Source organism: Roseibium sp. RKSG952 (assembly GCF_009711355.1).
In genome coordinates this window covers 1-57,671 of the sequence record NZ_SMMF01000936.1, presented here as the reverse complement: position 1 = coordinate 57,671, position 57,671 = coordinate 1, and the positions used below count along the sequence as shown (strand labels likewise).

The window sequence follows — 57,671 nt, the reverse complement described above, 5'->3', positions numbered from 1 at the left end:
TTTAGTTGTGAAATATAATTTTGTCCTGGTCATAAAGGATGCATCGTTGTATTTGGTATTTCGATGTTTTTACTCTCAAGATGTGGATAAAAAATAATCAATTTTACCAAGTGCATCTGCTGACGCCCGGGACATGCGTTTCAGGAGTCTTGTTTATGGTTCAGCTTACACTTGTCGATTCCCCTCTTTATAGCGCTGGATTTGTTGCCGCGGACATGCGTGAGGTTTTCAGCTATCAGGCCTTTATTCATCGCTGTGTCGAGACGGAAGTGGCGCTTGCAAAGGCTCAGGCCACGGAGGGTGTCATCCCGCAGGATGCAGCTGTACAGATTGCCGCGACTGCCGACGGTTTCAATTTTGACTTCGATCGATTGCACAGAGAGACCGAGCTGGTCGGATACCCGATCCTGCCGATTGTGGAACAGCTTGCGGCAGCTGCGGGCGAAGGGGGCAAGCATCTGCATTGGGGGGCGACCACACAGGACATTATGGACACAGCCACGGTGCTCCAGATCCGCGAGGGTCTCGACATCATCGACAAGCGTCTCAACGAAACGGTTTCGGCCTTGCGGCGGCTTGCGAAAGATCACCGTGACACGCCGATGGCAGGCCGGACCCACCTGCAACAAGCCCTGCCCGTGACCTTCGGCTACAAGGCAGCGGTCTGGCTGAGCGGGTTGGAGCGGCACCGCGAACGCATCGCGGAAATCCGGCCGCGCGTTCTTGTGGTCGAATTTTCCGGAGCGTCCGGCACGCTGGCCTCGCTCGGAGGCAAGGGACTGGCAGTCCAGGCGCGCCTTGCCGAGGAGCTGGGTCTTGGCGTGCCCTTGATCACCTGGCATGTCGCCCGGGACAGCATTGTCGAAACAGTCCAGCTGATGGCATTGATCTGCGGCAGTCTTGCCAAGATCGCCTTTGACGTGTCTGTCATGATGATGAACGAGGTCGGCGAGGTGTCCGAACCTTTTGCCCCTCACCGGGGGGCGTCCAGCACGATGCCGCAGAAGCGTAATCCGATTTCCTGCGAGCACATTATTGCGGCTTTGAAAATGGCGCGCGAGCGCGCCGGGCTGGCGCTTGACGCCATGGTGGCCGATTTTGAACGGGCGACCGGTCCCTGGCATCTGGAATGGGCGGCGGTGCCGGAAAGCTTTGCGATTGCTTCAGGGGCGCTTCAACAGGCGGCATTCATGCTGTCGGGGCTCGAGGTCCACGCAGACCGGATGATGTCCAACCTGAACATGCTTCACGGACTGATCGTCGCTGAAGCGGTGATGATGGGGCTTGCCCCGTTTACTGGCCGTCAGGCGGCCCATGACGTCGTTTATGTTGCCTGCCGGAAGGCGATCGAGACCGGGCAGCATCTCCATGATGTCCTGAAGGACACGCCGGAGGTGATCGATCACCTCGGTGAGGACCGGCTGAAACAGTTGACCGACCCGCGGAATTATCTCGGGTCTGCCGGGGCCATGGTCGATCGCGTTCTGGGGTAGACCTGTTCGTCCGGGCAAAAAAAAGAGCCGGGCTAAAAAGCCCGGCAGTTATTCGATTCACTGCATATGCAGTGGAATCACCTTCCAGAGGGGAACAGCTGGCAGAAACGGCGCCACTGGGAGGAGGTGCAGCGCCAACTGACCAACAGTAGTGCCTATATGCAGTGCAGAAGCTGCCGAAACAAGAGGCAGTGTTGCAGGTCTGCTATGCAAAAAAAGATCAGCTCTGCGGAACTTGCATGAATGCGCAAGTTATCACGCATTGCACTCCCATTGGGCTGCCTAGTTTGTGGGCAGGATTGGGTTAGTAAACCCAGGATTCCGCATTGGCGACCAGGAAGTCGCGGAAGGCTGTGACCCGGGCCGTGTTCTTCAGTTCCGACGGGTAGACGAAATAGGTGTCGAAGGTCGGTACCTTGTCCTCGAAACCGGACAGAACCTGAACCAGATTGGAATCTTTCTTGATGATGTAGTCGGGCAGGATCGCAATTCCGACGCCCGCCTGCACCGCGCGCTTGATCGCCACCAGATTGTTGATTTTCAGCACGGACCGGCGCGGGCTGGCCGGTGCGCGGCCAGCGGTTTCAAGCCAGTTCATACTGCGCAAATAGGCCGGAGCCTGCTCGCCGAACGTGATAATCCGGTGTTTGTCGATCTCGTCGATTGTCTCCGGCGCACCGCATTCCTGCACATAGGATGGCGATGCGAACACGTGGAAATGCACCGTAAACAGCTTGCGCTGGATCAGGTCCGGCTGGGTCGGCTGACGCAGGCGGATGGCGATATCGGCTTCGCGCATCCCCAGATCCAGCTCGTCATCGTCAAAGATCAGCTGAAGTTCGACATCCGGGTAAAGATTGACAAATTCCTTGATGCGCGAGGTCAGCCACGTGGATCCCAGACCGACTGTTGTCGTCACCCGCAGGATGCCGGATGGCTTGTCCTTGCTGTCGGACAGCCGGGTCTGAACGGATTCCAGCTTCATCAGCACGTCGCGCGCCGTGCGATAAAGCAGCTCGCCCTGCTCGGTCAGAAGCAGGCCGCGCGCGTGGCGGTGGAACAGCGGAACGCCAAGATCGTGTTCAAGCGCACTGACCTGGCGGCTGACCGCGGACTGGCTCATGTGCAGACTGTCACCGGCATGGGTAAAACTGCCGGCCTGTGCGGCCGCATGAAAGATCCGCAGCTTGTCCCAATCCATATTCCGTTCCTCCCAAGCAGCCCGGGGAAGGCTCCCCGGGCATCCGGATTTATTCCGCGGCCACGTTGGCCGGGACCGCCTCGTGTTCGGCGACGAATTTCTCGGCTTCCAGAGCCGCCATGCAGCCCATGCCGGCGGCCGTCACGGCCTGACGGTAAATGTCGTCGGTGACGTCACCGGCGGCAAAGACGCCCGGGACAGATGTCTGGGTCGAATCCGGTGCGGTCTGGATATAACCGTTCGGTTTGAGGTCAAGCTGGTCACGGAACAGCTCCACCGACGGCGCGTGGCCGATGGCAATGAAGACGCCGTCCGTGGAGATCTCCCGTGTCTCGCCGGACTTCGTGTTCTTCAGCCGGACGCCGGTAACGGCCTTCGGCATGCCTCCGCCGAGGATTTCGTCCACGGCGTGATCCCAAACCACCTCGATCTTTGGATGATTGAACAGGCGGTCCTGCAGGATCTTTTCTGCACGCAGCGAATCGCGGCGGTGGACCAGCGTCACCTTCGAGGCGAGGTTTGCCAGATAAAGCGCTTCCTCAACCGCAGTGTTGCCGCCGCCGACCACGACGACTTCCTTGTTGCGGTAGAAGAAGCCGTCACAGGTGGCGCATGCGGACACGCCGGCGCCCATGAACGCCTGCTCGGAATCGATGCCGAGCCAGCGCGCCTGTGCGCCTGTGGCGATCACCAGCGCATCCGCCGTGTAAAGGGTGCCGCTGTCGCTTTCGAGCCGGAACGGACGCGCCGACAGGTCCGCCTTGGTGATGGTGTCGTGGATGATCCGGGTGCCGACGTTTTCCGCCTGCTTGGCCATCTGTTCCATCAGCCAGGGGCCCATGACCGGGTCTGCGAAACCGGGATAGTTTTCGACATCCGTGGTGATGGTCAGCTGGCCGCCCGGCTGGATGCCGGCCACCAGGGTCGGTTCCATCATTGCGCGGGCTGCATAAATGGCGGCTGTGTAGCCTGCCGGGCCTGAGCCGATGATGAGCAGCTTGGAGTGCTGTGTCGTCATGAGTTCGCCTTGTCTTGCCTGTCTTGCGCGCGTTCGGGGCCGCGACGGGCCTCCGTGGCATCTTCTTGCTGTTTTGCCTGATAAGCTCTGAGGATTTCCTGCGCGATCCAGGGCGTTGCGTCAATCGGTTCGTAGGTAGTGGCTGTGAACGGTCCGGGAAAGGGGTGAATAACCCCCTTGTCCGCGAGTGTGGCCAAAAACCTGTCAATTTTGCGGTGTCCACCCGAGGGCATGAACAGATGGACCGGTTTTCCGGTTGCAGCCGCTTCCCCGATCATGTTGGTCGAGTCCGCGGTTGCGACGATGGCGTCGGCCTTGGCGAGATAGGCGGGCAGGGGATTGGTGCCATGGCCGTCCCAAAACAGGTGCCGGCCACCATTCGCAAGTGTTTTCAGGGCCGATACCAGCGGTTCCGGCGTCCGCCGCGATGCCGTGATCATGAAGCCGGACGATTGCGTTTCGCCCCATTTTTCCAGCCCCGCGGCAAACCGGGAGATATCGTCCCCGGTAAACCGGTGATGCCGGCTGTTGCCGCCGGCAAGAACTGCGATGCGGGGAGCGGGCAATGCGTCGATTTCGGGGATCGGCGAGGTCCTGAGACTTTTAAGCTTTTGCGCGGAAAACCGGTGCGGGCTCGTGGCGGAGACCAGGACGTTGGGGCCACGCAGGGAATCGTGTTCGGGAACCCAGATGAGATCGGCGGCCTCCGGTCCCGTGCGCGGGTCCTTGAGGAAAACGGTAAAGGTTCTGCCGCGGGAGGCCTGCTTCACCCGTTTCAGATAGGCCGCTGCCCGGCGTCCGGAGGCGATCACCAGATCGGGAAAGGGTGGAGCGATCGGACTGCCTTCCACGGTTTCGCGTTCCTTCGGATCGATCGGGCCCTTGGGCAGAAACCAGGCAAAGGGCTTGCGGGGCTCCACCCGGCGGAGATCGTAGGGCAGCTTCAGCGCTTCCGCGACACCGATACACTGGGCCTCGTCACCCGCCTTGCCATCGCTCAAAACCCAGGCCGAGCGAGGAAAGGCCGATGGCCGTCCGGCTGCGGGGAGACCTGGTTCCCTATCGTAATCTTTCTGAATCATGCGCTTTTTTGTTATACTCTTGCACAGACGCGCAAAAAATCATAATCCGGCGATTAATGAAATTGCCTGTAAGGCATCCCAATCGAACTTTCGGCGGTTCCTGCATCCCATAGCACGAATGCGCCGGCATGACGGGTTCTTTTGAAACCGGGCCCGTCCAAGGAGACACAATTGAAAGCGCGCCTAGATTCGATCGACTGGCATATTCTGAAGGAACTTCAGGCCGACGGCCGGATGACCAATGTCGAGCTCGCCCGCCGGGTCGGCATATCCGCTCCGCCTTGCCTGCGCCGGGTGCGCGCCCTGGAAGAGATCGGCTTGATCCGCGGCTACCGGACGCTTCTGGACGAAAAGCAGCTGGGTTACGATGTCACTGCCTTCGCGATGGTCGGCCTTCACAGCCAGACCGAGGCCGATCTGCTGGCCTTTGATGAAAAGGTCAAGTCCTGGTCCATCGTCCGCGAAAGCTACATGTTGTCGGGCGAGGTCGACTTCCTGCTGAAGTGCGTCGTGCCAGATCTTCAGACTTTCCAGAACTTCATCATCCGGGAACTGACGGCCACTCACAATGTGGACAGCGTGCGCACCGCACTCACCATCCGCAAGACCAAGGATGACCCGATTGTGCCGATCGAGGAATAGGGCCGGTCGCCGAAACGGCAGGGTGTTCTGCGATCAGTCCTGCTGATCGAGCCCGCTTTTTCCGGATGTTCCTGTACCTGCATGCTAGCGTGATGCGCAATCGGAACAGGCGAGGCGTTCGGCATGGAGAAAAGCAGGCACCCTTCCGGTGACCGCAAACAGGACGACGGGACGTTTCGCATCACCCGGGACGGGTTGAGGGACGGATCTGTCCTGGCAAAGGCGCGGTCGCTGAACATTCCGGGTTTCACGGTCTTGCCTGACCGGGAGATCGAAGCTTCCCTGGAGGCTGCGCTGGCAAAGCGTCCGGGGCGCGGCGATGTCTGGGTCTTTGGTTACGGGTCGTTGATGTGGAATCCGGCTTTCGAGTACGCGGAGACCCGCCGGGCGGTTCTTGTGGGCTGGCACCGCAGTTTCTGTCTGACCAGCTTCGTCCGGGGAACCCCCAAGAAACCCGGTTTGATGCTTGGCCTTGATGAAGGGGGGCAGTGCGAGGGGATCGCTTTTCGCATTCCCGAAGAGCAGCTCCAGGAGGAGCTACGCATCTTGTGGGTGCGGGAGATGCTGACCGGCGTTTATCAGGCTCATTGGCCGTCGGTGCAGGCAGATGGCACGGACCTTCCCGCATTGGCCTTTGTCGTCAATCGGGGCGACGATCGGTACTGGAAGCCTCAGGACGAAGGTGCAGTCGCCGACCGGCTCGCCTTTGCCGCCGGTCCGCTTGGCAGCTGCTGGGACTATCTCAGGAACACGAGGGCCAGTTTGGAGCGTATGGGCATCAGCGATCCGGGGCTGGACCGCTTGCACAAACTGGTCGAAGACCGGCACGCCGCGCAAGGGGAACCCGCCCGCCCGCTCAAAACAAGGTAACAGAAGAAACGCCGCTCCGCGTCAAGGTCTTGAGCGCCAGATGTTGCAACAGGATGACCGTCTTTGCGTCCATGATCGCGCCCTGCTCGATCATTTGCAGGGTTTCGGCGAGTGTGAACTCCAGAATGCTGATCTCCTCGCCTTCACTCTCCACACCGCCGATGGCTTCCGTGTTCGGGTGGCCTTCGTAGGGTGCGATAAAGCAGTGCAGGCGTTCGCCCACAGAGCCCGGTGTCATGAAAAAGGTGCCAACATGCTCCACAGGGCCAAGAGACATGCGGATTTCCTCTTCGGCCTCCCGCCTGATTGCAGCCACCGGGTTGTCTTCGTCGAGCAGCCCCGCGCAGACTTCGATCAATCCGTCCTCGTAGCCCGCCAAATGCGGCGGCAAACGCCACTGCCTTGTGAGAATGACCGTCCCCCTGATGCTGTTGTAAGGCAGCACCGCTGCTCCGTCACCATGATCATAGACCTCCCGTGACAGTTCCTGTTGTGCACCGTTCTGACGGCGATAGGACAGTTCATACCGGGTCAGTTTGCCCCAATTGTCGGCGAGAACTTCCGTGCTCTTGATGACGACCCGGTTCTTGCCTGCATCCTTGCAGTTGGTGCTCATGGTTTCGCTTTGCTCTTGGTATTTGTAAAAGACCGGAGGCGTTCGGCCGGACACGGCAAGTGTCATGTGATCACGAGACATGCCTGCGTATCAAACGCTTGTTACGATGTCCTGTTCGCCCGGTCGCGCAGGATGCGTTTCAGGCGTTTCATCACCAGCAGATCGCGAAAGGGCATCAGAAACAGCATCAGGCTGATCGTCAGAAACAGGCAGGTCACGAGGATCATGATCAGAAAGTGCTGGTTGTAGAGCATGGAGTCGAGGGACTCGTCAAAACCGCTGTGTCCGGAATAAAGCCGGTTGCTCATGACGGAGCTGTAGTCCTTGGAATAGACATCACCCCGCTTGATATAGCGAAGGCCATAAATGAAAAGGGCGAAGATGCTGACCGCCAGAACGAGCACGCCATAGAGTTTCAGGCCGAACGACCAGGCCGGTTCATGACGTTTGCGGATGATCCGTTTGAAAACGCCGCGTTCGGGCAGGCTCAGCCTCAGATAGACCGATTGCCGGTAGGCCCAAAGCGGAATCGCCAAAATAACTAAAACAAGACTTATCGTATTGAAAACCATGGGAATCGCCTTTGACGCGACGCACTGGCTCATACCTTAACGGCCAGTGCGGTGCAGTCAAAGGCAAATTGTCCCGGGGATTGAATCAGACGAATTCGACTTCGACGATTTCGTAGGATCTGGCACCACCTGGTGCCGCCACTTCCACGCTGTCGCCGACAGACTTGCCGATCAGCGCGCGGGCGATCGGTGAGGAAATCGAGATCTTGGAGGATTTGACGTCGGATTCGACGTCGCCAACGATCATGTATTTCTTTTCTTCTTCGGTGTCTTCGTCGATCAGGGTGACAGTCGCCCCGAATTTGATGATGTCGCCGGAGAGTTTCGTCACATCGATGACTTCAGCCCGTGAAAGCTTGTCTTCAAGCTCGGCGATGCGGCCTTCGTTGTGGCTTTGGGCTTCCTTGGCTGCGTGATATTCCGCATTTTCCGACAGGTCGCCATGGGCGCGCGCTTCGGCAATTGCATCGACGATGCGCGGACGCTCCACCGTTGTACGCTGCTTCAACTCCTCCTGAAGCATCTTGTATCCGGCGGAGGTCATCGGAACTTTTTCCATTGGTCTCAGACCTTCAGTTTATTGGGTCCCCCTCTATCAAGGACCACGCGTCAAAAACAAACCGGGCCGGGAAAGGCGTGCTTTCCCGGCCAGACTGTGCTGATCATAGCCTCAGGCGAAATAAGATTGCAAAGGCTTTACTTCAAGGCTGCCGGACTTGAAGGCGACAATGCCCTTGGCGGCGGCAACCGATCCGGCGAGTGTGGTGTAGTAGGGCACCTTGTTCAGAAGGGCCGCGCGGCGCATGGACCGGCTGTCGGCAATGGCCTGGGCACCCTCGGTGGTGTTGAACACAAGCTGTACGTCGCCGTTCTTGATCGCGTCCACATTGTGCGGGCGGCCTTCCAGAACCTTGTTGATCCGCTCGCAGGCGATCCCCTGCTCCTGAAGGAATTTCTGGGTGCCGCCGGTTGCAATGATCCTGAACCCGGCCTGCTCCAGGCTGCGTACCGCGTCGACGCTTCCTGCCTTGTCCGCGTCGCGCAGCGATACGAACACGGTGCCTTCCACCGGGACCCGTGTTCCGCCGCCGATTTGCGACTTTGCAAAAGCCGTGGAAAACGCGGTGTCGAGGCCCATGACCTCACCTGTGGAGCGCATTTCCGGGCCGAGGATCGTGTCGACACCCGGGAACCTTGCGAAGGGGAACACCGCTTCCTTGACCGCAACGTGGTCGAGTTTCTTTTCTTCCAGCCCGAAGGAGGCAAGGCTTTCACCGGCCATGATCCGGCTTGCGATTTTCGCAATCGGGGCCCCGACGGTCTTGGCGACGAACGGAACTGTCCGCGAGGCGCGCGGGTTGACTTCCAGAACGTAGATCTCGCCGTCCTTGATGGCGAACTGCACGTTCATCAGGCCGCCGACTTCCAGAGCAAGTGCAAGGGCCGTGGTCTGGCGCTTGAGTTCTGCAATCATGTCTGCCGACAGCGAGAATGGCGGCAGGGAACAGGCACTGTCGCCGGAGTGAATGCCGGCTTCCTCGATGTGTTCCATGATGCCGCAGACAAAGACATCCTTGCCGTCGCACAGGGCATCGACGTCGACCTCGATGGCGCCTTCCAGATAGCGGTCGAACAGCAGCGGATTGGTGCCGAGCACCGTGTTGATCTGTCCGGTCTTGTCGTTCGGGTAGCGCGCGCGGACTTCGGCCGGAACCAGCTCGGGCAGGGTGCCGAGCAGATAGGAATTCAGGGCCTCCTCGTCGCGGATGATCTGCATGGCCCGTCCGCCGAGCACGTAGGACGGCCTTACGACCAGCGGCAGGCCGAGCTGGCTTGCAATCAGCCGGCCCTGTTCCACCGAGTAGGCAATGCCGTTTTGCGGCTGTTTCAGGTCCAGCTTGACCAGCAGTTTCTGGAACCGGTCGCGGTCTTCGGCCAGATCGATCATGTCCGGCGACGTGCCGAGGATCGGGACACCGGCCTTGACCAGCGCCTGGGCCAGTTTCAGCGGGGTCTGTCCGCCGAACTGGACGATGACGCCATGGAGTGTACCGTTTGACTGTTCCTTGCGGATGATTTCCAGAACGTCTTCACCTGTGAGCGGTTCGAAATAGAGCCTGTCGGATGTGTCGTAGTCGGTCGAAACGGTTTCCGGATTGCAGTTGACCATGATGGTCTCGTAACCGGCATCCTCAAGCGCAAAGGCCGCGTGACAGCAGCAGTAGTCGAACTCGATGCCCTGGCCGATCCGGTTCGGGCCACCACCCAGAATGACCACCTTCTTCTTGTCGGAAGGGTTTGCTTCGCAGGCCGGAGCGCCCATGAAGGGGGCTTCATAGGTGGAATACATGTAGGCCGTCGGCGAGGCGAATTCTGCCGCACAGGTGTCGATCCGCTTGTAGACCGGATGGACGTCCAGCGCCTCGCGTTTTTTTGCAACATCGCCGGCGTTGAGATGTGCGAGGCTTGCCAGGCGAACGTCCGAAAAGCCCATGCTTTTCAGCGTGCGGAGGTTTGCCGCGTCGTCGGGCAGTCCGTGCATGCGGATTTTCTGCTCCATCGCGACGATTTCGGCCATTTGTTCCAGGAACCAGGGATTGATCCGTGACGCCTGGTGGATGTCGTCGAGGCTGACGCCCATGCGCATGGCTTGCGCAACATACAGCAGCCGCTCCGGTGTCGGCGTTGCAATTGCCGCACGGATTGCATTGGTGTCGTCGCCCTGGCCAAGGCCCGGAATGTCAATCTCGTCGAGACCGTTGAGGCCGGTTTCCAGCCCGCGCAGGGCTTTTTGCAGGCTTTCGCAGAAGTTGCGGCCAATCGCCATGACTTCACCAACCGACTTCATCGCGGTGGTGAGTGTCGGCTCGGAGCCCGGGAACTTCTCGAAGGCGAAACGCGGGATCTTGGTGACGATGTAGTCGATGGACGGCTCGAAGGACGCCGGGGTTGCACCGCCGGTGATGTCGTTTTCCAGTTCGTCGAGCGTGTAGCCGACCGCAAGCTTGGCGGCGACCTTCGCAATCGGGAAGCCGGTTGCCTTGGAGGCCAGCGCGGAGGAGCGCGACACGCGCGGGTTCATTTCGATGACCACCAGTCGGCCATTGTCCGGATTGACCGCGAACTGAACGTTTGAACCGCCGGTTTCGACACCGATCTCGCGCAGAACCGCCAGCGAGGCGTCGCGCATGATCTGGTATTCCTTGTCCGTCAGGGTCAGGGCCGGGGCAACGGTGATCGAATCACCGGTATGAACGCCCATCGGGTCGACATTTTCAATCGAGCAGATGATGATGCAGTTGTCCGCCTTGTCGCGGACCACTTCCATTTCATATTCCTTCCAGCCCAGAAGGCTTTCGTCGATCAGGACCTGACCGACCGGAGAGGCGTCAATGCCGGAGCGGACGATGGTCTCGTATTCCTCACGGTTATAGGCCACGCCGCCGCCCGTGCCGCCGAGCGTGAAAGCCGGGCGGATGATCGCAGGCAGTCCGATATCGTCAAGCGCGCGCATCGCTTCCATGTAGCCGACCGTGCGGTCATAGCCGGTGATCCGGCCGTTCTCGTCCTTGATCGCCGGCGACGAGGCGATTGCCGCGCGCGGGTTTTCCAGTCCGATCACATCCATCGCCGCGCGGAATTTCTCGCGGTCCTCAGCCTTCTCGATCACATCCGCACGCGCGCCGATCATCTCGACACCGAATTGCTCGAGAACCCCCATTTGTTCGAGGTCGAGGGCACAGTTCAGCGCTGTCTGGCCCCCCATGGTCGGAAGCAGGGCGTCCGGACGTTCCTTCTCGATGATCTTGGCAACAATCTCGGGCGTGATCGGCTCGATATAGGTCGCATCGGCGAGATCGGGATCGGTCATGATCGTCGCCGGGTTCGAGTTGACCAGAATGATTCGGTAGCCCTCTTCGCGCAGCGCCTTGCAGGCCTGTGTCCCCGAGTAGTCAAATTCGCAGGCCTGACCAATGACAATCGGGCCGGCACCAATGATCAGGATGGAGGAAATATCTGTGCGTTTTGGCATCGGGGCTCGCAAGGGCTCGCAACGACCGGGCCGGAGCAGATGCCTCTGCCGGGCGCAGGCGTCGAAGAGTGGATAACAATGTTGGCTGAGCGCGTCTTATAGGCAAAAGCGGGGGGCTATGTAACCCCGTTCGCACTCAAATTTCGCAATAATGATCAGGCCGAGGCCGCAGGGCGGATGCAGCTTGCCCGGGGGGCGGGCGGTTACATCTGATCGGAGTCCGGATGGGGCAGGCGGATGCCCGGGTCCGGAGCGGCTGCAACCACGGTGTGTCCGTCGAAATCAACAATGCCTTCCGACAGCGCATAGCAGGCAAGCCGGATGGACTTGGGGATCTCCACGGGGCGCCCGTCACGGTTGCCTTTTTCATAGTACTGGATCATGCGCTTTTTCAGGCCAAGCTGTTCGGCGGCCTCTTTCTGCTTGAGGCCAAGTGATTTGCGCCACTCCCGAAACTGCTCCGCACTCATGACCGGTTCGGATCTTGTTGTCTGTGTCGTCTTGTCTTTGGTCATCGGACTTCTGGGGACTTTTGGGCGAGCAAGGAAGGGGGGCTCTCACGATGCCGTCAATTCGCGGTTTTGAGGGCGGCAGCCCCAGCTCATCTAAAGATCGCTTTCCTGCTGGTCTGTCAATCAAGAAGTGCACTTCGTGCGACTTGGTCTGCTTCTGACGGGACAAAAATCCTGCCCGCTGGGGGGCTTTATATACTTTTGTCAGGGGCCCTGTGAAAATTCGACATTATTTCTCCCCATTTTTCCGGGATGATGATTTGCAGGCTCACTTGAGCATTTGCGCGCGAGAATAGGCTGGTGCTTGGTTGCGCGTGTCAATTAATATATGACGCTTGGATATCGTATATATTGCCAAGGTCAATGTAGAATTGTGCCTCGGGGGATTTATTTTCTCGGAAAAGTCATGATAAGGGATTTTGAGGTCTTTATAAGGCTTCTGAATACTCTTCTTGTATTTTGATTATCGATATTAAGTTTTATCAATATTCCGGATACATTTGTTTCTGAATATTTCATGGTGCTGTTGAACGTGAACAGTCAAGGGGACTCGAAAACGGTTCTGATGCGACAAAAGGTGGCTGAATGCTTTAAAAATGACCGATTGGACGAAAATTTAGCATGGATTATTGTGGTGAAAACAGTGTATGAAGGCATTCATAAAATCTGTGTGAGTGCGGTTGACGCTTGGGCATGTGCCGAAGCGTCAGTTGGACTCGTTCCACGAACTTCGTGTGGGACCGGGCTGCAGCGTTGGTGGACGCTGTCGCAAGGTGAGGTTCAAGTGAGCGGCCGAACACGTGAAACAACAAGATCGGGCAAGTGAAATGAACAATCTCGCAACCCAAATGGTGGTGGTCCCGGATATTGCTGGACCGGTTGATGTTGCAGCAGAGCAGGATGATCGGGCTCTCGCCATTTCCGAAATGTCGGAGCTGTTCGGGGTAACGCTGCGCACCTTGCGTTTCTATGAGGAAAAGGGGCTGCTCAACCCGGTGCGCCGTGGCGCGCGCCGGTTTTACGGTCAGCGCGACGTTTCCCGGATGCGCGTGATCTTGCAGGCAAAGAAAATAGGTCTGACTCTCGTGGAAATCCGCAGGGTCATCAAGCTGGTTGAAGGCAGTGCGCCCAAAACCCAGCAATACACCGAACTTCTGGAGATTTGCCAGAACCAGCAGTTTCTGCTGGCAGAGCAAAAAGCGCTTGTTGAAGAGCAGGTCGCAGAAGTCGACAATGTTCTGAGTTCTTTGAAGCAGCTGGTAGGCGAACGCTAAGCATCCGGTCGCACTTGGATTTGGTGGTTGCGCCCAGCGTTTCGGGTCTAATCATACGGCTGCGCCGTTGGAGTGCGCGAGCCGGGAAGTAGGGCCATCTTTCTGAAAAACAGGCGCAGCGCCTTTTCGACAAAATTAAAAGCCCGGTCGATTGGCCGGGCTTTTTCCGTTTCTTCGTCCGGAGGTGAGGCTCAGGTCCGGGCGTTCCGCATCATGTCGGTGAAGCGGGTGAACAGGTAGTGGCTGTCGCGGGGTCCGGGCGAGGCTTCCGGGTGGTACTGGACCGAAAAGGCCGGCTTGTCCTTGACCCGCAGGCCGCAATTGGAACCGTCGAACAGGGAAACATGGGTCTCTTCGACATTGTCCGGCAAACTGGTTCCATCGACGGCGAAGCCGTGGTTCATCGAGGTGATTTCCACCTTGCCGGTGGTGTTGTCCTTGACCGGGTGATTGGCGCCGTGATGGCCCTGGTGCATCTTGATTGTCTTGCCGCCAAGCGCCAGCGCCATCATCTGGTGTCCCAGACAGATGCCGAAAGTCGGGACGCCCTTGTCGATCAGGGTCTTGATGGTGGTGGCCGCATACGTGCCGGTCGCGGCCGGGTCTCCCGGTCCGTTTGCCAGAAAGACACCATCCGGATTTTGTTCAAGAATGGCGTCTGCGGGTGTGTCAGCTGGGACGACGGTGACATCGCAACCGGCATCGTTCAGCAGGCGCAAGATGTTGCGCTTGACGCCAAAGTCGAGGGCGATCACCTTGAACTCGCTGCTGTCCCGGTCCGGGTAACCCTTGTCCCATTCCCAGGTGCCTTCCGACCATGGGTGGGTTTGAGTGGCCGAGACCTCCTTGGCGAGGTCCATGCCCTCAAGGCCCGGCCAGGCGGCGGCCTCTGCCTTGAGGGCCTCGATATCGAAATTGCCGTCCGGGTCGTGTGCAATCACCGCATTCGGAACGCCCTTTTCACGGATCAGGGCGGTCAGGGCCCGTGTGTCGACCCCGCTGATACCGGCAATCCCGCGGGCCTTTAGCCACGTGTCGAGATGCTTTGCGGAGCGGTAATTGGCCGGGTCGGTGATGCGCGCGCTCAGGACGCAGCCGCGAATTCCCGACTGGGAGGTCATATTGACGGTTTCCACATCCTCGTCATTGGCCCCGACATTCCCTATATGGGGGAAGGTGAAGGTGATGATCTGGCCGGCGTAGGACGGGTCGGTCAGGATTTCCTGATAACCGGTCATGGCCGTATTGAAACAGACTTCGCCAACGGATTGACCGGTGGCGCCGAAGCCCTCACCTTCAATGACACTACCGTCGGAGAGCACGAGAAGGGCGGTCGCCGGTTTTGAAGACCATGCGTCGGCAGTCGACATGTGTTGCGTTCCAAGTATAGTTGATGACATCATGCGCTGCAGAAGGGGCGGGCACGCAGCAGGCATAAACCTGGCAAAGCCGTCTGCATTAAGAGCGGCAATCTAGGGGAAGCAGGTGCAATCGTCAATATTGATCATTGGAAAATAAGATAATATTTATCAATGACTTGTCGGTTGTTGTCGAAGTTTTGGCGCGCGCATGCTAAAGGGGCGCGCTCTTGGGCGGTCACGCCAAAAAAGCGGCAGAGGTAAATGATGCGCGAACAGATTCAGTCGGCCCTGAAAGCCGCGAAAGCCGATGGAGACAAGCGCCGGACGGCGACCTTGCGCCTGATCCAGACGGCGATAAAGGATCGCGACGCGTCTGCGCGTGAGCAGGGCCGCGACGGCGTTAGCGAGGCCGAAGTTCTTGATATATTGCAGAAAATGGTTCGCCAGCGCGATGTTTCAGGCGATGAGTTCGAGCAAAGCGGGCAGCTTGATCTCGCCGAACAGGAGCGTGCGGAGCGCGACATTATCGAGGAGTTCCTGCCGGAACGGCTGGACGATGCGGAGATGCGCAAGCTGTGCGAGGCGACCCTGAAGGACATCGATGCCCATGGCTTGCGCGACATCGGCCGCTGTATGTCGGAACTTAAGGCACGTTATCCGGACAAGATGGATTTCGTTCAGGCGTCATGTCTGGTGAAGGACCTTCTGAGGTCGGAGCCGGCGGCCCCTACAAACAATGTGCAGGGAGCCGGTTCCTCCAAGGGGTAGGGGCTGCGGCACCACGAGTTTCCAACAGGCTATTCACTGCGAACCGGCAGGCTGTATCTGAACGGTGTGCCGGGGTATATTTATGCGCTTGCGCGCAAACCGGGCTCCCGGGCCAGCGTGTTTCACCGACAAAAAGACAACCGATCCGTTCATGCGCTTTGACAACCGCCTGCTTGATGAGATTCGAGCCCGTCTGCCCCTGTCCGACCTGGTCGGACGCCGGGTGACGTGGGACCGGCGCAAGACGCAACCCGGCAAGGGCGATTACTGGGCCTGTTGTCCGTTTCACCAGGAAAAAAGTCCGAGTTTTCACGTCGACGACCGGCGCAACCGCTACAAGTGTTTCGGCTGCGGCGCGTCTGGTGATCATTTCCGGTTTCTGACCGAGACCGAGGGCTTGTCCTTTCCCGAGGCGGTTGAACGGCTGGCCGAGCAGGCTGGTGTGGCTCTCCCCGCGCCGGACCCGCAAGCCGCCCGGCGGGAGAAAAAACGCGCCAGCCTTGCAGACGTGTGCGAATTGGCGGCGCGCTTTTTTCAGGGCGAGTTCTCTGCGCCACGTGGTGAAACAGCGCGCAATTATGCGCTGAAGCGCGGCTTCAAACCGGAGACACTGGGCGAGTTCCGGTTCGGCTATGCACCTGACAGCCGCGACGCGCTCAAGCGCTTTCTGGCGCTGAAGGACGTGCCAGAGGACATGATGGTCGAAGCGGGACTGGTGATCCGCCCCGACGATGGCCGGCCATCCTATGACCGGTTCCGCGGCCGGTTGATGATCCCGATCCAGGATGATCGCGGGCGGGTGGTGGCCTTCGGCGGGCGCACGCTCGACCCTGACGGTCAGCCGAAATATCTGAACTCTCCGGAAACGCCGCTGTTTCACAAGGGCACCATGCTGTTCAACGCACATCGGGCCAGGGAACCTGCGTTCAAGAGCGGGCAGGCGGTGGTGGTCGAAGGCTATCTTGATGCGATTGCCTTGTGGCAGGCCGGTATCCACCATGTGGTGGCAAGTCTGGGAACCGCCTTTACCGAGGATCAGGTCTTGCGCTTGTGGCGGTTTGCGCCGGAGCCGGTGATCTGTTTCGATGGCGATGCTGCCGGTGTTTCGGCTGCACACCGGGCGATCGACCGGATCTTTCCGGTTCTGAAGAGCGGCTATTCGTTCCAGTTCTGCTTCTTGCCCGATGGCATGGACCCGGATGATCTTGTCCGGAAACAGGGCGTGGCGGGGTTTGACGCTGCAACCGCTGCGGCCCAGTCCCTGTTCGAAGCGGTGTGGGACCGCGAAATCTCTGTTGCCCGGCTGGATACGCCTGAACGCAAGGCTGCGCTGGAAAAGCAGTTCGACGACATGGTTGCGACCATTCGCGACGAGCGGGTGCGCCGCCGGTATCAGCTGGATCTGAAGGTACGGTTGTCGAACCTGTTTTTCGAGCGGTCGCGGCAACGCCGGAACGGGAGCAAGGATCAAGCGGGGTTTTCCGCAGCGCCCGTGCGCCAGTCGGTTCCCGATACGCCCCTGTTCGGGACTGAAAGGCTGTTTTGCGGTCTTTGCCTGAAATACCCGGATCTGCTTGACCGGCATGTCGAGCGGATTGCCGGACTGCCATTGTCCGACGCCTTGCACCAGCGGTTTCGCGATGCCCTGTGCCGGCTTGCGGACCGGTCGCTGGAAACTCCGGTCGCCGAGCTGGAGCATCTTTTTGACGACTCGCTCCACCAGCTGGTTCATGAATTCACCGTGAACGCGGAAGGGGCCAGCCGTTCGGCCAGTTTTTCAGCGCTGGTCCAGCGGTTTCCACTGCTCAAGAGCAATCCGCCGGAAGATTTTGTCGAAGCGGCGTTTCTGCATTTCCTCGACGTGATCGAGCTGCGCGGGCTCGAAGCGGAGCTTGAAAGCGAGATGGCCCAGGCCGAAGAGGATCTCGATGAAGCTCTTTGGAACCGGATGCGCGCACTGACCCAGGATTTGGGCCGCAGGCGCGAGGAGTGCGCGCGTACCGAGGGTGAACTGGCCGAACGCGCCAAGAAACTGCGGACGGCATCCGGGACGGCGGATCTGGAAGCCCTCGCCAAATAGCTAAGGGATTTCCTGATGGAGGGTGATTTGTGCCCGGTAATCCTAACTATTTTTTAGAAAAAACACCGAATTGTATTGACGAAACGAGAATCACACTTGCGAATCTTGCGCGTCGAGCTAAATAGAACAGTCGCAGCAAAAAAAGTCCTGGAACGGCGTAAGGCCTCGGACAAACCCATATGAATTGCTGCTCAATCCGGAGATCGTGCGCGGCGGGCCATCCTGCCGCTTAAATCGTTTGGAGAGCTGGAGACAAAAAGAAAGTTCCCGGCTCTTACCTACGGTTAATTGGGACTTAAGAGACACGACTTTAACTAATCGAATCAGGTGAGCGATGTTTGATCGGGGCAGGGCCGCTCATTCGGCACGCGGATCGCATCGGAACTTGAGACAGAATTCGGGCGCAGCGCAGGATCTCTTTTGAGAGACTGCGGTTCTGGAGCAAAATATGGTAGCCAAAGCGACGCAAGCAGACGACACGCAAGAGACAACAGGCGAGGGCCAGGACGGCCCGCTTCTCGATTTGTCGGATGCAGCTGTCAAGAAAATGATCAAGGCCGCGAAAAAACGCGGCTATGTGACCTATGACGAGCTGAACGAGGTGCTTCCGTCATCGCAGGTCTCATCGGAAAAGATCGAAGACATCATGTCCATGTTTTCCGACATGGGCATCAATGTGATCGAAGCGGAAGAGGTCGAAGAGGCACCGGAAGAGGTCGAGGGCGGTGATCTGGTGGCGGCCTCCAATGGTGCCGTTGCCAAGACCACGACCGCCAAGGAGCCGACGGACCGGACCGATGACCCGGTGCGCATGTATTTGCGCGAGATGGGCTCGGTCGAGTTGTTGTCGCGTGAAGGCGAAATCGCGATTGCCAAGCGCATTGAGGCCGGCCGCGAGGCGATGATTGCGGGCCTGTGCGAAAGCCCGCTGACCTTCCAGGCAATCATCATCTGGCGTGACGAGCTCAACGAAGGCAACATCCTTCTGCGCGACATCATTGATCTGGAAGCCACTTATGCAGGGCCGGATGCCAAGGCCGGTCCGCAGGGCGACAACGATGACGATCCGGAGGGCGAAACGTCTGCCGAGGCACGTCCGGGCATGGACGACGATGCCGAGAACGCCGATGGCGACGCGGAAGGCGAAGGCGAGGACGACGACGAGTTCGAAAGCAACGTTTCCTTGTCGGCCATGGAAGCAGAGCTGAAGCCTCAGGTTCTGGAAACCTTCGACAACATTGCCGAAGAGTACAAGAAGCTGCGCCGCCTTCAGGATCAGCTGGTCGAGAACAAGCTGGCCAACAAAACGCTGTCGCCGAGCCAGGAGCGCCGCTACAAGAAGCTCAAGGAAGACATTGTCGTTGACGTGAAGAGCCTGTCGCTCAACCAGAACCGGATCGAGGCTCTGGTCGCACAGCTTTACGACATCAACAAGCGGCTGATGGGTTATGAAGGCCGGCTTCTGCGTCTGGCTGATGGATACCGTGTCGACCGTGCCGACTTCCTGAAGCACTATCAGGGGGCCGAGCTGGATCCGAACTGGATTCGCAAGGTTGCCAATCTCTCCACCCGGGGCTGGAAGAAATTTGTTGCCGAGGAGGGCGATATGATTCGCGGTCTTCGTCAGGAAATCCAGACACTGGCCACCGAGACCGGCCTTGAGATCACCGAGTTCCGCCGCATCGTGTCCATGGTGCAGAAGGGCGAGCGGGAAGCGCGGATCGCCAAGAAGGAAATGGTCGAGGCAAACCTGCGCCTCGTGATCTCGATTGCCAAGAAGTACACCAACCGGGGCCTGCAGTTCCTGGATCTCATTCAGGAAGGCAATATCGGCCTGATGAAGGCGGTGGACAAGTTCGAGTACCGGCGCGGCTACAAGTTCTCCACCTATGCGACCTGGTGGATCCGGCAAGCGATCACCCGCTCGATCGCCGACCAGGCCCGGACCATCCGTATTCCTGTGCACATGATCGAGACGATCAACAAGATCGTGCGGACCTCCCGCCAGATGCTGCACGAGATTGGCCGCGAGCCGACTCCGGAAGAACTGGCCGAAAAGCTGCAGATGCCGCTCGAAAAGGTTCGCAAGGTTCTGAAGATCGCCAAGGAACCGATCTCGCTGGAAACGCCGATCGGGGACGAGGAAGATTCGCATCTTGGCGACTTCATCGAGGACAAGAATGCGGTTCTGCCCATCGATGCGGCCATCCAGGCGAACCTGCGTGAAACCACCACCCGCGTTCTGGCATCTTTGACACCGCGTGAGGAGCGTGTCTTGCGGATGCGTTTCGGGATCGGCATGAACACCGACCATACGCTGGAAGAGGTTGGTCAGCAGTTCTCGGTGACGCGTGAGCGTATCCGCCAGATCGAGGCCAAGGCACTTCGCAAGCTGAAGCACCCGAGCCGTTCGCGCAAGCTGCGCAGCTTCCTGGACAGCTAGGCTGCCTTGCAAGGTGATCCGAAACTCCAAAACCCGGCGTGATTGCGCCGGGTTTTTTGTTAAGACAGGGACGTGCTATCAAGTGGCACAAATGGAACCGGATCAAACGGCTTGATGAATCCCGGCCCGCCGGAACGGCAGGACATTGCAGGCGAAACATCCGACCGCTGGCTGTTCAGCGGCGGTCTGATCGTGTCGGTCCTGTTACATGTCATCCTTGGTATCAGTTTGGCGATTGAGGTCGAAGGCTTCGAGCCGAAGCCGATTGAGGATCCGATCATCGTCGAGCTGGTTCCTGCACCTGAAGAACAGGCCCCGGAAATCGAGCAGGCCGAACCCGAGCCGGTCGAACCCGAGCCGGTGGAGCCTGAGCCCGTAGAGGAGGAGGTTGCCGAACAGCCGGAGCAAGGCCCGAAGCCGGAAGAGCGGCAAGAAACAGCAGAGGACGAGACCCCGCCGCCTCCCGAACCTGCCCCGTCTTCCGAAGAGCTGGCCGACAGCGCCGAACAGCCTCAGCCTCTTGAAGGTCTGCCTGTGTTGCAGCCGGTGGACGAATTCGCGGACGAGGACACCATGCCGGAGACCGGCGAGGAAGGTCCGCCAGAAACTGCTTCGGCACCGGCGGAAATCGAAGACCCGGACCAGCTTGTGGGCAACGGAACGGACGCTGCGGCAGACGGCGCGGCTGACACTGGCGAAGCCGGTCCAGAAGTTGTTGAGCAGGAAGAGGCCGTGACCGAAGAGACGGTGCCGGAGGAGGCAGTCACCGATGCGGAGCCCGTTTCGGACCCGGTTGTGGAGCCTTCCGGAGACGTGCCTTTGGCGGCGGAGGCTGAACCGGGCTCGCAGGACTTCGGGACAGTCGGTCCGATTGTCACTGCGGCTGCCCCGGCATCAAAGCCTGCAGTCCGGGTGCGCCAGCGGGCTGCGGGCCAGAGTTCCGGGAACACTAGTCCGCCACCACCTCCTGGCAACCTGACCACGGCCCGGACCCTGTTTTCGCAGCAAATGTCCCGCGACAGCCGGGCCCGGCGGGCCATGGACGGCATACCTCGCGACCAGCGTGCAAACATGCTGTGTCTGAGCGAATTGCGCGGGCAGCTCGAAAACGAAATTCCGCCGATGCCGCCCGAGTTGCTCCCCACCTTCCGCGTGCCGCCCGGAGCCACGGTGCTGCAACCGCGTGAGGCGGCCTTCAGAAGCCGCGGCATGTGGTATGACATCACGTTCCGTTGCGAGATCGATGACCGGGCCACACGTGTGCTGCGCTTCCAGTACCGGATTGACGGTGCTGTCCCGCGCAATGAGTGGCTCCGCCGCAGGTTCCCGGTCTATTGAGGGCGGCCATTCACCAGGGCGTGCCGCACCTGAATTCGGTGCAGTTCAGGCCGTGTTCACAGCTTGTTACCAAAATGGCTTTAGAGGCTCGGACATGATTTGATCACAACGGAGCCCCTGATGCGTTTCCTCAACAGTTTCACGCATATTTTTCTGAGCCTTTTGCGCATTGCCACCGGTCTGTTGCTGCTCTTGCACGGCACCTCCAAGTTCTTCGGAATTCCGGTGACCTCCCAGACCGGGGTCGAGCTGATGTCGACAAGCGGCTTGATTGGTGTGATCCAGCTTGTCGCCGGTGGCCTATTGACCGTTGGCCTGTTCACGCGGCCGATGGCATTGATCCTGGCAATCACCATGGCGGTGGTCTACGTCCTGTTCCACGCGCATCGCAGCCATTATCCGATCCTGAATGGCGGCGAGCTGGCAATCATGTTCGGGTTCGCGTCGCTTCTGATTGCCGGAGCCGGACCCGGCCCGATCAGCCTCGACCGGATGCTGGGCCGGTCATAAGACATCTCGGGCGAGTGCTTGCAGGCTCGCTCTCAAATTTCGCATAAACAACAGGCCGGGGCGTGTTCCCCGGGGGCGCTTTTCGAAACTTGCACTGGAGTTGCCGCCTGGCGCGCTCCCGCTTCAAGCCCTTGGTGCTGGAAAACGGGCGTAGTCCGGCGATTGCATGCCCTTGACGGGGCTGTTTTTGAGTGTCCCGTGGTTCAGGAACTTGCCGCTGAACAATGACGGATAGTTCACAAGCTTGCGGCGCAATGATGTGATAAGGCACCCTCATAGTTTAATCGGCTGACCGGGCACGGCTAACCCGCTTCCCGTACCTAATTGCTTGCACAGATACATGGGTTCGGGGCGTTACCCGGCATGAGGTCACATGTTTCCGGTCCCCCGCGTTGAGCTCTCCGGAAATGGCAGAAACAACAATCCAAACGAAGGGTTTTACCGGCCACGAGATGGCGGCTGCTCATTCTTGCCCCCGGGCTTGCAGGTCGCAGCGCCGCGCTTGGGCGAATGACCTGATCTGATCCCGGCGCAGGTCGCCGGAGCACCATCATGCAATTGTCACCGAACACCCTTTAACTCTTCTTTCGGGGACCAGAACCTGAAACGTGAAGTGCGCAGATGACAAAACACGACACGAACATCACGTTTCCCGCGCAATCCAAAGACACTTCGCCCCAAAACGACAGGCGTTCGCCGCTCGCTTACCTTGATGAAACACCGGTTTGGCCGGATGGAACCCCGGCCGCCTCCACTGCTTTGACGCCGATGCAATGGCGGATCTGGTGGCTGGCAACGGCGGGCAAGTTTTTTGAAGGCATGATCGTGTTCATGACCGGCGTTTCCCAGGCGCTGATCGCCCGTGAATTTGCGCTGTCCAATGTTCAGATCGGGCTCGTTACCGCTGCGACCTTGCTCGGCATCCTGGTAGGGGCAACGCTGCTCGGCAGTCTGAGCGACTATTATGGCCGCCGGCGCATGTTCATTTTCGAGATGGTGCTGTTTATCCTGTTCCTGTTCATCCTGACCGTGTCGCAGCACTATGTGACGGTGTTGATCGCATTGTTCGGCATGGGGATGGCGCTCGGGTGCGATTATCCCACGGCACATATGGTCATTTCGGAAAGCATGCCGTCCCGCGAGCGTGGGCGGCTTGTGCTTGGTGCGTTCAGTTTTCAGGCGATTGGAGCTCTGGTCGGAACCGGAATTGCCTATCTGGTTCTGGTCGTGCATCCGGATTTGCATGCCTGGCGCTACATGTATGCGATCGCCATTATCCCGGCGATCCTGGTCTTGATCGGCCGGTTCTACATCCCTGAAAGTGCCATGTGGCTCCTGGAAAAAGGACGTGTGTCCGAGGCTGAAAAGGCGATGGAGCAATTGCTGGACCGGCGGCCCCGCTATCCGAGCCGCGTCCGTCTGGCCCGGAAGCAGGATGACCAGAAAGGAACGATCGGGATCAGTTTCAGGAGCCTGAGCGAGCTTTTGAAGACAAAAAATTCCCGCCGGGCGCTGGTTCTGTCCTGCGTCCCCTGGTTCTTGCAGGATCTGGGGACCTATGGCATCGGCATATTCACGCCGCTGATCATCGCAACGGCCTTCGGATACGCCCCCCAGCACGCCCGCTCGCTGTCTGAGCTGTTGCATACGCAAATCGAGGCGGCCAAAGGGGCTGCCATGCTGGACCTGCTGTTGATCGTGGGCATCGTGCTCGCGGTCATCCTCGCCGACAGGGTTGGCCGGATCCGGTTGCAGGTGTTTGGCTTCGTTGGTTGTGCAATTGGCCTGTTCCTTGCCATGATGAGCAGCTTTGCTGTCGCAACCCAGCAGATCCATTTTGTTATTGCCGGGGTCATGCTGTTCAACCTGATGAACAATCTTGGCCCGAATGCACAAACCTATTTGCTTGCCGGAGAGGTCTTTCCGACACGCCTGAGGGGGGCGGGGGCAGGTCTGGCGGCTTCCGTGGCCAAGATTGGAGCCGTTTTGACCGCCTTTCTGTTTCCCGTCTTGCTGGTGGAATTCGGGCAGACAGCATTGTTGTCAGGACTTGTCGCGACATCTCTTGCCGGAGCCCTTGTCACGTGGCGTTTCCGGATCGAAACTGCAGGAAAACCACTATCAGAGATCAAGTAGGAAGCATTATTAGAAGTAATTATTTCAAGAGATTGAATGTTATTTAATGAAGTTTCGGTTGGGTTTTTATTAATTTTTACACATAACAGCAAATATAAGATTTTGTTTTGCTGATTAATAATAAATCTGTCATCAAGTTACCTCTACGGTGCTTTCGAGGTTGGGGTTTCCCGGAGCGCTGAGATGGCCGAAGTTGACGCACGTACAATTGTCGAGGTGGCGGAGAAGGTTGCCTTTGAACCACCGGAATATCGTCAGGCGGGTGACTATATTGACGAAACACCGGTTTGGCGGGACGGTACGCCCTTGCGTCAAATTGCGCTGACACCCATGCAATGGCGGATTTGGTGGCTGGCGACTGCCGGGAAATTCTTTGAGGGCATGATTGTCTTCATGACCGGTGTGTCTCATACATTGATTGCGACCGAGTTCGGACTATCGGCGGTTGGAGTGGGGTTGATCAGCGCGGCGACACTCTTCGGCATTCTGATCGGGGCGGTCACCCTTGGCGGGCTGAGCGATCACTATGGCCGCCGCAACATGTTCATCATCGAGATGGTCGTGTTTGTGTTCTTTCTGGTGGTTTTGGCGTTCGCGCAATCCTACCTCGTGGTGCTCATAGCCCTGTTCGGTCTGGGGGTGGCGCTTGGATGTGACTACCCGACCGCGCATATGGTGATTTCCGAAAACATGCCTTCACGCGAAAGAGGGCGGCTGGTCCTTGGCGCGTTCAGTTTCCAGGCCATTGGGGCGCTTGTGGGAACCGGGATGTGTTATCTCGTCCTAGTCTGGTTTCCGTTTATTGAGGCATGGCGATACATGTATGCGGCAGCCATCATTCCGGCTGTTCTGGTGACGATCGGACGGTTCTATATTCCCGAAAGCGCCATGTGGCTGTTGGAAAAAGGGCGGGTTTCGGAAGCGGAGAAGTCGATGACGCAACTGCTTCGAAGATATCCGCAATATCCGAACCGTGTGGTTCTTGAACCTCCCAAAGACGTCCGCGCGGACAAGGCGTCCGAAGGCGGGTTGGCAAGTCTCAAGGCGCTCTTTCGCGAACGCAAGGCGCGCCGGGCCATCATGCTCTCGTCCGTGCCGTGGTTTCTTCAGGATCTGGGAACCTACGGGATTGGGATATTTACGCCGGTGGTTCTGGCAACTGCATTCGGGAACGCGCCCGGGCATGCAAGGTCCACGGCAGAACTCGTCGGAAATGACATGCTGGCAGCCAAAGGCGCGGCGATGATAGATGTGTTGCTGATCGTCGGGATCATTTTTGCGATTTTGCTGGCCGACAAGGTCGGGCGCATCCGCCTTCAGGTTTTTGGCTTTATCGGCTGTGCAGTTGGGCTCTTTGTTGCCTCGCTCGGCGGTCATCTGGGAGAAAGCATGCAGGTCCCGCTGATTTTTGCCGGTTTCATGCTTTTCAATTTCATGAACAACCTTGGTCCGAATGCGCAGACCTACCTGATCGCCGGCGAGGTTTTCCCGACGCGTTTCCGGGGAGCAGGCGCGGGACTTGCTGCGTCGATTGCAAAGATCGGGGCGGTCACAACCGCTTTTCTTTTTCCGGTGCTTCTGGCAGCGATCGGTACGGACGCGCTATTGGCCGGACTGATCATCACATCCCTGATTGGGGCCTGGGTGACCTGGAAATACCGGATTGAGACAAGAGGCAAGGCGCTCGCAGAACTTGATTGATGAAATACGGGAAACATTCGTTATAAAGTTGTAATGCCTCTGTCTTGTGTCCTATCGTTTTACCGTTGCGGGATCGATGCGTGGAGGAAAGTGTGCGGGCACTGTTTTCACTGGCTTTGGCGGGAGTTGTTGCAGGCGAAGCGCAGGCGGCGGATATTTTTGCCGAACCTTCCGTAGAGTTGCCGGTGCAAGCTCCAGCAGAGCCCGGAAAGACCTGGCAGTTCATTTTTGCGCCTTATCTTCTGGCTCCGTCAATCGATGGCACTGCCCAGGTCGGGCGCTTGCCGAACACCGATCTCAATGTGTCCCCGGGGACGATCTTCGAAAATCTGCAATTCGGAGCCATGGCGCATTTCGAAGTGCTCTATGACAATCGCTGGGGCGCTACACTTGACGTCGCCTATATGAACCTCGGATCGGGAACCACGTTTCCCACTGTTGGCGGATCGGTCAAGAGCGGCGTCAAACAGCTCGTGACGGAAGCGTTTCTGGGCTACCGCCTCTGGCAGCAAAGCCGCAACTGGGCGGAGGCCTATGCGGGCGTGCGCTGGTGGCACAATGACCTGGAAGTCACGGCAGCCATTCCCGGTATCAGCTTTTCAAGGGACATACTCGAAAACTGGGTCGATCCGGTGATCGGCTTGCGTGGCCAGTATTTTTTCACACCGGCCTGGTCGGTCTATGGCAGCGGCAATGTCGGTGGATTCGGTCTGGTGTCGGATTTTACCTGGGGTGCGCAAGGTGGGTTTGGATACCACTTCAGCGACCGCTATGCGCTTCATTTGCAATACAAGGCCACCGGCGTTGATTATGACAATGACAATGACAAGACCGGGCAGGGGGCATTCTCCTACGACACTGTCACCCATGGGCCCATGCTGGGCTTCGCCGTTCGTTTTTAAGGGTTTCCACGCAAGAGGGCTTGCATTTCTCCGGCACAACGGAAAAGGCTGTGTGCAACATGCTGTTCAGACGGCATTCTGTAGCTCCACCGGATAAAGGCCTTTCTCATGCCGCACACACAATCCCGCGCACTGATCAACACCTACTTTGCAGCCTTTAACGCCGGCGATACGGCAAAAATGGAAAGTCTGGTCACGGAAGACGTGATCCATGACGTTAATCAGGGGGAGCGCCGGATTGGCAAGGACAAGTTCTGGTCCTTCAATGTTCATATGACGCGTTGCTACAAGGAGCGCTTGTCCGACTTGATGTTGCTGGTCTCCGAAGATGGGACCCGGGCCGCTGCTGAGTTCATCATCAGCGGGACCTACCTGGAAACGGATGAAGGATTGCCCGAAGCGAATGGGCAGACATACAAGCTCCCGGTCGGCAGCTTTTTCGAGATCCGGGATGGCAAGATTGCCCGGATCACCACCTACTACAATCTGTCGGACTGGATGGCTCAGGTCAGTGGCAGTGCGGCCGCCGAGTCAGCCTGAATTTGTAAGCATGTATCTGAAACGGCTGCTGTTGGTCTTGGGCAGTCATGGACGCCCTTGAAACTTGCGAAAACTTAATATAACTATAAAACTGGTTATATGGTTTTGAGGTTGGCATGATTATCGAACAGGCTGCACAGGGCTTTGCAGCCCTCGGCTCGGAAGCGCGGCTGCAGGTGTTGCTGACGCTGGTCAAGGCAGGGCCGGACGGGCTGGCGGTCGGGGATATCCAGGCAAGGACGGGGCTGGCGGCATCAACCCTGGCGCATCACCTGAAGTTTCTCACCTCTGCGGGTCTGATCGCTCAGGAGAAGTCCGGCCGCACGGTAAACAGCCGGGCGGAGTTCGATCACCTCGAAGCCCTTGCCGGATATATCCTGAAAGAATGTTGTGCCGAGGCCGGAGTGCCCTCCGGTGATCCGGTTTCAGTTGCAGGGGAGGTGTTGTGATGGTGTCTTCAAAGACTGAAGCGTCCTGCTGTGCGGCCGCCACGCCCGTAGCCGCACCGGATCGCTGGGCCTTCGCCAAAACAGCCGCCAAACGTCTTGCGACACCCTGGACGGTGGTCGTCGCTGTGCCGGTTCTGGTGGCCTTGCTTGATCCGGAAAATGCCTTTGGCGTTGTCCGCTTCGCTGCAAATGCTTTTGCCGGAACCTTGCCCTATGTCACCATTGCCGTTTTGTTGATTGCCCTGCTGAAGGCGGCAGGTGCGGAAGCGGCCATTGGCCGTGCGTTTCAGGGCAGGGAGCTGCAGGCGATTACGCTTGCCGCGCTTTTTGGCGGTCTGGCTCCATTCTGCTCCTGCGAGGTCATCCCCTTCATTGCCGGATTGCTTGCGGTCGGGGCCCCTCTTTCCGCCGTCATGGCGTTCTGGTTGTCATCGCCCCTGATCGACCCGCCGACCCTGCTGATCACAGCTGCCTCGCTTGGATGGCCGTTTGCAATCGGAAAGGCGGTTTTTGCGGTGGCGCTTGGCTTGTTTGGCGGGTTGAGCGTAAAGGTGTTTCTGGATCGCGGGGCTTTTGGCAGTCCTCTCAAGACGGTGTCGCCGAATGGCTGTGGCTGCGGGCCATCGCCCTTTGCCGGAAAGCCGCTTTGGCGGTTTTGGCGGGAAGAGGCGCGGCGTTCCACATTCCGTGCCGAACTGATCGCGAATGCCGCCTTCCTGGTGAAATGGCTGGCGCTGGCATATGTGCTGGAAGCCTTGCTCGTTACCTATGTTCCCGCCAGTCTGATCGCGCGCGTCGTCGGTGGGGAGGGGCTTGGGCCGATCGTGATTGCCGCGCTTGTCGGAATGCCGGCTTATTTGAACTCTTATGTCGCCCCGCCGCTGCTCGCCGGATTGACCGAACAGGGCATGAGCGCAGGTGCGGCAATGGCTTTCATGATTGCGGGCGCCATCAGTTCGATCCCTGCCATGGCGGCCGTGTGGTCACTGGTCAAGCCAAGGGTATTTGCCACCTATCTGGGTCTCGGGGTGAGCGGAGCCGTCTTGTCCGGGGTCATTTTTCAGTTTGTGGTCTGACCCGGCGGCGTCTCAAGACCAAGAAATTTTTCTAGCCGTTGCGGCGGTTGTTTTTTGTCTGCCTTTGGGAGAACGGAGACACGGCGCACCGCAATGCGCTGATGTCTCCAGATACTGGCTCGACGGCGAGGCTGGTGGTTCGAACCCGATCGAGAGACTGCCATACCGGCTGTTAGCCTAATTCACTTCCCGAATTGGACATTTGACCTGTGTGCAGATTTGGCTCATGAGATGGTGAAGAGTTGCCGGCTTTTCGCAGCACACTTTCCAATTTTGGGACGCAGGCCGGAATTGCATATTCGAATATGGCAATTATTCGCTGAAATATCTGTTTTCCTCTATCTGACACTTCTGATTTCTACGTACATGCGCTGATTTCGGCGCTTCTTTGCCAGTTGGCCCGTGTCTTGCGTTACGGAGGTCGAGAGATCAGTTGGTTGCATTTTTGAGCATTTCCATGAGCGCGGGCAAACTTGCATTCTGCCTTGACGTTAGGTGACAATGCAGTCAATCCATCAGCTGCATCGTTGGGCGAACTGCTGGATTTAGGTATTGTTCAGTAGTTTTAAAGTATAAAGCCTTTGGGGGCTTGGCATGGCACGTTATCTTGGTTTCATATTGGCACTTTTAGCGACACTGTTCGGATTCTTTGTTGTGTCCTTGCCGATATCTGTCGAAACACAACTTGTAATGGGCATCTCTGTGTTGATCGCGATGCTTCTGCTCAGGTTTGTGCCGGGTCAACTTGCACGAATGATTTTCATTGCGATGGGGGGCGTGCTTGTCGGGCGCTATCTCTATTGGCGGACAACACAGACAGTCCCTCCGATCGACAATCTTGTCGACTTCATTCCCGGTATCATACTGCTTGCAGCCGAATTTTTCTGTATTGCCATGTTCTTCCTGTCGGCAATGATGGTTGCAGATCCGTACACGCGGCCCCGAAAAAACCTGACAAATGACGCCGATGCGCCAACGGTTGATGTCTTTATTCCGAGTTACAATGAAGATCCCGGCTTGGTGGCTTGCACCATTGCGGCAGCTTGCGACCTCGATTACCCGAAAGACAAGTTTACCGTTTATCTGCTGGATGATGGTGCAACCGGGGAACGGGTCAATTCCGGTGATCCGGCCGTCGCGCAAGCCGCGCTCAAGCGCCGCGACGAGCTCCTGGAAATCTGCGAGAGACTTGGAGCCAAGTATCTGGCCCGGCCCCGGAACGAACGGGCAAAAGCCGGTAACCTGAATTTCGGGATGACTGAATCGGCCGGTGAACTGATTGTTGTCTTCGATGCCGATCATGCGCCGTCGCGGGAATTTCTCCGCGAAACAGTGGCATATTTCGAAGACACCAAACTGGGCCTTCTCCAGACGCCGCACTTCTTTCTCAATCCGGATCCCGTCGAGAAGAACCTCGACACTCATGGATACATGCCGTCTGAAAACGACATGTTTTACGGGATGGTCCAGCGCGGGCTCGACAAGTGGAACTCTGCCTTCTTCTGTGGCTCGGCTGCGGTACTGCGCCGGACAGCGCTCAATGAAGTGGGCGGTTTTGCAGGGGTTTCGATCACCGAAGACTGCGAGACTTCGCTGGAGCTTCACTCACGGCGCTGGGACAGTGCCTATATTCCGCGTCCGATGATTTCCGGTCTGCAACCTGAAACCCTTTCAGGCTTCATCGGCCAGAGGTCGCGGTGGTGCCGTGGCATGCTGCAGATCCTGTTGCTGAAGAATCCTTTGTTTAAAAGGGGACTGCGCCCGATCCAGAGGGTGGCCTACACCACGAACACGCTGTTCTGGCTGTTCCCCCTGTCGCGTCTGACCTTCATGATCGCGCCGCTCTTGTTCCTGATCTTCAACATGAACATCTATGTGGCCTCGCCTCAGGAGTTCATCGCCTACACCATTATCTATATCGCTGCGGTGGTGGCGGTGCAGGCGAAGGTCTATGGACGTCTGCGCTGGCCCTGGATCTCCGAGCTTTACGAATACATCCAGTCGGTCTACCTCGCTTCTGCGATCTTCTCGGTCATGCTGAACCCGCGGCGGCCCAAATTTGCGGTGACCGCGAAAGGCGAGACCCTGGAGAAGGACCATCTGTCCGGACTGGCTTTGCCCTACATCCTGTTTTTCGCAGCGATGGTGATCGGAACGGCCCTGTTCGTGTGGCGCCTTTTCACCGACCCGTCGCAAACGACGCTGTTGATCGTGGTCGGAACCTGGCAGGTTTTCAATCTGCTGATCGCCGGGGCAGGGCTCGGGGCTGTTCTGGAACGCAAGCAGGTGCGCCGCTTCCCGCGTGTCACCACCAACCGCAAGGTGGTCTTCGAACAGGGAAGCCTGTCGGTTCCGGCTGTCGTTCGTGAAGCCAATGCCAATGGTGTGTTGATCGAGCCCTTGAGCCCGATCCAGTTGCACACTGCAATCGGTGCTCTTGCAACCATCCGTTTGGCCGGTGAAGGCAAAGAAGGTCCGGGCACTTCGCAGTACAGCAAAACGATCGAACTGCGCATTGCAACACAGCGGACATCTCCGGCTGGAGGCGCGCTTCTCGGCGCGGCCTTCATGGGAGACATCCCGTCGCGGGCGGCCGCAGCCAGCACACTGGTTTATGGCGACCTGACCATTCCGCGCATGCTTCATGGACGCAAGCTTGTTTACGGTTCGGTGACGGGCAGCTCGTTCCGGCTGATCCGGTGGGCGATTTTGTCGGGCTTGCGGGTGCCTCTTGAAGCCATTTCAGAACGGACCAGCCGATCGGCCGACAAGCAACCTGCTGCGGAACCGGCTCCACTGAACACCGCCCAAGCCCGCGTCAAGTGAGGAAAAATGATGTTTTCTTTTGCCAGAACACTCGTTCCCGTCTTGATGGCCGGGGCGGCCCTGACACTTCAGGCACCGTCTGCCTCTGCTCAAAGCGCACAGGAAGGGACACTATCCGGTCTGACGCTGTTTCCGGCCCAAGGTCCGGCTGCTGAGGGCAAACACCTGCGCCGGGTGTCCGGCTCGATCAATCAGCTTCGTCTTGAAGGTGAGCACAATCTGAAGTCTTTTCATGTGTATGTCCCAAAAGGAGACGCGTTGAAACTCCGGGGGCTGCAGGTCGAAGCGCTGAGTGCGATTTCGATATTGCCTGACCTGTCGGCGCTGGAAATTTATGTCAACGACCGTCTTGTGGGACGTATGCCGATTGATGCCAGCGGTGGCGAAGCGCTCCAGACCTTCTCCCTGCCCGCAGGGCTCTTGCAAGAAGGCTATAATTCGGTGACCTTTGCAGCACGGCACCGGCACCGGGTGGATTGCAGTGTTCCGGCGACCTGGGAGCTTTGGACGGCAGTCAATCCGGCCAATACCGGTTTCGTCTACACCAGCGGTTATGTTCCGGGGCAACCCGTGCCCCTGGGCGAATTGGGTGCCTTGAGGGGGGTTATGCCGAACGCTGTGGGGGCAACCCAAATTGCTCTCAAAGGTCCGAGCTTGACCGATCGTGCCCATCTGGATCGCGCACTGGAAGTGGCTCAGCTGGTCGCAGCTTTCGGGCAGTACGCAAACCCGGACATGCGGATCGGCACGCAGGAAACTGACGGGACCGGGCTGGAAATCATTGTCGGGACCGATGACGAAGTTGCCAAATATCAGCCACGGCTTCAGTCCGGCCGTCAGGTCTTTCCCGGAATACGCCTGTTTGAACATCCTTCGACCGGTTTGCTCCAGCTCGTAGTCGAGGCAGACAATCCTGCCGCTCTGGATCAGGCGATCGACAATCTGGCGTCACGGTTACAGGACATTCCGGCTGTTGGCTCACCGGAAGGCTTGAGGCAATTCAAAAACCAGTTCGGGTACCATGTGTCCCCGAATGAGCGGATTACCCTTGCCGACGCCGGCGTGCCGAGCATCAACTTCACCGGGCGACAGATGAATGTCGAGTTCCCGCTCAATCTGCCACAGGCCATGTTTTCCGGCGACTACAGCAAAGTCCGGATCGGGGTGGATGCACGTACGCTGAACCCGCTGTCATTCGACAACCGGCTGCAGATTTTCGTAAACGGCCAGCCTGTGGCGTCTGCCAGCCTCGCCGGTGAAGGTGTCGACCCCGTTGACCTGCTGAGCATCCCGCTTGGAGGGTTCAGCGCCGGGCGGAACGATGTCCGGTTCGAGTTCACAACGCTTGCCGAGAGTGATGAGGCCTGCGTCGCTGCCGCCGATGGCAACTATGACCGTCTGTACTTCAATTCCTCAAACTCGTCGATGACCTTCGGGTCGTTTGCCGACATGCGTGTGGTGCCCAACCTGTCGGCGGCCAATATGGTGCCGCCACCGGCTGACAATGCGGCGTCCACGTCAATTCAGGTCCCGGCAGGGCATCCCGAGGCGCTGGAGGCTGCTGCGGATCTGATCGTCGCGTCGGCCGCGATGAGCCAGCAAGTAAAACCGGTCTCGATCAAGCGCATCAACGGGTTCGTTGGCGACAAGCCCGGGCTGATCGTGGCACCCGAGGGCCTGTTGAGTGGCAAGGCAAAACAATCCGTTGACAGCATCAGGTCGTTGAGGGGCGCGCGAACCACTTCGAACCCTTCGCCTGTGATTGCTGCATCAACCGAAGACGGACCCTTGACTGCCGATACAATCCTTCCCGATGCCGGGCAAACGACCAGCTCTTCGCGGCCGATCTTCTCGCGCGACAGTCTTGAAGACGCCTACCTTCGCTCAACGGGTTGGCTCGATAGTGGCTACGATACCGTTACTGTTTGGCTGCGCAAATACGGGTTCGACATCGGCGGGCAAAACCTCGCCATCGTTCAGGGTGATCCGGCGAGGGCGGACGTTGTGTTTTTACAACGCGCTTCGGATCTGACGCCGGAAGGGCAATGGAATGCATTGCTCGGGCGGCCGGTCAAACAGGAAACCTGGACAGTTGTCACCGGCAACACAATCGAGGACCTCAAGTTCGGTGTTGACGAATTGCTAGGGCAGCAACGCCTCTCCTGGCTCAAGGGCGACACGTCCTACTACAACAGTGAAAATGGCCGGATCGTGTCCGGCAGGCTCCAGTCGCCAACTTACTATGCCGATGCGGCCAATCCGTTGAATTGGCAAAATACCCGGCTTGTGGTGGCCGGGATGGTGTCAAATCATCCGTTCGAGTTCAGCCTGTTCGTGATTGTCTTCGCGATCGTGCTCGGCTCGGTCTATCTGTTCATGCTGAAAAGGGCCGGCCGATGACGAGGAAAGCCAAACTGGCAGGTCTTCTGTCGGGAGCCGCGTTGTCGTTGCTGGCGCTTGTCCCGCCCGCAATGCCTGAAACGCCCTCCTTCGGAACTGTCGCGCAAGGGGATCCGGGCATGGCGCTCTGGATGAATGCGGCATGGCGGAACTTCCTGGCGGCGTTTGTGACCGACGACGGCGCCGTCCAGGACGATGCGAACAACGATATCAGCCACAGTGAAGGTCAGGGCTACGGCATGTTGATGGCTGTCGCTGCCGGTGACCGGGACGCGTTTGAGCGGATCCGCGATTTCGCGATAGCAAACCTGCAGGTCCGCGAGGATAACCTGTTTGCCTGGAAGGTTGAAAGGACAGGAGAAGCAGGCGCTTACGAAGTCACCGATTCAAACAATGCCACCGATGGTGATCTGTTGATCGCCTGGGCGCTGGTCGAAGCCTACAAGCGATGGGGCAACGAGAATGATGCCAGGCTTGCCGCAGATATATACAGGGATATCCTGAGCGATCTTGTCATAGACACGCCCTATGGACCGGCCCTGCTTCCGGGCATGGAGGGTTTTGAAAGCGAAGACGCAACGACCTTCAATCTGTCCTATTGGGTTTATCCGGCGTTTGAAGCGGCTGGTTCTGTCGACAGTTCCGGCCTTTGGGAAGGGATATCGTCCTCCGGCGATGCCCTTCTGACGGCGGCGCAACAGGCGCCATCCTACCTGCCGCCCGACTGGATCGAAATCAATCCGGACGGGGTGGCCCCGTCACGGCAGTTCGAGGATGCTTTTGGATACAATGCGGTCCGGATCCCCCTGTATCTGGCGTTTGATGATGATCCGAAGCGCCAGGATCTGGCAGCCGACTTTGCCACCCGGCAAATGGGCGGCGCGGCTGTCGTCGAAACCTCATCGGGTGAATGGCTTGGCCAGATGCAGGGGCGGGGATATTCGGCCATCGCTGCTTTGAGCCGGTGCCTGCACGACGGCACACCACTCAATGGGTCGCTGCTCAAGCTTGGCGGCGACAACTACTATCCGACCGCGCTGCAGTTCCTGACGGTCGTCCTAATTGCTGAGAGGTATCCATCATGTCTGTCGCTCGAACATTGAGCCTGATTGCCGCGCTGACGGTCAGCGGCTTGGCGCAGGCACAAACCATGCCGTGGGAAGTCGCACCCGCACAGCAAAACCAGACCTTCGAGCTGGACGGAAGCGGCTCTTCTGCGCCCGGCGGGCAAGGTGGATCTGCCGAGCCCTGGGCAATTCCACGGACCAATCCGGATGGTTCGCTTGCCTCTGCGCCCGATTTGGATCCTGACAATAAACGCGTTGATGAAACGGCCTTGCGGTATTATGCCCGCAACGGAGAGATCGCCCGCGTGTCTGCGGAAATCCGGCGCTTGCAATCCCTCTACCCGGAATGGGAGCCGCCGGAAGACATTTACGACACGGACCGTGTCATCCTTGACGAGCAGCCGCTGTGGGACCTGTTCGCGGCGGGTAAGACGCAAGAACTATATGCCAAGATCCGTGAATATGTCCGGGAGAATCCCGGCTACCGGCCATCAAATGAACTGACCCGCCAGATTGTTCTGGAGGATGCAAGGCGGAAGATCAAAACGGCTTCGGACAGCAAGGACTATCCGGCCGTGATCGAAGTGGCATCCCGGAACCCGGAGTTGCTGGTGTGTGCGGAAATCGACATGATCTGGCGCACGGCTGAAGCGCTCAACAAGACAGGGAACACGGACCAGTCGCTGGACGCGTATTATTATATTCTGGCCAATTGCAGGAACCCTGCCGAACGCCGGGCGACGGTCCAGAAGGCGGCGGTTCTGTTCCCGCGTCCGGTTGTCGAGCGGATGATTGAAGGCAACCAGGGGACACTTTACGGCCGCTCGGAGTTCGAGGGGGTGGCGCTCGATCTGGCCCGCAGCTCGATTATCACTTCCATGAACAAGAAGCAGGTCAAGCCAACGCAGGAAGATCTCGACGATGTTGATACATCTGCGCGGGTCAACGGAAATCAGGCAGATGCTGAATTGCTTGGTTGGTATTATTTCACGCGCCGCGATTACCCTAGGGCGCTGTCCTACTTCCAGCTCTCATTGGACGTTGGCCCTTCCAACAAGGCGATTGAAGGGGCCGTGCTGTCTCTGCGCGAAATGGGTGATCTGGAGGCTGCGGAAAACCTTGCTTATCAGCGCGCTTCCGATGATGCGCTTATCCGGACGGCCTATCATCAGGTGATGATGCTTGAGATCATAGAAGATCCGCAAACTCCGATCGAAGGACAGCGGCTGTTCCGCTTTGCAAGTTCCGTGAATGACGCGAGAGACGCAGACGCTGCCCAGATACTCGGCTGGTATTTCTACGAGCAGGATAAATTGCCCGAGGCCGGGGAGTGGTTTGACAAGTCCCTGGATTTCGAGCCGAACGAAAATGCTGCCATAGGCGCTATTCTGGTTGCGCAAAATACCAAGCAGATAAAAAAGCGAAATGCGCTTCTTGCCAAATATGCTGATGACTATGCGTCGGTTGCCGAGTTGGAGCAATTGCGGGTTGCCTCGGCACCCGTCCGGGCATCCACGCGCAGGAGCACCAGAAGCTCGAACTCGCTGGTCCGGAATGCTCAAAAGGAGTTCAAGGCCGGGAACTACGATACAGCACTGACGCTGCTGGAACAGAATGCGGCAAAAGGCCGGGAAGATCGCGGGGCGAAAATGCTGCGCGGATGGTCGCTATACCACACCAACAAGAACCGTGAGGCCGGCAAGGTGTTCGCTGAGGCCAACAAGCAGCGGTCGACGACCTCCAGCCGGCAGGGCATCTGGTATTCGCAAAAGGCTTTGTACAACTACAAGGACTATGATCCGCAATAAACCGTTTGTGGCAGTGCCAACAAACCCTGGAACGCGGCGCGGTTTTCATTGACCGCGCCGCGCTTATTAACCACTGGAGCCTATTTGCTGCGGCGCTTGCGGTTGAAGACCATTTTCTGGCCGGCGAGAAGCTCTCGCGGGCCGATCCAGGCATAGGCAAGCAGGGCCGGTTCCAGTTTGGAGACCGTGATCCGGTGCGTATGCTCGGGCGGATTGAAGATCATCGAGCCTGCGGCATAGACCCCCTGGTGGTTTTCGGAGACGGCTCCCGACAGGCAGAGATAGCTTTCGTATATGCCTGAATGCGCGTGCGCCGGATAGGTGCAATCGGGGGCGAACAGAACGAGGCCCAGAATCACCTCGTCCGTCAGGACAGGTCCGTTCGGACCGCAGATTTCCGCATATGCATAATTGCGTTCCAGACCGCGCGGGATCTTTTCATAGCCATATTGCCAGATCAGACTGTCCTGAACGGTTTCGATTGCCCGGATCAGAGGGGCGGTCCGCTCAAGACGGCCTTCGTCAAGCGCCCTTTTGAGATGGGCAGTCACCGGCTTGTGTGCGGGGCTGTCGAAGCGCAACGGGGCGTTCGATTTTTGCACCCGGCTGATCGCCTCCCTCACGGCCCGCTGATGGGCCCGGATCCGGTCACTTCCGCCCGAAGACAGAAACCGGTAAGCCTCGTAATATTCTCTGAGAAGATACACCCAGTCGGGAAAATGGTTCAGCCGCCGATCCGTCACCGACGCCTCGAAATCCGTATCCATGTTTATCTCCCTGACCACCGGGCTTCCGCCGGTTTCCTGCCGGACAGCAAGGCTATGGCATTCCGGTAGAAGAACAAGAGGCGAACCGGATTTTTGGTCACAAAGGTCCGGATGAGCACTTCTGATGCCGGTTTCAAACCGGCCGGAATGAAGTCGGGACAGACCATCTCTTGCAAAAAGCCGGTTCAAGAGACTAGCGTGACCGCTCCTGCCATTTCGGAAGTCATTCATGAACGTCATTATCGTTGGGGCCGGGATCTCCGGCTTGAGCACTGCCTGGGCTCTGACCAAGCAGGGTGTCGGTGTCACTCTTATCGAACAGGGGCCGATCCCCAATCCGATGTCTGCGTCAGGCGATCAGCACCGGATCATCCGCAGGGCTTATGGTGGTCAGGGCGGATATCAGCGGCGCATGGGGGAAGCCTTTGCCGCCTGGGACAGGCTGTGGGACGATCTGGGCGCAAGTCATCTGGCCGAAACCGGTTTCCTGTTGTTGTCGCAAGTTGAAGGTGATGAAGGGGAGCAATACCGGGACGGGCTGGCCGCGGGCGGGTATCCGTTCGAGAGCATGAGCCCCACACAAACGGCAGATCGTTATCCCTTCATCGACAGTGATACCATCCGGTTCGGCGCTTTCAGTGAGGAAGGCGGGGTCTTGTTGTGCCGGAAGATTGCGTCCGGTCTGCGCGACTGGCTGAAGGCGCAGGGGGCTGCGGTCATGGAACATGCAATGGTCACGGCCGTTGATGCGGGAGAAGGCGCCGTGACCCTTGCCAATGGAGACCGTCTGGTGGCGGACAAGGTGATTATCACCGCCGGAGCCTGGGTGCTTGGCTTGCTTCCGGAATTGTCAGGGACGCTGACAACCTACCGGACGGCGGTTGCCTATCTGACCCCGCCCGAGGACCTGCGTTCCGCCTGGGAGGCCGGGCCGGTTATTCTCGATGTCGGAGGGACCGTGGACGGCTATGTGCTGCCGCCTGTTGCCGGGACCGGTCTGAAAGTCGGGGCCGGCATTCACAAGCGCAAAGGCCCGCCGGATGCGGATCGGACGGCAGCTCCGGGGGAGGGCGAACAGATCCGCAATTACTTTGCGCCGCCCTTTGCGCGCATTACGGACTACGGGATCGCGGATGTTGCGACCTGTGCCTACACCTTCACGCCGGATGAGCATTTCTTTCTGAAGGACTTTGGCAGACTGGTGGCCGTTTCCGCTTGTTCCGGCCATGGCTACAAGTTCGGGGCAGTTGTCGGCCGAAAGCTCGCCGAAGGCGTCTTGTCGGGCAACATGGAGACAGCGCGGATCTGGCTGGAGGCGCGAGACTAGGCCCGGCAAATTCAAGCGCGAAGTGCAATACAGTGTAAGTTGCTCTAGCTGAAGCACTTTTTCTCGGGGAAGGCCTTTCAGGGCAGAGTGTGTCTTGAAAGGCTTCCTTATGGCAAAACGTCGATTTTGGGAGATCTTGGGTAGGGTATCAAAACCGGCACTGGCCGCCCGCCGCCGGGTCGTCTTCGATCTGGACGACCAGCAAAACGGCCGGTTCATCACCCACTGCTCCCGACAGATGGCCGATGCGTCCTTGGGCATCGGGTTCCGAGGTGTGGTCTTCGCCGAACGAAATCTCGCCCGGTCCCATTTCCACCCGTGTGCCGTCCATGCTTTCGACATACCAGCGGCCCGACAGCGGTATGATCCACTGTGGTTTCGGGTTTTTGTGCCAATGGGAGACTTTGCCCGGCTCCAGGACCCCGACCACCATGGAGGTCGGTGTGACCTTCAACCTGTCGATATGGGTGGGGGGAGAGGGCGGCGCGAAAACCTCGGTCACAAACCCTTTGAATTCACATTGTGTTTGGTGAGATATGCCCTGATCGTCTGTCCATAAATGCCAATAGTTTGCTTGAGGTGTCATAACTGGTCTCGTGATGCTGGTTGCATCCCACGCAGTAAATTGCGGAAGGAAAAATTATCGGTTGGGGGAATGAATATTATCTGGATATTCTTGGACGATCTGCAATCGTGTAAAAATTATTGATACGATATTTATTAAAAGTTGAAACGTTATTCAGTATCAGGTGTTGTGTGCCCTTATCGGTTTTACTGAACTTGAAACAAACGCATCAGGGTTTTTAAGCCCCTCTGTTGCGGAGCGCGAGCGGGGGCTGAAAGACACGGGGCGGCCGAATTCAATTTGTGTCAGGCCGCGAAACACGGCCTGTATTTGAGCGACGGCAATTAGCTGCGGCCTTTTTCCCGTCCCTCCTCAACCGCGTCCAGAATGAAGCGGGGCAGGGCGAAAGCGGCCTGATGGACTTCCGGCGTGTAGTATCTGGTTTGGAAGTTCTCGGCCGTGAAGCGCTTTTCAAGGGTCGCGAGCGGCACCTTGCGCAGGGTTGCGTCGTCGCTCGCCCAGCCCAATGTCATGTGTCCGCCGAAATAGGTCGGGATTGCCGCGATATAGGCCGCCCCGTCCTGAAAGATCCGGGTGAAACGCTCCAGACTGGTAACCAGTTCGCCGCGTTGCAGGAACGGCACGCCATTCTGCGTTACCAGGATGCCGCCGGGCTTCAGGCAGCGATGCACCGCCCGGTAGAACGCCTCCGAGAACAGAATGGCGCCGGGTCCCTGCGGATCGGTGCTGTCGACGATGACGACGTCGAATGTGAGATCCGTCTCCGATACGAACTTCATGCCGTCGCCGATGACAAGTTCGAAGCGCGGATCATCCAGAACGCCAGCATTGAAATCGTTGAAGTGCTGACGGGAGAAATCGACGACGGAGCGGTCGATCTCGACCTGAACCAGATGATCCAGCTTCTTGTGCTTCAGCGCTTCCTCCGCCAAACCGCAGTCGCCACCGCCGACGATGAGCACCTTTCGGGCAGCACCATGGGCGAACAGCGGCACATGGGACATCATCTCGTGATAGATGAACTCGTCTGCGGTCGTGACCTGGGTGATGCCGTCGAGCATCAGGACCTTGCCGAAGACCGGGTTGGTGAACAGCACCAGATCCTGATGTTCGGTGCGTTGCTGGAACAGGATGTCCTCGCAACTGTAGGAGACCTTGAGTCCCGGGTAGAGCGTCTCGTTGAATGTCAGACCGTCATTCATGTCACTTTCCTGCCGCGCAGAAGTTCGGATACCTCGGTGCGGCCCGGCTTGAACGCGTTTTCGAGCACCTCGACGCATTTTTCCGGCCTGGCATCACCGCACATGAAAACGTCGAAGGCTGCATAACCCGCCTCCGGCCAGGTGTGAACCGAGATGTGGCTTTCCGCCAGAACGGCCACACCACTGACCCCGGTCGGTTCGAACGGATGCAGATGGATGTGCAGCAACGTTGCCCCGGCCTCATCGACACAGGTTCGCAAGGTTGTTTCCATGTGGTTCAGATCATCAAGGCGCTCTGCATCGTAGAGGTCGATGATCAAGTGCGCGCCTGCGCAGTGGACGCCGTCTTTTTCTATGAAATGGTCCAGGCGGTCGTCCGCAGGATCGGCGGCAGCCGGAGCCGTCTTGTTGTCTTCACTCTGGGAGATGCTTCTTGGCTCGGCAACGCGCTTGGCGCCTTCTGCAGCACGAGCCTCCAAGTCCATCCCCAGTTCGACGAGGGCGCTTGTTTTCATTTCGCTCTCCCAAACCAGCAGATGAAACCGGAGTAAATGAGGTATCGACCTCGAAACCGGAGCAACTTACATAACGTTTTGACGCGAAAACCTCAATGATTCATTTTCGCGGCTAAGTAGCATATATAGGCGGCAAATAACTTAAGGGTGGCTGGATGTCGATTGAAATAAGGACCCTGACAGGTTCCGGTCTGGTGGACGCGCTGGGCGGTCTTGCCGAATTGCGGATCTCCGTATTTCGGGCCTGGCCCTATCTTTACGATGGCACGCTGGCCTACGAAAGGAAATACCTGCAGCGCTATGTCGATACCGAGGGCGCTATCATCGTAGGGGCTTACGACGGTGACCGGCTGGTCGGGGCCGCGACCGGAGAGCCCATGGAAGACGAGGTGATCCAGTTCCGGAGGCCGTTCGAAGAGCGCGGATACGACGTGAACAAGATTTTCTACATGGCAGAATCCGTGTTGGACCCGGCCTTCAGAGGGCAGGGGATTGGTCACAGGTTCTTTGACGAGCGCGAGGCCCACGCGCGCCGTCTTGGCTACGAATATGCTACCTTCTGCGGTGTTGTCCGTCCCGGCGATCATCCCTTGAAACCGGCCGATTACCGCCCTCTCGATCCCTTTTGGGAAAAGCGGGGCTATCAAAAGCTGGAGGGCGCCGTCGTTCACTTTCCGTGGCAGGATGTCGGAGAGGCGGAAGAAACCGAAAAGCCGATGCAGGTCTGGTGGCACAAGCTCTAGTCGAGAATGTCCAGGGTGTTTTCCTTAATGGGTAAAAACACAATTAAGGTTCCGGGTTGGTCTGGTGAGAGTTGATTTGCATCTTTTGGGTGTTGGGTGGGTAATATTGAGGCGCGCTTCGCGATCATGAGCGGAACCAAACCTTGCCGTAGCCTCGTTGTACTTCGCGGCCAAATCCAAGGGTGCGTTTATGCCTGTCGAGATCAGAACTTTGACCCCTGCCGAACAGGTGCAAAGAATTGAAGAGCTCGCAACGCTTAGAATGCGCGTGTTCCGGGAATGGCCTTACCTTGATGCGGGTTCCCTTGCCTTCGAGCACAACTATCTCAGGCGTCAAGCGCAGCTTTCCGAAGGCCTTACGGTTGGTGGCTTTGATGGCAACTGCCTCATTGGCACAGTTGCTGGCAAGCCATTAAAGAACGCACTCAGCGCGTATCGGGAACCGCTCGAATCGCGTGGTCACGACACCGGCAGCATATTCTATCTTGCCGAAATCGTGCTGGATCACCGGTATCGGGGGCGCGGTTTGGGCCATGAGATGTTTGTGGCATATGAGCAGCATGCGAAACGCCTCGGTTATGAGACCAGCATGCTTTGTTGCGTCATCCGGTCTGAAAACCATAGCCCCGGGCCCGGAAGTGTGCCGTATCTTGACAGGTTTTGGGAAAAACACGGATACGACAAGCTCCGGGGCGTTGTGGCGCATTGTCCATGGCAGGATGTCGGCGAGGCGGAAGAAACCGAAAAACCGATGCAGGTGTGGTGGCGAAGACTTTAGCCAGGACGGAACAATTGCCGGTCATGGTCCGGCAATTGTCCGCGATTGCGGGATGCCTTACCGGCTGGGCTCGATTTCCCAGATGATCGACACATTGGCGCTCAAGGTGTTTTCACCCGCTTCGATGGGCACCGGCGAATCGGCTTTCATCATCATTTCCCGGGCCGCAAACACGGGCCGCGGGCTGGCCGTTCCGCCTTCTGAAATCGACAGCACCCGGCCCAGTTCCACGCCCGCGGCTTCGGCGTAGAGTTCGGCGCGTGCCTTGGCATCGTCCACTGCGGCCTTGCGGGCTTCATCCAGCTTGTCTTGCGGGTCGCTGATCTGGAAGCTTATACCGCCCACGGAATTGGCCCCGCTCTGGACCACCGTGTTCAGGATCTTGCCGAGCTTGTCGAGGTCCCGGATCTTGATGGTCACCCCGTTGGTGACTTCATAGGCGTCAATTTTGGGTGGTTGGTTCTGCGATTGCGGCGACCGGTCATAGCGCGGATAGATCGAAAAACCGCTGGTCTGAATGTCCTTGGCATCTATGCCCGCCGATTTGATGTCTTCGATCACTTTCGATATCGCCGCCGTGTTTTCGCTCAAGGCATCCGGCGCTTCTTCCGACCGGGTGACCACTCGGGTCGTGACAACGGCCATATCCGGAGCCGCTGTCACCTGGCCGCGTCCGTCAATGGAAATCGTTGCAACCGGTGCGGCCTGATCCGCAGCCGCGCTTAACGGAGAAAAGACGGTGCCGAGCGCAACCAGCATGACAGGAAGCATGTGACGCGCCTTGGGAGACCGGCCGGCCGGTAAACGATGGGAGACAGGCATTGTGAAAACGTCCTTTCGTGAAAAGATATGCGGTTGCAGCCGAGAGTTGACGGACAAGTGCGGCACGGCAATGGCGAACCGGTTCATCTGCCGTTCATCCCCTTGGCGACGTTGCGGGACCGGAGCCATCTCCACCGTAAAGCTCCGGCGACAGTTCTTCGCCGATATCGCCATTGGCCGACAAAAGCACGGCAATCGGGCGGGAGGCGCGAAACTTCGAGCAGATGATCACGATGACGACAGTCAAAGGCACGCAAAGCACCATGCCGACAACGCCCCAGATGGCACCCCAAAACGCCAGGGACAGCATGATCACCAGCCCGGAAAGATTGAGGCTCGACCCCATCAGGCGCGGCTCGACCAGATTGCCGATCGAGAACTGCATCAGGCCGAGGCCGGTCGAAATCAGGAAAAAGGGCAGGAGATTGTCATAGTAGACAAGGGCCAGGAGGGCTGGAAAGATCACCCCGATCAGGGATCCGATTGTCGGAATGTAGTTGAGGATGAAGGCGATGAAGCCGAACAGGGCCGCATAGGGCAGGCCGACAAGGGTCAGGATCAGACTGGTCAGCAGGCCGGTTGCGATGCTGACGGCCGACTTGATGCCGAAATAATGCATAACCGACCGGTTGACTTCGGCGCGTAGCGCAAACGCGGCGCGCGCCTTGTCCGAGTTGGTGAACAACCGTTCCAGTTTCCGGTCGAAGGTCGATTGCTCCAGCAGCAGAAAAAGGACGTAAATGAACACGAGACTGGCGGAGCTGGCCAGCGTGGTCACGAAGCCCGCACCGGCGGTCACCATGCGCGGCACGATTGAATCCGGCATCAGGTCCTTGAGTTCAACCGGGTCGTTCAGCCGGACAAGTTCCGAGAACTGCTGAAAGATTTCCTCAAGCCGCTTTTGATAGGTTGGTGCGTCCTGGGCCAGCTGGGTCAGATTGACCGTCACGATGTCGAGGATGAACGTGGCGGCACCGAAGATTGTGGCGAGCGCCAGCGGAAAGGCGATCCAGGCCGGCAGGTGCCAGCGGCCGAACGGGATCCATTGAAATCCGCGCGAGAGGGCGTTGATCAGATACCAGACGACCAGCGCGATCACGAAGGGCAGGAGCAGCGAGCGCCCGGAGACCAGCAGCCACCCGATCAGCGACACCAGCACGACGCTCATGGTCACGGTTACAAGGGGAGAGCGCATGATCTGGGCGGCCTCGTATCAGGATCGGAACAGCAGGTCTGATTGGCGTACACCGGAAAGGTGTGGTCTGCAAATCCCCGATCCGGCCCGGACCTTGCCGGGTCTTGAAACGCGGTCACATTCTGATAAGCGTCTCTTACCTTGTAAGAATTGTCAGGATATCGCATGGCGCGCCGCTCTCTGGTTCTCGGCTTCATGATTGTGACTACGGGTTTGGCAGGTTGCCAGGCGGGCGCACCGGGCGCGCAACCGTTGGCAACCACGGCCGCCGGTCAACCCATTCTGCTGCCAATGCCGGCAGACGATGACGGTTTGATTGCCAAAAACAGGGTCAAGCGGCACACCCGTGAGTGGACCGATGAAAACGGCGTTACCCACCGGGAGACAACGACGACACGGACCGACAATTCGCTGGAAGCCGCCGCTGCGTTCGCCAATGTGGTGCTGGGGCAGAGCGCTCCGCCAGAGACCGTGCCGGACAATGCCGTTTATGCCGACAACCCGGCGGGCTATCCGGGGGATTGGCAAGTTTCGGTCAACGGCAAGACCTGCCGGGTGACCCTGGAAGCCCGGAGCTTTTCAGGCAGGCAATCTGCCCGCAGTTTCGGCTGCTTCGGCTCTGAGTTGTCGCGTGCAAACGCATGGTCGCTGCGCGGCACCGATCTGGTGCTGTCGGGTTTTGGCGAGCAGATCGCCGATCTCCGGGTCACCGAGGCCAACCGGATGGACGGCAAACTGGCGGACGGCACGAAGTTGGTCCTGTGGCGGTGAACCGCGTGCCCGCGGCGGTGTCTGCTGCCGGCTTTCGAACCGCCTCATCTGGTGATGACTTGTGTGGCAGGTTTTTTTGATCTTGCCCCATTCCGGCACCATGCTATACGAAAACCTCGGTCAAGCGGGAACAATGGCTTCCGGTTTGGCTCAGGGCCTGTAGCTCAACTGGTTAGAGCCGTCCGCTCATAACGGATTGGTTGGGGGTTCGAGTCCCTCCGGGCCCACCACTTCTCTTTCAGAGCACCTTTTGCCGGTTCCCGTTTTGGTGATTTGGTCTTGTTGTCCATTACAGGCAGCCGATCTCTAACTGGATCGGGAAACCCGGAAAACGCCTTGAATGCTATCCGGGTGAACCGTGATTCAGCTGTGACGAATTCAATGGCCCGTTCGGCATTTTCCCCTTAACTCTCTGCAGTCATTTCGTATTTAATACAATGCCGATACCGGAGGGGCCATGTACGACACACTGGATGCCTATATCGAGATTTTTCAAGCCTATCTGGAAAAGGTCTTCGCCGACCATGCCCGCAGCGCAGAGGCGCAGCAGGCGCTTGAGCGTCTGATGCAGACGATGGAAAGGCTCACGCTCGAACTCGAACCGCACTACCAGAACGTGACCGGGCGCAATCGTCTGGCCAAGGAAGACATGTATGCGATCTGGCAGGTGGATCTCTTCATCGATGATATCGAGAGTTCCGGTCTGCCGCCGGACGATGTTTTCGTGATCGCCCGCGGCATAGAGCTCCTTTCCGGCCTGATCGGTGATCTAGGATTATGATTCAGGTCACCGCAGCCGTGTGACGCTGAGTTTTCATCGTCCTTGATGGTCATGCCGGACAGGTCGAAGTCCTCGAAGCTGATCATCAGGTGCTGTCCATTTCCAATTTGTCGAGTGACCGGCGGCACCGCCGAAGTCGCGATAACGGGGGGCCTTGTCCAGTCTGGTCAGCTGGTCTCGCGGTCAACCGGGTACTTTTGCCGCGTCACCAACCGTCCCGCTCAGGGAGACCGGTACCAGCGCGCCGCGGTTGCTGATGACTTGGCGTGAGACCCTGCAGCCGGTGCCGACCGCATGATGCAGCCCGCTTCCGGAAAGATATTCCACCAGGAAACCTGCGTTGAAGGAATCGCCTGCCGCTGTGGTGTCGACGACCGTGTCGAGGCTCTCCGGATGATATTGAAAAGCGAACCTCCCGGCGGTTCTGACGGTGACCGGCCCGGAGCCGTCCTTGACCACGGCTATGGCCGATCCGTTGTCCAGATAGCGTTTGGCGGTGTCTTCCGGGGCCAAGTCACCGAAGTGGTCCGCCTCGTCGGCATAAGACGGCAGGATGATCTCGGCGGCGGCTGCGGCCTCGGTGGTCCAGCGGATCATGTCAGCTGCCGTGTTCCAGAGCTTCGGGCGCAGGTTCGGATCGAATGCAATCCTGACACCGGTTTCTGAAAGTCCGCGCAACCGGGCAAGCAGGCTCTGGCGGCCGGTTTCCGGCAAGATCGCCATGGTGATTCCGGAAAAATAGACCAGATCGCCGGAGCGAAGCGCCGGAAGCCTGTCGAGGTGGCTGGCGAGCTGGCGGGCTGCGGACTGGGAGCGCCAATACTGGAAATGGCGCTCGCCCTCCTCGAGAAAAATCATGTAAAGGCCGGGCGAGGCGCCTTCGATTTCGGCAATGTTGGGCGTGATGCCGGCCTCTTCCATGAAGCGGATCATGCGCGACGACATTTCGTCATCACCCAGGGCTGTGAAATAGGAAACGGAAAGGGCGTCCGGTGCCGCAAGGCGGCGCGCATACCAGGCGGTGTTGAAGGTGTCTCCCGCGAACCCGACCGTGAGGCTGTTTCCGTCTTGAGGAGACAATTCGATCATGCACTCGCCGATGGCCAGAAAGGTCTGCGCCATGAAACACTCCTCAAAATGGTCCGCGGGCCCTGCTGGGCCCCGGCGCTTGTCTGCCGCAATTCGGGGCGGGTGTCCGGTGGCCGATTGTTCCTGGCAACAGTGTGACCAACGCATTTTGCCCGGGCGATCGAGGGCCACCAGCAGACATACTCATTTCCATGTTCGGGAGTGCCATTTCCGGAAGCCGTTTCAAAAGCCGGGCTTGACCGGGAAACGCCTCCGGCACCCTGATGGTGGTCGAGCGGGTAACCATCTGTTTCAACACGTTGAGAGCGCTATGCTTTACCATCGGCCTCCCTTCGTTGACTCGATTTTCCGACTAGCATACCAGTTTTCCAGTCTCAAGAACGGGCGTGTTGGTCTTGTGTCTGGAACGGGGAAACGTCGGGTCCGCCGATCGGCCGGGACATGGGTGTTTGTGTCATTGCCGGTCCATGTGCGGTCCTCGGGGAGGTCCTGAGTGCACTCAGAATTGCCACGGATAAAGCGGAAGCAAGGTCCGGCGCCAAAGCCCGGGATCGTGCATTTGGGGCTTGGAGCGTTTTTCCGGGCACATGGAGCGATCTTCATCGAGGAAGCGATGGCGCAGTCAGGCGGCGACTGGGGCATTGTCGGTGTCAGCCTGCAGAGCCCGCGCATGCGCAGCCAACTGGCACCACAGGGTTTCGTCTATAATGCCGTCGAATTGCAGCCCGGGGAAAATACCGTCCGGCAGATCGGGAGCGTTTGCGATGTTCTTGTTGCGCGGCGCGACCCGGAAGCTGTCCTGAAGCGCATGTCTGATCCCGATATCCGGATCGTCAGTCTGACAGTAACCGAGAAAGGCTACTGCCACGATCCGGTGGCCGGCGGGCTCAAGCCGGATCACCCGGACATCCAGCGGGATCTTTCGGAAGCGCTTCCGGTATCCGCGCCGGGCTACATCGTGCGGGCACTGGCGCGCCGGAGGGCCATGGGGGTGCCGCCCTTTACGGTTTTGAGCTGCGATAACCTGCCGGATAATGGCCGTCTGGTGCGCAAGGTTGTGCTCGGCTTTGCCGAACGCCTCGACCCGGAGCTTGCCCGCTGGATCGGGACGGAAGCCCGTTTTCCCTCGACCATGGTCGACCGCATTGTTCCGGCCACGCAGCCTGAGGACATCGAAACGCTGGCGGCAAGGACCGGTTCATACGATGCCGCACCGGTGTTTCATGAACCGTTCCGGCAATGGGTGATCGAGGACGACTTCGTGCCCGCCCATGGCAAGGACAGGCGCCCGGCCCTTGAGGCCGCAGGCGTGCAAATGGTCAAGGATGTAGCGCCTTACGAGCAAATGAAGCTGCGCATGCTCAACGGCACGCATTCAGCTCTTGCCTATCTTGGATTTCTCGCGGGCCACGAAACAATCGCGGAGACAGTGGCGGATCCGGTTTTCGAGACATTCGTCAAGACCCTGTGGCAGGCTGAAATCATCCCTTCGGTTTCGCCTCCGGCTGGTGCCGACCTCGCCGCTTATGCGGCAGTCCTGTTCACCCGGTATGCGACTCCGGCGATCCGGCACAGGACCTGGCAGATCGCCATGGATGGCAGCCAGAAATTGCCGCAGCGCATATTGGCGACCGTCAAGGATAATTCCGAAAACGGCGTTGAAAGCCCAAGGCTTCTGATCGCTGTTGCGGCCTGGATGATCTACGTGGGCGGGCAGGATCTGCATGGGCGGCCGATCGACGTGCGGGACCCGCTGGCCAGCCAGTTGAAGGCGCTTTCGGCAAGCGGGACAACGCCGGACCAAAAGGTTGCAGCGCTTTTGGGGCTGGAACCGGTTTTTGACCCCGAACTGGCCGGAAAGATCAAAACGCCCGTTGCAGCCGCCTATGAGGCATTGACAGCGCAAGGCGTGACCCGAACCCTGAAGGACCTGACATGATCGAAGGCTGGCGTTGGTATGGGGAGCTTGATCGGATCACCCTGCCGGAAATCGCGCAAACCGGTGCAGCATCGATCGTCACCGCCCTGCACGAGATCGAATACGGTGCGGTCTGGCCGCGCGAGGTGATTGCCCGGCGCAAGGCGCAGATCCGGGAGGCCGGGTTCGGCTGGACCGTGGTCGAGAGCCTGCCGATCCACGAAAGGATCAAGCGCGGGGAGGGCGATCTTTCCGGGCTTTTTGCGAGCTACCGGCAATCCATGGCCAATCTGGCAGCCGAAGGCATCAAGGTCATCTGCTACAACTTCATGCCCCTGCTGGACTGGACCCGGACGGATCTGACGGCACCCGTCCGGCGCGGTGGCACCTGCCTGCGGTTTTCGGTCCACAAGATGGCTGCGCTCGAACTTTACATGGTGGAGCGGCCGGGGGCCGAGGCGGATTATGCCGAAGACGTGAAAGTGGCCGCGAAGGCCTGGTTCGATGCGGCAAGCGATACGGAGAGGGACGGCCTGGTCACTGCCATCATGGCCGGGCTTCCCGGTGCTTATCCGCGCTATGATGCCGTTGGCTTGAAGGAGGCTCTGGCGCCCTATCGCGGGCTTGATCGCGAGGCCTTGCGCGCAAACTACAAGAGGTTTCTCGACGAGGTCATTCCGGCTGCCGAAGAGCTGGGTTTGAGTTTCGGAGTCCATCCGGACGATCCGCCGCGCGATCTTCTGGGTCTGCCGCGTATTGTCTCGACTGCCGACGACATCGGCTGGATCCTGTCGGCCTGCGACAGCCGCGCGAATGGCCTTACCCTGTGCACCGGTTCGCTCGGGGCCAATCCGGTCAATGACGTTCCGGCGATTGCGCGCCGGTTTGCGGAAAAAATCCCCTTCGCCCACCTCAGGAACGTTACCAGGGACCCGGACGGGTCTTTTGAAGAAGCCGCACACCTGCAAGGCGATACGGACATGCCTGCGGTGATTGATGCGCTGTTGCGGGAAGAAGCGCGGCGCCGGAGCGCCGGGAGGCTTGATGCGGACATCGTCTTCCGTCCCGATCACGGACATGAGCTTTTGGGGGATGCCGCCCGCAGGGCCCATCCGGGTTATCCGTTGATCGGCCGGATGCGCGGGCTTGCGGAGCTGCGCGGCGTGATCGCCGGATTGCAGTTTCGCGCTCCTGCGGCGTAAGCAAGGTCAATGGAATTGCTGCCGTGGCGGGGCACTGCCTGCGGAATGAAACACCTTCGGCCGTGCCATTAAAACCTTGCAAGTGCGTTTTGATGTGGGGGCGGCTTTCGCCAAGGGGTCTTCGCGCAGGGGCACGATTCAACCTGCTTGACGGCTTGTATCAGCTTGATTGATCCGCAAATTTGCGACTGATCGAACGGTCTATCGGCGACCGGTGTTCGGGAGTTGTTGCTGTGCAGTGACAAGGGTCAGGCCACGCTACGGATCGGCGCGTATTGCTCCTTTTCCGAGCTGTGTGCTTTGCCTGTTCGAGAGCACGGCTAGTCCAATTCGAACGCATTCCGGATAACCCGGATTTCCGTGCCCGGGCGGGCAAAACGGATTTCTCGAGCCGCTTCGGTCTCACGCACTTGCCACTTGTAAAAATATCGTATAAAGATATCTTTATATCAGCACATGGAAATTCGGTGGCGAGATGGCGGGTGGAAAACAGGACAAGGCACTTTCGGTGGAGGCAACGCTGGGCGTGCTGCGTGCAGCGGGCGAGGCGACGCGCCTGCGGCTGATTGCGCTTCTGGCCGAAAGCGAACTCACCGTGAAAGACGCCACGGCCATTCTGGGCCAAAGCCAGCCTCGGATTTCCCGTCATTTGAAACTCCTGACCGAGGCCGGGGTGATCCTGCGCTTCCCGGAAGGAGCCTGGGTCTATTATCGTCTGACCGATGGCCCGTCCGGCGATCTTGCGCGGGATCTGGTGAACCGGATGTCGGTGGAGGACCCGGTTCTGGTCGCCGACCGGGAGCGCTTCAAGGCGCTGCGCCGGGCGAAGGCCGAAGAGGCGGCAGCGTTTTTTGCCCGCAGGGCCAAGACATGGGATCAGGAACGCTCGCTCCATGCGCCCGATGCGGATGTGGAAGCCGCGTTGCTGGCAGCGGTCGGCGATACACCGTTCCAGTCGTTTCTGGATCTGGGAACCGGAACCGGACGGCTGCTGGATCTGTTGCGCGAGCATTATGTGTCAGGCCTCGGGATTGATGCCTCGCAGGAGATGCTCTCCGTGGCGCGGGCCAATCTGGCGCAATCCGGTCTCGCCCATGCGCAGGTGCGTCACGGTGATATCTGCGCGCTGGCCGTCCCGCCCAAGTCGTTCGACCTGATCTCCATCCATCAGGTGCTGCATTATCTGGACGATCCGGCGCGGGCACTTGCCGAAGCGGCCCGTGCCCTGCGTCCGGGCGGCCGTCTGCTGATCATCGATTTCGCCCCGCATGACCTTGAGTTTCTGCGCGAAGACCATGCCCATCGCCGCCTCGGCTTTTCCCATGACCAGATGGAGCGCTGGCTCGACACGCTGGAACTGGATCTGGATGCAGTCACCGACCTCGCTCCAGCCGACAGTTCCGATACCAAACTGACTGTTACCCTTTGGCTTGCCCGGGACCGCCGCATCGTGACGGATGTCCCTCTTGCAGACCCTTCCCGAGAGGTTGCCTGAACATGACAACGACCATTCCCTTTGCCGCAAGGCGCTCGCGCCAGACCGCTGTTGCGCCGATCACAGCTTCGTTTGAGTTTTTTCCGCCCAAGTCCGACAAGATGGCAGCCAACCTTTGGGAAACGGTCCAGCGTCTGGAGCCGCTTGCGCCGTCCTTCGTGTCGGTGACCTATGGCGCGGGCGGATCGACGCGCGAGCGCACACATACGACGGTTGAGCGCATTTTGAACGAGACCGGTCTGGCACCGGCAGCCCACCTGACCTGTGTCGGGTCTCCGAAATCGGAAGTTGATGCCATCGTCCGGGACTATTGGGATCTGGGTGTCCGCCATCTTGTGGCCCTGCGCGGCGACCCGCTGGAAGGCATCGGCGCACGTTACAAGCCGCATGATGAAGGCTATGCCTATGCCTCCGATCTGGTGGCGGGCATCAAGAACATCGCCAATTTCGACATTTCCGTTTCCGGGTATCCGGAAAAGCACCCGGAAAGCGGCAATTGGCAGATCGAGATCGACAATCTGAAGCGGAAAGTCGATGCGGGCGCCGACCGGATCATCACCCAGTATTTCTTCGACAATGACCTGTTTGACGATTATCTCGACCGGATTGCGGCAGCGGGTATCAACATTCCGGTCGTGCCGGGCATTCTGCCGATCCACAATTTCGAGCAGACCATGGTGTTTTCCGCAAAGTGCGGCACGTCCATCCCCGATTGGCTGGCCCGCCGCTTTGCAGGCCTCAAGAACGATGCGGAAACCCGCAAGCTGGTTGGCGTCTCGATCGCCTGCGAACAGGTGATGGATCTGGTCGACCGGGGCATTTCCGATTTTCACTTCTACACCATGAACCGGGCGGACCTGACCTATGCGATTTGCCACATGCTCGGAATGGGTCACCAGGCGCCGGAAAAGGTTGCGGCCTGACATCACGCGCTGCGCGCGCTGACGTCCTCCGGGCCGAAGCAAGAGCCGCAGAAGTGCGCAATGCCTGAAGGGCATGACAAGAAAATGTGGCAAGGCGCTTAACCGGCGTCTCGCCGGTGCCAGAACACATACCAGATTAAGAATCCTGGGAAGGACCCCCCCGTGATCAAGTCCGACGCCTTTGAGCGCCTTCAAAACCTCGCCAAGAAACGCATTCTGGTGCTGGACGGGGCCATGGGCACCGAAATCCAGATCCTGAAACTGGACGAAGCGGCCTATCGCGGGGCGCGTTTTGCGGACTGGCAACAGGATGTGAAGGGCAACAATGATCTCCTGAGCCTGTCCCAGCCCGATGCCATTCGCCAGATCCATGTCGACTATCTGGAGGCTGGTGCCGATATCGTCGAGACCAATACGTTCTCCTCGACCACCATTGCCCAGGCCGATTACGGCATGGAAGCTCTGGCTTATGAACTGAACCATGAAGGCGCACGGCTGGCCCGTGAGGCTTGCGATCTGGTGGAGGCGAGGAACCCCGCCCGCCCGCGCTTTGTGGCCGGGGCGCTGGGGCCGACCAACCGGACCGCGTCAATCTCGCCGGATGTGAACAATCCGGGCTTCCGGGCGGTGGCTTTCGACGATTTACGGATTGCTTATGCGGAGGCCGCGCGTGGCTTGATCGCCGGCGGTGCCGATATCTTGCTGGTCGAGACGATCTTCGACACGCTCAACGCCAAGGCGGCGCTGTTTGCCATCGATGAAGTGTTCGAGGAAACGGGGAAGATCCTGCCTGTCATGATTTCGGGCACGATAACCGATCTTTCGGGCCGCACTCTCTCGGGCCAAACGCCGGAAGGCTTCTGGAATTCCGTGCGCCACACCAATCCGCTGACCATCGGGCTGAACTGCGCGCTTGGGGCCAAGGAAATGCGTGCGCATATCGACGAGCTCGGCCGGGTCGCCGACACGCTCGTCTGTGCCTATCCGAATGCCGGTCTTCCCAATGAATTCGGAGAGTATGACGAAAGTCCGGAGCATACGGCCGGGCTGATCGCGGAGTTCGCCTCTTCCGGTCTCGTCAACATGGTCGGCGGGTGCTGTGGCACAACGCCCGCTCATATCAGGGCGATTGCCGAGGCTGTCGAAGGCAAGGCACCGCGGCAGATCCCGGAGATCGACCGCCACATGCGGCTCTCCGGGCTGGAGCCGTTCGTGCTTACCAGGGAAACCAATTTCGTCAATGTGGGCGAACGGACAAATGTCACCGGATCGGCCAAGTTCCGAAGGCTGATCAAGGAAGGGGACTACGCGACCGCGCTGGATGTTGCCCGCCAGCAGGTTGAAAACGGTGCCCAGATCATCGACGTCAACATGGATGAAGGCCTGCTCGACTCGGAAGAGGCGATGGTCACCTTCCTCAATCTGGTTGCCGCCGAGCCGGACATTGCCCGCGTGCCGGTCATGGTCGACAGTTCCAAATGGACGGTGATCGAGGCCGGTCTCAAGTGTCTGCAGGGCAAGGGCGTGGTGAACTCCATTTCGCTGAAGGAGGGCGAGGAGGCTTTCATTGAGCATGCCAACCTGATCCGCCGCTATGGCGCAGCCGTTGTCATCATGGCCTTTGACGAGAAGGGTCAGGCGGACACGTTTGAACGCAAGACCGAGATCTGCAAACGCTCCTATGACGTGTTGACGCAAAAGGTCGGCTTTCCGCCCGAAGACATCATTTTCGATCCGAACATCTTTGCGGTCGCAACGGGCATCGAGGAACACAACAATTACGGCGTCGACTTCATTGAGGCGACCGGCTGGATCCGTGAAAACCTGCCCCATGCCCATGTGTCCGGCGGGGTGTCCAACCTGTCCTTCTCGTTCCGCGGCAATGAGGGCGTGCGCGAGGCGATGCACTCCGTGTTCCTGTATCACTGCATTGCCCGGGGCATGGATATGGGCATCGTCAACGCCGGTCAGCTCGCGGTCTATGACAAGCTGGACCCGGAGTTGCGCGAGCTTTGCGAGGACGTCGTTCTCAACCGACGGGAGGATTCGACCGACCGCTTGCTGGAGGCGGCCGAACGCTGGAAGGGCGAGGGCGGCAAGAAGAAAAAGGCCGATCTCGGCTGGCGGGAGCTGCCGGTCGCCAAACGGCTGGAACATGCGCTCGTCAACGGTATTGCCGATTATGTTGAAGAGGATACGGAAGAGGCGCGGCAAAGCTTCGACCGGCCGCTTCATGTGATCGAAGGCCCGCTGATGGACGGCATGAATGTGGTTGGCGACCTGTTCGGCTCGGGGCAAATGTTCCTGCCGCAGGTGGTCAAGTCCGCGCGGGTGATGAAAAAGGCTGTCGCCTATCTGATGCCCTTCATGGAGAAGGAAAAGGAAGAGCTTGGCCTGGAAGGACAGTCGTCTGCAGGCAAGATCCTGATGGCAACGGTCAAGGGCGATGTCCATGACATCGGCAAGAACATTGTCGGCGTCGTGCTCCAGTGCAACAACTTCGAGGTGATTGATCTCGGCGTCATGGTTCCGGCCGCAAAGATCCTGGAAACGGCGCGGGAAGAGAAGGTCGACATCATCGGTCTGTCCGGCCTGATCACCCCGTCGCTCGATGAAATGTGCCATGTTGCAGCCGAACTGGAGCGGGAGGGCATGGACATGCCGCTTCTGATCGGGGGCGCGACCACCAGCCGGATCCATACGGCAGTCAAGATCCATCCGAACTACAAGCGCGGGCAGGCGATCTATGTCACCGATGCCGGCCGTGCGGTCGGTGTGGCCACCAAGCTTGTCAGTGAGAACGGGCGGGAGCCCTACTATGCGGACGTGCGCAGTGAATATGCGCAGATCGCAGAGCAGCACGCCAATTCGCGCGGCGGCGGTCAGCGGGTTAGCATTGCGGCAGCGCGCCAGAATGCCTTCAAACCGGATTTTGACCGCTACACGCCGGTTCAGCCGAAGAAACCCGGCGCAACGGTCTATGACGATTTCCCGCTTGAAGAGCTGGTGCCGCTGATCGACTGGACGCCGTTCTTCGCGACCTGGGAGATCAAGGGCCGTTTTCCGGAGGTGCTGCGGGACAACCGTTACGGACCGGCGGCGACCGCTCTTTACGACGATGCGCGGCGGATGCTGGACGAGATCGTCGATAAGAAGCTCCTGAGCGCGCGCGGCATCGCGGCACTTTGGCCCGCCAATGCGGTTGGCGACGATATCCGGGTCTACACCGGTGAGGACCGGTCCGAAACACGTGCCACTTTCTATTCCTTGCGCCAGCAGATGGCGCGGGCGGCCGGGGGACGGGCCAATGTGGCGCTGGGCGATTTCGTGGCGGCGGAAGACAGCGGCATTTCGGACTGGATCGGGGGCTTTGCTGTGACGGCCGGTCACGGCGAGGACGCGCTTGCCGCCCGCTATGCCCGTGCAAATGACGACTACAACAAGATCCTGTCGCAGGCGCTCGCAGATCGGCTCGCGGAGGCCTTTGCCGAAAAGTTGCATCAGATCGTCCGTAAGGACCTGTGGGGCTATGCTGCGGACGAGAACCTGGCGGTAGAGGATATCATTGCCGAAAATTATCAGGGTATCCGCCCGGCACCGGGCTATCCGGCCCAACCGGATCATACCGAAAAGGAAACCCTGTTCCGCTTGCTCGACGCGGAAAACCATACGGGCATATGTCTGACCGAAAGCTACGCCATGGCGCCGGGGTCATCCGTCTCCGGGCTTTATTTCAGCCACCCGGACAGCCACTATTTCGGCGTCGGCAAGATCGAGCAGGATCAGGTCGCCGACTACGCCATGCGCAAGGGCTGGGATCTGGCCTTTGCCGAGCGCTGGCTCGCACCGATCCTCAACTACGACCCGGCGCGGCTTGAGGCGGCTGAATAGCCGCCTCCTCCGGGCCGCTGGCCGGCACTATACCTTTGCAAGGGCGGCCAGCATCTTCTTCAATTTGAAGAGCTCGGGAATGACATCTTCGAAGTCGGCATTTGCGCCCAGTTTCTTGCCGCCATTTGCCCAGGGCAGAAGCTCTTTCAACAAAGCGGCCATGGCCTTTTCTTCCCTGGAGCCCTTTTGCTGGGTCTTGATCAGGTTGCCGAGGTTTTGTGTGATGTCGCGGGTGACTTTCTGGATCCCCTTGTTGAACTCGGCCGGGTCCACATCGCGTTCCACCACCTGAATCCAAAGGGCTGCCTTCTTGATTGCACCCTTCAGCATGGCCCGAAGGGACTTTTCCTGCATGATCTTTGTGGGATCAACGCTGCCGTCGTTGCGGGTAATCTCCTTGCCCGAAACAAGTTGTGCCCGGGCTGTCTCCAGACATGCGTCCATGTCTTTCTGCAAGACTTTCAAGAGGTGGATGAGATCGCGTTTCGAGCTTTCCTTGGCTGCCTCCTTTTGCAGGATTTTCATGTAGTCCATACATGTCCGTTCCGCAGCTTTGAGGGCTGCCTCGAAAGTGTTGAGTGCTGCGATCCGCTTGTCCGGTTTGGCTGACCGCACCTTTTCATAGGCCTTGTCGAGCGTGCCAAAGGCACTGGAAACTCCGGAACTCTTTCGGAAATAACCAAGATATTTTTCCGAGGGCTTCTTCTTGCCGCTCTCGGCTTCGAAAAGCTTCTTTTTGGATTCCCACTCGGCTTTCCAGCGTCCGATCATTGCATTGCCTTCCGGTCGTTTTTGATAATCACATGGCTATGTGCTCCCGGGCGTCCTGCGGGTTCATCATTGTGGTCCGATTGTGGGAGGCTGATCCGGTGTGGTTCAAAACTCGGAGACCTCTGCATATTGCAGGTCTGTGCAATTGAACGCGCCAATTCTGCCCATTTTCATCTG

The 57,671-nt window shown here is 58.8% G+C and carries 46 protein-coding genes and 1 tRNA gene; 30 read left to right on the top strand and 17 right to left on the bottom strand.

Going from position 1 to position 57,671, the window contains the following annotated elements:
• Positions 1-155 precede the first annotated feature (155 nt).
• Positions 156-1,493, top strand: a complete 1,338-nt coding sequence (locus E1297_RS26675) for an adenylosuccinate lyase family protein (RefSeq protein WP_155143637.1) — start codon at positions 156-158, stop codon at positions 1,491-1,493.
• Positions 1,494-1,797: 304 nt separating this feature from the next.
• On the opposite strand, the gene E1297_RS26670 is transcribed toward E1297_RS26675, so the two are convergent.
• From E1297_RS26670 to E1297_RS26660, 3 genes are read right to left on the bottom strand one after another with little or no spacing between them, the layout of a single operon-like run.
• Entirely contained in the window at positions 1,798-2,694 is an 897-nt protein-coding gene (locus E1297_RS26670; protein ID WP_155143636.1) for a LysR family transcriptional regulator, read from the bottom strand.
• A 49-nt stretch (positions 2,695-2,743) separates the two neighbouring features.
• A complete protein-coding gene (gene trxB / locus E1297_RS26665) occupies positions 2,744-3,712 on the bottom strand; it encodes a thioredoxin-disulfide reductase (protein WP_155143634.1) in 969 nt (322 codons plus the stop codon).
• The gene (locus tag E1297_RS26660; RefSeq protein WP_155143633.1) at positions 3,709-4,794 is read right to left on the bottom strand and encodes a mitochondrial fission ELM1 family protein; all 1,086 of its coding nucleotides are present in this window, start codon (positions 4,792-4,794) and stop codon (positions 3,709-3,711) included. Before E1297_RS26660 ends, trxB begins: the two co-directional genes overlap by 4 nt.
• A 171-nt stretch (positions 4,795-4,965) precedes the next feature.
• On the opposite strand from E1297_RS26660, the gene E1297_RS26655 reads away from it, so the two are divergent.
• Positions 4,966-5,436 (top strand): Lrp/AsnC family transcriptional regulator, encoded by a 471-nt coding sequence (locus tag E1297_RS26655; protein WP_155143631.1) that lies wholly within the window; start codon positions 4,966-4,968, stop codon positions 5,434-5,436.
• 123 nt (positions 5,437-5,559) lie between these two features.
• Positions 5,560-6,306 (top strand): gamma-glutamylcyclotransferase, encoded by a 747-nt coding sequence (locus tag E1297_RS26650; RefSeq protein WP_155143629.1) that lies wholly within the window; start codon positions 5,560-5,562, stop codon positions 6,304-6,306.
• Here E1297_RS26650 and E1297_RS26645 read toward each other — a convergent pair.
• The 5 genes from E1297_RS26645 to E1297_RS26625 all read right to left on the bottom strand — a co-directional run bounded on the left by E1297_RS26645 (position 6,293) and on the right by E1297_RS26625 (position 12,042).
• Complete coding sequence (locus E1297_RS26645; RefSeq protein ID WP_244327899.1) at positions 6,293-7,003, bottom strand: NUDIX domain-containing protein; 711 nt, start codon at positions 7,001-7,003, stop codon at positions 6,293-6,295. The genes E1297_RS26650 and E1297_RS26645 overlap by 14 nt on opposite strands.
• Positions 7,004-7,023: 20 nt before the next feature.
• Positions 7,024-7,494, bottom strand: coding sequence for a hypothetical protein (locus E1297_RS26640; RefSeq protein WP_155143627.1), 471 nt, complete (start codon positions 7,492-7,494; stop codon positions 7,024-7,026).
• 85 nt (positions 7,495-7,579) lie between these two features.
• Positions 7,580-8,053, bottom strand: a complete 474-nt coding sequence (gene greA, locus E1297_RS26635) for a transcription elongation factor GreA (protein WP_155143626.1) — start codon at positions 8,051-8,053, stop codon at positions 7,580-7,582.
• A gap of 111 nt (positions 8,054-8,164) precedes the next feature.
• Positions 8,165-11,527, bottom strand: coding sequence for a carbamoyl-phosphate synthase large subunit (carB, locus tag E1297_RS26630; RefSeq protein WP_155143624.1), 3,363 nt, complete (start codon positions 11,525-11,527; stop codon positions 8,165-8,167).
• Positions 11,528-11,730: 203 nt separating this feature from the next.
• Positions 11,731-12,042, bottom strand: a complete 312-nt coding sequence (locus E1297_RS26625; protein ID WP_244327898.1) for a helix-turn-helix transcriptional regulator — start codon at positions 12,040-12,042, stop codon at positions 11,731-11,733.
• An 824-nt stretch (positions 12,043-12,866) separates the two neighbouring features.
• Between E1297_RS26625 and E1297_RS26620 the strand changes: the two genes are divergently transcribed.
• Complete coding sequence (locus tag E1297_RS26620; RefSeq protein WP_209016012.1) at positions 12,867-13,313, top strand: MerR family transcriptional regulator; 447 nt, start codon at positions 12,867-12,869, stop codon at positions 13,311-13,313.
• 191 nt (positions 13,314-13,504) lie between these two features.
• Here E1297_RS26620 and carA read toward each other — a convergent pair whose 3' ends face one another.
• Positions 13,505-14,683 (bottom strand): glutamine-hydrolyzing carbamoyl-phosphate synthase small subunit, encoded by a 1,179-nt coding sequence (gene carA / locus E1297_RS26615; protein ID WP_155143622.1) that lies wholly within the window; start codon positions 14,681-14,683, stop codon positions 13,505-13,507.
• Between the two features lie 255 nt (positions 14,684-14,938).
• On the opposite strand from carA, the gene E1297_RS26610 reads away from it, so the two are divergent.
• The 15 genes from E1297_RS26610 to E1297_RS26540 all read left to right on the top strand — a co-directional run bounded on the left by E1297_RS26610 (position 14,939) and on the right by E1297_RS26540 (position 36,718).
• The gene (locus tag E1297_RS26610) at positions 14,939-15,442 is read left to right on the top strand and encodes a GatB/YqeY domain-containing protein (RefSeq protein ID WP_155143687.1); all 504 of its coding nucleotides are present in this window, start codon (positions 14,939-14,941) and stop codon (positions 15,440-15,442) included.
• A 151-nt stretch (positions 15,443-15,593) separates the two neighbouring features.
• The gene (gene dnaG / locus E1297_RS26605) at positions 15,594-17,522 is read left to right on the top strand and encodes a DNA primase (protein ID WP_155143685.1); all 1,929 of its coding nucleotides are present in this window, start codon (positions 15,594-15,596) and stop codon (positions 17,520-17,522) included.
• A 448-nt stretch (positions 17,523-17,970) separates the two neighbouring features.
• Entirely contained in the window at positions 17,971-19,965 is a 1,995-nt protein-coding gene (rpoD, locus tag E1297_RS26600) for an RNA polymerase sigma factor RpoD (protein WP_155143620.1), read from the top strand.
• 114 nt (positions 19,966-20,079) lie between these two features.
• Positions 20,080-21,303 carry a DUF930 domain-containing protein gene (locus E1297_RS26595; protein ID WP_155143618.1) on the top strand — a complete coding sequence of 408 codons (1,224 nt, stop codon included), beginning with the start codon at positions 20,080-20,082 and terminating at the stop codon, positions 21,301-21,303.
• A 120-nt stretch (positions 21,304-21,423) separates the two neighbouring features.
• Positions 21,424-21,813: a DoxX family protein gene (locus tag E1297_RS26590; protein WP_155143616.1), complete on the top strand. Its 390-nt coding sequence runs from the start codon at positions 21,424-21,426 to the stop codon at positions 21,811-21,813.
• A 621-nt stretch (positions 21,814-22,434) separates the two neighbouring features.
• Positions 22,435-23,949 (top strand): MFS transporter, encoded by a 1,515-nt coding sequence (locus E1297_RS26585; protein ID WP_155143614.1) that lies wholly within the window; start codon positions 22,435-22,437, stop codon positions 23,947-23,949.
• Between the two features lie 183 nt (positions 23,950-24,132).
• A complete protein-coding gene (locus tag E1297_RS26580; protein ID WP_155143612.1) occupies positions 24,133-25,650 on the top strand; it encodes an MFS transporter in 1,518 nt (505 codons plus the stop codon).
• Positions 25,651-25,730: 80 nt separating this feature from the next.
• Complete coding sequence (locus E1297_RS26575) at positions 25,731-26,552, top strand: hypothetical protein (protein WP_155143610.1); 822 nt, start codon at positions 25,731-25,733, stop codon at positions 26,550-26,552.
• 108 nt (positions 26,553-26,660) lie between these two features.
• Positions 26,661-27,092, top strand: coding sequence for a ketosteroid isomerase-related protein (locus E1297_RS26570; RefSeq protein ID WP_155143608.1), 432 nt, complete (start codon positions 26,661-26,663; stop codon positions 27,090-27,092).
• A 116-nt stretch (positions 27,093-27,208) separates the two neighbouring features.
• The gene (locus E1297_RS26565) at positions 27,209-27,541 is read left to right on the top strand and encodes a helix-turn-helix transcriptional regulator (protein ID WP_155143606.1); all 333 of its coding nucleotides are present in this window, start codon (positions 27,209-27,211) and stop codon (positions 27,539-27,541) included.
• Complete coding sequence (locus tag E1297_RS26560; protein ID WP_155143605.1) at positions 27,541-28,617, top strand: permease; 1,077 nt, start codon at positions 27,541-27,543, stop codon at positions 28,615-28,617. Before E1297_RS26565 ends, E1297_RS26560 begins: the two co-directional genes overlap by 1 nt.
• 594 nt (positions 28,618-29,211) lie before the next feature.
• Entirely contained in the window at positions 29,212-31,443 is a 2,232-nt protein-coding gene (gene bcsA / locus E1297_RS26555) for a UDP-forming cellulose synthase catalytic subunit (protein WP_155143603.1), read from the top strand.
• A 6-nt stretch (positions 31,444-31,449) separates the two neighbouring features.
• Complete coding sequence (locus E1297_RS26550; protein ID WP_155143601.1) at positions 31,450-33,843, top strand: cellulose biosynthesis cyclic di-GMP-binding regulatory protein BcsB; 2,394 nt, start codon at positions 31,450-31,452, stop codon at positions 33,841-33,843.
• Positions 33,840-34,946, top strand: coding sequence for a glycosyl hydrolase family 8 (locus tag E1297_RS26545; RefSeq protein WP_155143599.1), 1,107 nt, complete (start codon positions 33,840-33,842; stop codon positions 34,944-34,946). The genes E1297_RS26550 and E1297_RS26545 overlap by 4 nt, the downstream gene beginning before the upstream one ends.
• Complete coding sequence (locus E1297_RS26540) at positions 34,925-36,718, top strand: tetratricopeptide repeat protein (RefSeq protein ID WP_155143597.1); 1,794 nt, start codon at positions 34,925-34,927, stop codon at positions 36,716-36,718. The genes E1297_RS26545 and E1297_RS26540 overlap by 22 nt, the downstream gene beginning before the upstream one ends.
• A gap of 80 nt (positions 36,719-36,798) precedes the next feature.
• Here E1297_RS26540 and E1297_RS26535 read toward each other — a convergent pair whose 3' ends face one another.
• Entirely contained in the window at positions 36,799-37,485 is a 687-nt protein-coding gene (locus E1297_RS26535) for a dimethylsulfonioproprionate lyase family protein (protein WP_155143595.1), read from the bottom strand.
• A 229-nt stretch (positions 37,486-37,714) separates the two neighbouring features.
• On the opposite strand from E1297_RS26535, the gene E1297_RS26530 reads away from it, so the two are divergent.
• The gene (locus E1297_RS26530) at positions 37,715-38,812 is read left to right on the top strand and encodes an FAD-binding oxidoreductase (RefSeq protein WP_155143594.1); all 1,098 of its coding nucleotides are present in this window, start codon (positions 37,715-37,717) and stop codon (positions 38,810-38,812) included.
• A 148-nt stretch (positions 38,813-38,960) separates the two neighbouring features.
• Here E1297_RS26530 and E1297_RS26525 read toward each other — a convergent pair whose 3' ends face one another.
• The 3 genes from E1297_RS26525 to speD form a co-directional block, all read right to left on the bottom strand.
• A complete protein-coding gene (locus E1297_RS26525) occupies positions 38,961-39,398 on the bottom strand; it encodes a cupin domain-containing protein (protein ID WP_155143592.1) in 438 nt (145 codons plus the stop codon).
• A 323-nt stretch (positions 39,399-39,721) separates the two neighbouring features.
• Entirely contained in the window at positions 39,722-40,600 is an 879-nt protein-coding gene (gene speE / locus E1297_RS26520; protein ID WP_155143590.1) for a polyamine aminopropyltransferase, read from the bottom strand.
• A complete protein-coding gene (gene speD, locus E1297_RS26515) occupies positions 40,597-41,115 on the bottom strand; it encodes an adenosylmethionine decarboxylase (RefSeq protein ID WP_155143588.1) in 519 nt (172 codons plus the stop codon). Before speD ends, speE begins: the two co-directional genes overlap by 4 nt.
• A 155-nt stretch (positions 41,116-41,270) precedes the next feature.
• Here speD and E1297_RS26510 point away from each other — a divergent pair, with 155 nt between their 5' ends.
• Both E1297_RS26510 and E1297_RS26505 read left to right on the top strand, forming a co-directional pair.
• Entirely contained in the window at positions 41,271-41,858 is a 588-nt protein-coding gene (locus E1297_RS26510) for a GNAT family N-acetyltransferase (protein WP_155143586.1), read from the top strand.
• A 190-nt stretch (positions 41,859-42,048) separates the two neighbouring features.
• On the top strand, positions 42,049-42,636 hold the full coding sequence (locus E1297_RS26505; protein ID WP_155143584.1) for a GNAT family N-acetyltransferase: 588 nt from the start codon (positions 42,049-42,051) through the stop codon (positions 42,634-42,636).
• A gap of 57 nt (positions 42,637-42,693) precedes the next feature.
• Here E1297_RS26505 and E1297_RS26500 read toward each other — a convergent pair whose 3' ends face one another.
• Positions 42,694-43,407, bottom strand: a complete 714-nt coding sequence (locus tag E1297_RS26500; protein ID WP_209016011.1) for an SIMPL domain-containing protein — start codon at positions 43,405-43,407, stop codon at positions 42,694-42,696.
• A 145-nt stretch (positions 43,408-43,552) separates the two neighbouring features.
• Positions 43,553-44,653 carry an AI-2E family transporter gene (locus tag E1297_RS26495; RefSeq protein ID WP_155143580.1) on the bottom strand — a complete coding sequence of 367 codons (1,101 nt, stop codon included), beginning with the start codon at positions 44,651-44,653 and terminating at the stop codon, positions 43,553-43,555.
• A 165-nt stretch (positions 44,654-44,818) separates the two neighbouring features.
• Between E1297_RS26495 and E1297_RS26490 the strand changes: the two genes are divergently transcribed.
• From E1297_RS26490 to E1297_RS26480, 3 genes are all read left to right on the top strand, one after another.
• Positions 44,819-45,424, top strand: coding sequence for an AprI/Inh family metalloprotease inhibitor (locus E1297_RS26490; protein ID WP_155143578.1), 606 nt, complete (start codon positions 44,819-44,821; stop codon positions 45,422-45,424).
• Between the two features lie 153 nt (positions 45,425-45,577).
• Positions 45,578-45,654 (top strand) — tRNA-Ile (locus E1297_RS26485).
• Between the two features lie 227 nt (positions 45,655-45,881).
• Positions 45,882-46,205, top strand: a complete 324-nt coding sequence (locus tag E1297_RS26480; RefSeq protein ID WP_155143576.1) for a hypothetical protein — start codon at positions 45,882-45,884, stop codon at positions 46,203-46,205.
• A 183-nt stretch (positions 46,206-46,388) separates the two neighbouring features.
• On the opposite strand, the gene E1297_RS26475 is transcribed toward E1297_RS26480, so the two are convergent.
• Complete coding sequence (locus E1297_RS26475) at positions 46,389-47,327, bottom strand: sugar kinase (protein WP_155143574.1); 939 nt, start codon at positions 47,325-47,327, stop codon at positions 46,389-46,391.
• 460 nt (positions 47,328-47,787) lie between these two features.
• On the opposite strand from E1297_RS26475, the gene E1297_RS26470 reads away from it, so the two are divergent.
• From E1297_RS26470 to metH, 5 genes are all read left to right on the top strand, one after another.
• Entirely contained in the window at positions 47,788-49,233 is a 1,446-nt protein-coding gene (locus tag E1297_RS26470) for a mannitol dehydrogenase family protein (RefSeq protein ID WP_368669686.1), read from the top strand.
• Complete coding sequence (gene uxuA / locus E1297_RS26465; protein WP_155143572.1) at positions 49,230-50,414, top strand: mannonate dehydratase; 1,185 nt, start codon at positions 49,230-49,232, stop codon at positions 50,412-50,414. Before E1297_RS26470 ends, uxuA begins: the two co-directional genes overlap by 4 nt.
• Before the next feature lie 475 nt (positions 50,415-50,889).
• On the top strand, positions 50,890-51,909 hold the full coding sequence (locus E1297_RS26460; RefSeq protein WP_196223412.1) for a metalloregulator ArsR/SmtB family transcription factor: 1,020 nt from the start codon (positions 50,890-50,892) through the stop codon (positions 51,907-51,909).
• A 2-nt stretch (positions 51,910-51,911) separates the two neighbouring features.
• Positions 51,912-52,832 carry a methylenetetrahydrofolate reductase [NAD(P)H] gene (gene metF / locus E1297_RS26455; protein WP_155143570.1) on the top strand — a complete coding sequence of 307 codons (921 nt, stop codon included), beginning with the start codon at positions 51,912-51,914 and terminating at the stop codon, positions 52,830-52,832.
• 162 nt (positions 52,833-52,994) lie between these two features.
• On the top strand, positions 52,995-56,723 hold the full coding sequence (metH, locus tag E1297_RS26450) for a methionine synthase (protein ID WP_368669684.1): 3,729 nt from the start codon (positions 52,995-52,997) through the stop codon (positions 56,721-56,723).
• 27 nt (positions 56,724-56,750) lie between these two features.
• On the opposite strand, the gene E1297_RS26445 is transcribed toward metH, so the two are convergent.
• Positions 56,751-57,494 (bottom strand): hypothetical protein, encoded by a 744-nt coding sequence (locus E1297_RS26445; RefSeq protein ID WP_155143568.1) that lies wholly within the window; start codon positions 57,492-57,494, stop codon positions 56,751-56,753.
• Positions 57,495-57,671 lie beyond the last annotated feature (177 nt).

Coding starts and splice junctions, on each gene's coding strand:
- E1297_RS26675 (WP_155143637.1), top strand. CDS start 156: ATGGTTCAGCTTACACTTGTCGATTCCCCTCTTTATAGCGCTGGATTT.
- E1297_RS26670 (WP_155143636.1), bottom strand. CDS start 2,694: ATGGATTGGGACAAGCTGCGGATCTTTCATGCGGCCGCACAGGCCGGC.
- trxB (WP_155143634.1), bottom strand. CDS start 3,712: ATGACGACACAGCACTCCAAGCTGCTCATCATCGGCTCAGGCCCGGCA.
- E1297_RS26660 (WP_155143633.1), bottom strand. CDS start 4,794: ATGATTCAGAAAGATTACGATAGGGAACCAGGTCTCCCCGCAGCCGGA.
- E1297_RS26650 (WP_155143629.1), top strand. CDS start 5,560: ATGGAGAAAAGCAGGCACCCTTCCGGTGACCGCAAACAGGACGACGGG.
- E1297_RS26645 (WP_244327899.1), bottom strand. CDS start 7,003: ATGTCTCGTGATCACATGACACTTGCCGTGTCCGGCCGAACGCCTCCG.
- E1297_RS26640 (WP_155143627.1), bottom strand. CDS start 7,494: ATGGTTTTCAATACGATAAGTCTTGTTTTAGTTATTTTGGCGATTCCG.
- greA (WP_155143626.1), bottom strand. CDS start 8,053: ATGGAAAAAGTTCCGATGACCTCCGCCGGATACAAGATGCTTCAGGAG.
- carB (WP_155143624.1), bottom strand. CDS start 11,527: ATGCCAAAACGCACAGATATTTCCTCCATCCTGATCATTGGTGCCGGC.
- E1297_RS26625 (WP_244327898.1), bottom strand. CDS start 12,042: ATGACCAAAGACAAGACGACACAGACAACAAGATCCGAACCGGTCATG.
- E1297_RS26620 (WP_209016012.1), top strand. CDS start 12,867: ATGAACAATCTCGCAACCCAAATGGTGGTGGTCCCGGATATTGCTGGA.
- carA (WP_155143622.1), bottom strand. CDS start 14,683: ATGTCGACTGCCGACGCATGGTCTTCAAAACCGGCGACCGCCCTTCTC.
- E1297_RS26610 (WP_155143687.1), top strand. CDS start 14,939: ATGCGCGAACAGATTCAGTCGGCCCTGAAAGCCGCGAAAGCCGATGGA.
- dnaG (WP_155143685.1), top strand. CDS start 15,594: ATGCGCTTTGACAACCGCCTGCTTGATGAGATTCGAGCCCGTCTGCCC.
- rpoD (WP_155143620.1), top strand. CDS start 17,971: ATGGTAGCCAAAGCGACGCAAGCAGACGACACGCAAGAGACAACAGGC.
- E1297_RS26595 (WP_155143618.1), top strand. CDS start 20,080: ATGAATCCCGGCCCGCCGGAACGGCAGGACATTGCAGGCGAAACATCC.
- E1297_RS26590 (WP_155143616.1), top strand. CDS start 21,424: ATGCGTTTCCTCAACAGTTTCACGCATATTTTTCTGAGCCTTTTGCGC.
- E1297_RS26585 (WP_155143614.1), top strand. CDS start 22,435: ATGACAAAACACGACACGAACATCACGTTTCCCGCGCAATCCAAAGAC.
- E1297_RS26580 (WP_155143612.1), top strand. CDS start 24,133: ATGGCCGAAGTTGACGCACGTACAATTGTCGAGGTGGCGGAGAAGGTT.
- E1297_RS26570 (WP_155143608.1), top strand. CDS start 26,661: ATGCCGCACACACAATCCCGCGCACTGATCAACACCTACTTTGCAGCC.
- E1297_RS26565 (WP_155143606.1), top strand. CDS start 27,209: ATGATTATCGAACAGGCTGCACAGGGCTTTGCAGCCCTCGGCTCGGAA.
- E1297_RS26560 (WP_155143605.1), top strand. CDS start 27,541: ATGGTGTCTTCAAAGACTGAAGCGTCCTGCTGTGCGGCCGCCACGCCC.
- bcsA (WP_155143603.1), top strand. CDS start 29,212: ATGGCACGTTATCTTGGTTTCATATTGGCACTTTTAGCGACACTGTTC.
- E1297_RS26550 (WP_155143601.1), top strand. CDS start 31,450: ATGATGTTTTCTTTTGCCAGAACACTCGTTCCCGTCTTGATGGCCGGG.
- E1297_RS26545 (WP_155143599.1), top strand. CDS start 33,840: ATGACGAGGAAAGCCAAACTGGCAGGTCTTCTGTCGGGAGCCGCGTTG.
- E1297_RS26540 (WP_155143597.1), top strand. CDS start 34,925: ATGTCTGTCGCTCGAACATTGAGCCTGATTGCCGCGCTGACGGTCAGC.
- E1297_RS26535 (WP_155143595.1), bottom strand. CDS start 37,485: ATGGATACGGATTTCGAGGCGTCGGTGACGGATCGGCGGCTGAACCAT.
- E1297_RS26530 (WP_155143594.1), top strand. CDS start 37,715: ATGAACGTCATTATCGTTGGGGCCGGGATCTCCGGCTTGAGCACTGCC.
- E1297_RS26525 (WP_155143592.1), bottom strand. CDS start 39,398: ATGACACCTCAAGCAAACTATTGGCATTTATGGACAGACGATCAGGGC.
- speE (WP_155143590.1), bottom strand. CDS start 40,600: ATGAATGACGGTCTGACATTCAACGAGACGCTCTACCCGGGACTCAAG.
- speD (WP_155143588.1), bottom strand. CDS start 41,115: ATGAAAACAAGCGCCCTCGTCGAACTGGGGATGGACTTGGAGGCTCGT.
- E1297_RS26510 (WP_155143586.1), top strand. CDS start 41,271: ATGTCGATTGAAATAAGGACCCTGACAGGTTCCGGTCTGGTGGACGCG.
- E1297_RS26505 (WP_155143584.1), top strand. CDS start 42,049: ATGCCTGTCGAGATCAGAACTTTGACCCCTGCCGAACAGGTGCAAAGA.
- E1297_RS26500 (WP_209016011.1), bottom strand. CDS start 43,407: ATGCTTCCTGTCATGCTGGTTGCGCTCGGCACCGTCTTTTCTCCGTTA.
- E1297_RS26495 (WP_155143580.1), bottom strand. CDS start 44,653: ATGCGCTCTCCCCTTGTAACCGTGACCATGAGCGTCGTGCTGGTGTCG.
- E1297_RS26490 (WP_155143578.1), top strand. CDS start 44,819: ATGGCGCGCCGCTCTCTGGTTCTCGGCTTCATGATTGTGACTACGGGT.
- E1297_RS26480 (WP_155143576.1), top strand. CDS start 45,882: ATGTACGACACACTGGATGCCTATATCGAGATTTTTCAAGCCTATCTG.
- E1297_RS26475 (WP_155143574.1), bottom strand. CDS start 47,327: ATGGCGCAGACCTTTCTGGCCATCGGCGAGTGCATGATCGAATTGTCT.
- uxuA (WP_155143572.1), top strand. CDS start 49,230: ATGATCGAAGGCTGGCGTTGGTATGGGGAGCTTGATCGGATCACCCTG.
- E1297_RS26460 (WP_196223412.1), top strand. CDS start 50,890: ATGGCGGGTGGAAAACAGGACAAGGCACTTTCGGTGGAGGCAACGCTG.
- metF (WP_155143570.1), top strand. CDS start 51,912: ATGACAACGACCATTCCCTTTGCCGCAAGGCGCTCGCGCCAGACCGCT.
- E1297_RS26445 (WP_155143568.1), bottom strand. CDS start 57,494: ATGATCGGACGCTGGAAAGCCGAGTGGGAATCCAAAAAGAAGCTTTTC.